Here is a 57671-nt window from a genome sequence, read left to right as displayed (position 1 = left end):
AGGTCGATGACGGGCAGATGGGGGTTATCCTTAAAAGGATGTTTATGCGTGCTGCAGGGATTATCGCGGAAAAATTTGCTATTCAAGGTCTGGTGACTGGTGAGGCGATAGGCCAAGTATCAAGCCAAACGCTTACTAACTTGCGACATATAGATGGTGTGACCGATAGACTGATTTTGAGGCCGCTAATTAATTGGGACAAAGAGGATATCATTAATCTCGCTCGCGAGATTGGTACGGAAGATTTCGCAAAAACAATGCCTGAATATTGTGGTGTGATTTCTAAAAAGCCTACTGTCAAAGCGATTAAAGAAAAATTAGAGGAAGAAGAAGCCAAATTTAATTTTGAGATCCTTGAGCAAGTTGTGCGAGATGCCGTGCTTATGGATATTCGAGATATCGCAGAAGAAACTGCTCAGAGTGCTCCTGAAGTGGAACAAGTTGAAGCTGTTGAACAAGGTGCCGTGGTACTTGATATTCGTAGTCCTGAAGAAGAAGAAGATAATCCTCTCGAAATTGATGGTGTTCAAGTTAAGACAATACCTTTCTTTAAATTAGGCACTCAATTTGGTGATTTAGACCAGTCAAAAGTCTATTTACTGTATTGTGAGCGTGGTGTTATGAGTCGACTCCAAGCTTTATATCTTCGTGACCAGGGATTCGAGAATGTAAAAGTCTACCGCCCCTAAACAGTCTATTTCGTGAAAAAACGCAAGCCTAGAGTGCGGCTTGCGTTTTTTTTATATCTTTATTCTAGTGAATTCTAGTGAATTCTAGTGAATTCTAGTGAATTCAAGTGACAAGGCCTACTATCGCCGTAAATAAGCCTTTAAATTACAAGCTACTTTCGTTGAGAAAAACGGTTTACAGTTGTCTAGGTACGAGGGGCAGTAGAGAATTTGAGGTATATTGATAAAAAAACACCGCCTTATAGGCGGTGCTAAAAAATTTGACAGACAGGTCAAAATAAATACAGGAAGTATATGTTCCGATTCTTTTGGAAACGAAACTGGTAGAAACCTACCGAACTCGAAATACGAGTTTTGCAAACACAACATCGCAACAAAATGTCAATTGATTCAAAGAATCAAGCCGTTCTGACTCCTTGCTGCGAGATGAAATATAGAATTTCTCTGGCTCTCTAGCAATGGACAATTTATAATGTTTCAGATTAAAAAAACTAATCCATTTTAATTTGAGTTCAATTTATGTCCAGACGACTACCACCGTTAAACTCACTTAAGGTGTTTGAAGCTGCGGCGAGACACTTAAGTTTCACTCGTGCTGCTGAAGAGTTATTTGTTACTCAAGCGGCAGTAAGCCATCAGGTTAAAGCACTTGAAGAGTTCCTTGGTCTTAAGTTATTTCGACGTCGAAATCGGTCTCTACTTTTAACCGAGGAAGGTCAAAGCTATTTTTTAGATATAAAGGATATTTTTACTTCAGTAGCGGAAGCTACTGATAAAGTACTAGAACGTAGTGAAAAAGGTGCTTTAACAATAAGTTTGCCACCTAGTTTCGCTATCCAATGGTTGGTGCCACGTTTGGCCGACTTTAACCAACAGGAGCCTGATATTGATGTCAGGATCAAAGCTGTTGACATGGATGAGGGATCTTTGACTGATGATGTTGATGTAGCCATCTATTATGGAAGAGGTCAATGGCCGGGTTTACGCGCTGATAAATTGTATCAAGAATATTTAATTCCTCTTTGTTCTCCTTCCTTGTTGATGAGTCAAAAATCATTAGAAACTCTAAGTGATCTTAAAGAGCATACCTTGTTACACGATACATCAAGAAAAGATTGGAAACAGTTCGCCAAGCAGAACGGAATTGAAGGTGTTAATGTTAACCATGGACCCATTTTCAGCCACTCTACTATGGTTTTGCAAGCGGCGGCTCATGGGCAAGGGGTTGCTTTAGGCAATAATGTTTTAGCACAGCCTGAAATAGAAGCTGGACGACTGATTGCCCCTTTTGATGAAGTTCTCGTTTCGAAAAATGCTTTTTATGTGGTGTGCCATGATAAACAGGCAGACATGGGGAGAATTGCGACTTTTCGAGATTGGATGTTGAGCAAGGCCCATAGTGAACAAGAGGTCCTCCTTGATGACTAAATATCTACAAGACGGAAACGTGGGAGACCCTATCTTTATTTTTGCCCATGGTGCTGGTGCGGGCAAGGATCATCCTTTCATGGAAACCATGGCTCGTGAAATAGCCAAAGGTGGTATTCATGTTGTCAGATTTAATTTTCCATATATGGAGAAACGCTTGGTTGATGGTCGTAAAAGACCGCCTGATAGGGCACCGGTACTTTTGGATACATATCGTGAGGTCATCAATGATTTTCAATCCGATGCCCCAATATTTATTGGTGGTAAGTCCATGGGTGGAAGAATGGCGAGTTTAGTCGTCGAGCAAACAAAAGTGTCAGGGTTAATTTGCTTGGGTTTTCCCTTTCATCCACCTGGAAAGCCCGAAAACTTTAAAGGAGATCACCTTAAATCTATCTCCATTCCGAGTTTAATCATTCAAGGAGAGCGAGATACTTTTGGTAAGCGTGCAGAGTTCGAAGATTTCAGTCTGTCTGCGGCGGTCGAGACACAGTTTATTGCCGATGGTGATCACAGCTTTAAGCCGAGAAAAAGCTCAGGTTTAACAGAACACGAAAATTTACTTTGTGCTGCTCGGCTAGTGCAGCGTTTTATAATGGAGCAATCTAGTGAAAGCTAAGAATTTTTTGGCGTTAGGTGGTGTAGGCGCAGGTAGTGCAGTAATTCTTGGCGCATTTGCTGCCCATGCACTAAAAAAAGCCATACCTCTAGAAATGGTCGAGGTGTTTACCACTGGAGTTCATTATCAATTGATCCACTCAGTTGCACTCATTCTTTGCGGTCTCTTGCTTAATCAAGGCGCTAGCTCAGATTCACAAAAGTATTTCGCTCGCGCAGCAATTTGCTTTATTATCGGCATCTTTTGCTTCAGCGGCAGCCTTTATGGCCTCACGTTAACAGATAGCAAATGGTTAGGGCCAGTGACACCGCTCGGTGGCACTTTATTTGTTGTGGGGTGGGGGATGTTTGTTTTTGCATCACTGAAATTAAATGAGGTTTCACAGTGAAACAGTTAATGCTGTATTGCCGATCCGGCTTTGAAAAGGAATGTGCAGGAGAGATCCAAGACCGAGCGACTCAGCTGGAGATATTTGGTTTCCCTCGCCTGAAAAAAAATACCGGCTACGTCCTTTTTGAATGCTACCAAAATGAAGACGCAGAGAAGCTAGTGAAAGACCTAGACTTTAAATCTCTCATCTTTGCTCGGCAAATATTTGCCGTAGCTATCGAAATTAAAGATTTGCCAAAAGAAGACCGCATTACACCTATCCTAAGTCAATTATCTGATATCGAAAATATGCCTCGGTGCGGTGACATTCGAATCGAAACACCGGATACAAATGAAGCTAAAGAATTGCTTAAATTTTGTCGTAAATTTACCGTACCAATGAGACAAGCGTTAAGAGGAAAAGGCATTCTCCTCAAGCGAGATGATGATACTAAGAACGTTCTCCATATTTGCTTTGTAGCATCAGGACATTGCTTTGTCGGCTATTCGCTTCCTGAGAACAACTCGCCGTTTTTTATGGGAATACCTCGTCTGAAGTTCCCTAGCGATGCACCTAGCCGCTCTACTCTAAAATTAGAAGAAGCTTTCCATGTCTTTATTCCTAAGGATCAGTGGGATCAGAGACTGGCGTCAGGTATGTGGGGAGTAGATTTGGGAGCATGTCCCGGAGGGTGGACTTACCAACTCGTGAAAAGATCCATGTTTGTTCATTCAGTCGACAACGGAATGATGGCGGATAGCTTGATGGAAACGGGTCAGGTCAAACATCATCAGGAAGATGGGTTTAAGTTTGAACCAGCTCGAAAAAATATCACTTGGCTCGTTTGTGACATGATCGAAAAGCCGTCAAGAGTTGCTCAACTGATGGGTGAATGGATTATCCGAGGATGGGCCAAAGAAGCGATATTCAATCTCAAGTTGCCTATGAAGGGCCGCTATGACGAGGTTTTGGATGACATTGAAAACTTGAAAATATTTTTAAAAGAAAGCGGTGTGAAGTTTAGACTTCAAGCAAAACACCTTTATCATGACCGAGAAGAAATTACGGTACATGTACAAAGTCTGTCAAACATCTCTCCTCGATAATTTGTGAGCGCTCGACTTAGAGCGCTCTTTCTTATTGATTCAGGCCAAATTTGCTCCTGATTCCATCGTCTGACCCGAATATCGTATATCTTGTAAGTTAAATCCTAGTTTGATGTCTGTTCGAAGCATTGCGACTTTCTTGCATACAGTTGCCAGCTCAATATTGTCCGTCAGTTTTTTGCGGTACTTTCCGGCGAGCTCTTCGCTTTGCACTGCAGATTCAATATTGACGAACTGTGCCAATATCTCTTTCGCAGCTTTTGGCCCTAAGCCTGGAACACCTGGTACTTGGCTAGAGCTTATACCAACTATTCCCCAATAGTCACTCAGTTGACTTGGCCTTACTCCAAACTCCCTTTCAATAAAGGGCTCATCTAGCCACCTATTTTGAAAATAATCTCTAATTTGAAGGGTTGGTGATAATAACTGACAGTATCCTTTATCCGTAGAAATGATAGTCACTTTTTCATGCCTTCTCGCGACTTTCATCGCCAGTGTTGCAATCAAATCATCAGCTTCATCACCCTCTGATACAAGCGAGTCTATGCCGATTTCCCACCAAGCTTCTTGGATAGATTCGAGTCCAACAAGCAATGGTTCTGGCATAGGCTTACGATTGGCCTTATAGCTCGTCAGTAATTCTGCTCTCCAACCTCTGTGTTGAATATGATTGTCATACACAGCGAGTACATGCGTTGGCTCAGATTCGGAAATAATGCGCCTGAGTGTGCGACAAGTCGTGGTTATTGTCCTGTTTATGTCGTTTGGATCTGGCTGTGCCGAATGGACTCGGCGTATGAGATTTAAAGCGTCGATAATAACAAGATGAATAGACATGTTCATAAAAAATAAGGGCAGTTAGCCCTTATTGTATCGGATGAATTCGAGATTGCTAGAGGCTAGTTCATCTTGATTTTGTAACATGGCTCATAAGCTGTTCCTCCGGGCAGTTTCATTCGATCTTGTTCCACGAAATCCCTGAGTAATTTATCCATTTTTTTCATCAATTGAACATCACCATTTAAAATAAACGGACCATTTCGTTCAATTTCTCTAATTCCTTCTGCCTTTACATTCCCAGCAACGATACCTGAAAATGCCTGACGCAAGGAGGCTGCTAAATTTTCTGGCCTTTGATTAAGGTGCAGGTCTAGACTTGCCATATTGTCATGAGTCGGTTCAAATGGTAATTGGAACTCCGGTTCTATTTTTAATGACCAATTGAAACTGTATGCGTCACCCGTATCTTTTCGGTGTTGCCTTACGTCAGACATCCTTTGCTTCATTGTTTGAGCAACCTTCGCTGGATCATCAACGATAATTTGATAGTGTTGTTGTGCATCTTCACCGAGAGTATTTTCTATGAATCGATCAATTGAGCGAAAGTACTCCTCACTTTGCTTCGGCCCGGTGAGAATGATTGGCAAGGGTTGTTCCTTGTTTTCAGGGTGCATCATAATGCCGAGGATATAGAGCAACTCTTCCGCTGTTCCTGCGCCTCCTGGAAAAATTACGATACCATGTGCCATTCTGACAAAGGCTTCTAAGCGCTTCTCTATGTCTGGCATAATAACTAATTCGTTAACAATGGGGTTTGGCGGCTCTGCTGCGATAATTGAAGGCTCAGTTAATCCTAAATACCTCTGATCGGTGTAGCGTTGTTTGGCATGACCGATTGCAGCTCCTTTCATTGGTCCTTCCATGGCACCCGGCCCACATCCAGTACAGATATTCATTTCACGTAGACCGAGTTCATTACCTACTTCTCTTGTGTATTGATACTCTACTGCATTAATAGAATGCCCCCCCCAGCATACGACCAGATTCGGTTCAATACCCGGGGTCAATGCTCCTGCATTGCGTAAGATCCCGAAAACGAGGTTTGTGATGTGACTTGCGTTGGTTAGATTAAGGCGTTGATTATCGGCTAGATGCATATTGACATAAACAATGTCCCTCAAAACCGAAAATAGATGCTCTTGTATACCTTTTATTATCTCACCATCAACGAACGCATGTTCTGGTGCATTGCTGAGCTCTAACTTTATCCCCCTCTCGCGTCTCACCACATTAACATCAAAAGACTTATATTTATCTAAAAGCTCTTTAGAGTTATCAGTGTGACTACCAGAATTTAGAACGGCTAACGTGCAATTACGATATAGTTGATATAGTTCGCTTGCTGCGGTTTTTTTAAGACGCTCAACTTCGAGTTGAGAGAGTAGATCCATGCTCCCTGCCGGACTGATGTGTGTGATCATAGATACCTCCTAGTTACAATAAACTCCCTTCTTATGAATGGCTTATTGTCAAAACTTGTAAGTGTTGTTTGAGGGAAAGTGAAAAGACACAACCTTTTTAGTCTAGCAGGTTTTCAAAAAAAAGAGGCATAACTGTATGAAATATAAAGATCAATACCCCATTATGCGCTCTTTTTATCATCCTTGTGAGGTATCTCTAAAGTTTATTGCCAGCTAAGCTGATTGGTGCCCCTTTCTTTGGCTTTATTTAAGGCATGAGTTAACTGTCCGAGAACATCTTCAGGTGTGTTATTTGTTCTGAAGGGTACACAAGCTGAAGACAGAGTAATGGTAAGGTTCTGGTCACGAAACTTAAAGGGAAGTTTTGATACGCTGTGTTGAATATTATCTATGGTCGAACGTGTTTTCTCATCAGAGATTTCTGGCAATATGAGAATAAACTCCTCTCCAGAAAATCGAGCGATTGTATCGGTGTCACTAATCTCTTTTTTGATTGTGCGTGCAATTATCTTCAGTGCTTTATCGCCAGCAGCATAGCCAAAATTAATGTTGATAGATTTAAAATTATCGACATCAAAAATGACCACCCTAAGTTGATGTTGAGATTTAAGCCAGCGTCGATACTCAAACTCCAGTCTGTCACCAAAAGCAGCTCGATTATAAACCTTAGTTAAAGGATCCAGTAACATTCGCTTTGCTTGGTCTTCTAAACGGCGGCGATAATCTTGAGTCACTTCAGATAAAGACTCGATCTGATTTTTGCCGTAGTTCATTCGTTCAATCAAATCATGTCCCACTTTCTCTTGGTCGACTAAGAGCTCCGTTAGTGCACTGATTTTATCCAACGTGATTTTTAAAGCTTTTTGTTCTTTTGCTTGCAAAGTTTTAGTTTCAGAAACGCTGTTTTTGGCGGTATCAACTAGTTCAACTAATTCAATATTCACTTTATTTCTATCACTGATTAGAGTTTTGCAAGACTCTATATTAGATTTTGAGTTTCTTAGACTTGAACGTAGTGAATTATTGACATGATTGAGAAATTGCTCGGAAGTCTTTCGCTCATATTGAGTGCCTTGAATCACTAATTTTAAAGCTTGCATCGTTAGATCTAGTAGCAGCTGATTATCTACCCCAACGAGCAATTTAGAGCGTATATCATGCAGCAAATCTCCAGATTCACCGTCAAAATCCAATTCACTAATCACATTTTGAAGTTCTTCTGACAATTGCATCAACTGTTTGTTATTACAATGGCTCTCTGAGACTGGTCTAGAATAGTCTGAATTAGTGGCAAGTATTTGTACTGTGCGTTCGTATAAATTGAGAAGCTTGAATATTTGCTGCGAAACGGGGAGTTTTTTTTGACTAGAAAAATTGAGAAGATCGTGGATTTCTCGCTTGATCTTAGCTGGTATGCCAGTTAAACGAAGGAGGATTTCGCTGCTTTGTTGGATCTTTTTATCTAAGTGTTCTGTTTGCTGTTCCATTACTATGCCTTGGTGCTTAAACAGATGCTCAAGCATTACAGATTTCAATTAAATGGAGAATGACTAACACGGCTGAATAGACACATTTAGTGAAGTAAATACTCTTTTATTAGTCGATATTGGTTACTTTGAAACGTATGAAAATAGGGGAGTAACCAGACCCAAACTTTTCATTCAGCGTCAATTATCTTCAAACATGTTTGTTTGGTATTGAATTACACTAGAAATTTCGACGTACCTCTAATATTGGGTTTAGCATATCTTCTATCGCGCTGAAGACAAAGAAAATTTAATAAGAATCATATCAAATATGATTGAGTCGTCACGACTTCGATTTTTTATTGATAAATTAATCAATGTCTAAAATTTCTTTTATGATTTCTTCGTCTTTGAATGATGAATGAATTTTAATCAATCCTTGACTTATTGCTTGTTTACAAGCTTGACGAATATCCCCAGTTGCTAAGCTGGCTGCTGGAGCATTTTCGATGGCTTTCAGATAAACCCATTGGCTAGAATCATCCCTCATGCTTAGTGCTCTTGCGGTATTCGCTGACATGAGTAGTAAGTCAACAAGCTCTTTATCATTGATGGCTGTATAGGCTCTTGGTAAGAATGGATAGTCTGCAATGCCTACTCTTACAGTCCGGTTAAGCCGTCTTTGCGGTTCAAACTCGCTGACTAACTTTTGTATCATTTCAAATAAGACTTCGGGGTTGGTTGCTTTCTCGCCATTAGGCTCGATGTAAAGGAGGTTAGCATCAGAAAAATGATAAATACGAGCGGGCGAAATGATATTTTCTTTTAGATACTCACCAAAGGCGTTTTCAATTTTCAAACCCATTTGGTATCCGTGTTGCAGATACATGTTTCGTAGAAATGGTACATCTATCATTACGAAACGCAGGCGATCATTTAGAGGCTGATGAATCAATTCACCAACATGCCACCTTTCAAATTTGTGGCTACTTTCCTCCAATGATGCCGGCAGTTTTGCGTTGAGCATTCTAAGATTTTTTAGTCCCGAACGTGAATGAGTGTAGAGATTCCTATTAAGTTCATCCAGCTCCTCTTTTTGTAGATTGATCACATGACCCCGCCTTAACAAAAATATGAAGAGTAAGGCACATAGAATGAATAGAGTAAAAGTGATCTTTTGAAACTTCCTATATTCGTTATGCGTTCTTTCTAATTCTTCTTGCTGGCCAGTGAGGTGCAGAGTTTGCTCTATGAATTCTTTTTGCTGACGGAATGCGTCTTCACTGATTAAATCAAGTTGCTGCTGTTCAATTGTAGTTAGAGAGGTGAAGTTTTTTAGGCTAGTAAGTGCTGCTTTATATTGTTTATCAAGCTCGTAACTATGATAAAGCTGCTGATAGGCCGCTTTCTGAAGACCAATGTCGTCCTCTTTTTTGGCAATATCAAGTGCTCTCTGTGCTTTTTGTATCGCTTTTTGTAGTTGTTGTTTGTGTTGTGCCAGTCCCGCTTCTAAGAGTAGTGCGTGCGCTTTTAGACGTGGAATGTCGGAATATTGTAGTAGCTCCTGTGCTCTCTCTAGATATTGCTCGGCAAGTGGGTAATTGATTAAATGCAGGTAAGTGGTTGCAAGGGATATTCTGATATCGATGACACTTTCGATATTATTCTGCATTCGCTCGTGGTCCATAGCATTGAAGTAGTGGACTAAAGCTAAATTATATTTACCCTGATAATAATAAATATCTCCCATTCTTTTTAAAATTGGGGCAAGAGCCGGAGAATTATCATAGTTATCGTAGAAATCTGCAGCTTGTGACAAGTGGTCATTCGCTTTATCAAATACATGCCGCTCGTAAAACAATTGCCCTAGTGTTTGGTTGACCACAGCAAGCTGATAAGCCGAGTCAGTTTCGATTGACATCCAATAGCTCATAAGTAGCTCTGATAAAGCTAGGTTATACTTTTTGTTGGCTAAGAGGTGTTGGCCGATCGTCGTGTGATAGCTTATTGTCGTTTGAGGCGACTTTGTCCCATCGACATAGCCTTTTACCGATTGATATAGTTTACTTGCTAGGTCAATCTCGCCGTTTGCGGAGGCAATATCAGCTTTGAACATAGTAATGCGGTAACTCAGTCCCTGAGCAAGCTGTTTTGAATTTTTTATCAGGCTGAATTCTTCATCCAGTTGTTTGATCTTTTGTCTGGTTTCGTTGGTGTTTTTTTCAATTAACCATCTCAGCTTAATATCAACCAACTTAATTTCCGCAAGTAAGTACGGTAGGCTGTAGTCAATAGCAATCGTTTTTGCCTTTTGTAGTAACAGCAAAGCCTCCGCATGATTACCCAGATTAAACTCTGCTTGTGCCAGTATTCGCATTGCGTCGACTGTACTTCCCGGTGTTCGCGTTCTGCTGTCTTTCTCATCACGAGACATCACCGAAGGGCTATGTTCAGTTTTGCTTGATAATGTACGCTGGACTAAATAGTCTTTCGCAAGTTGTTTCGCTTGCTTGGGCACTATGTTGACAAGACTACTTGCCTCGTTGAGTATTGCTGAAGAGTAAATCGTGTTGGCATTTGATGGGCAAATCAACGCGAAATATAAAAAGCAAAAAAGAGAAAGCCAGCGTAAGTTTGTCATGCTTAATGAGTTCCTATTGACGTGCCATACGTTGATTGTGGTTTGGCTGAGCTCTGATATTCGAGCGGTAAGGGTTTATATCCAATCCCCCACGACGAGTATAACGTGCAAAAACTGTTAGTTCTGAAGGCTGACAAAACTCCATGATATCAGTAAAGATTCTTTCGACACATTGTTCATGAAATTCGTTGTGTTCTCTGAAAGAGACGATGTAGCGCAATAACGCTTCTCGGTTAATTTTTTTACCTTTGTATTGAATTTCAACGCTGCCCCAGTCGGGCTGATTAGTAATTAGGCAATTTGATTTAAGTAAATGGCTGTGTAAAGACTCTTCAATGACTTCCCCAGTTGCACTATTTTGAAGAAGTTCGCGCGTTAAATCGTAATTATCAATAGTAATATCTTGGTTATCGATACATTCACCGTCCATCGACACAATTAAAGTGTCGGTATAATCTTCGAGTGCACGCAATGTTACGCCAACTTGCTCTCCTGCACAGGCAGATAAATCCTTAGTCATAATCCTCTCTACTTCATCCCAGTCACTAAAATGAGTCTGGTTGAAACTATTCAGGTATAGCTTAAATGATTTGGATTCTATAAGGTTGCTACTCGTCGCAGGGACTGAAACTTCCCCTATGGCAACTTGGGGTAATCCATTTTTATTGAGCCACGAGACTTCATACATTGTCCATAAATCACAGCCTATAAATGGGAGAGTATCGCCAAGGTATAAATCGTCTCTGTTTAGGCTTCGAGGTACTGGATGTAATAAATTAGGGTCGTATTGATTGGAGTACTCGGTCTTTTGGCCTAGAGTTAGCCCTGCCAACTCTTGTGCATTTGAATATTTGCTCATATTTCAGTTTAATTTCAATTAGAATGTCGTGAATTTTACGCAATACTGCTTTTAAAAGCGAATATTCTATCGGAGATTTCGATGACAGATGATACCTTTCGAGCTTTGTTGTCATTTACAGAAAAGTACTATCAAGCATACCAAGATGAATTAGGCCATGGGCCTTATAGTGACGAGCTGAGTAACATTGCGTCCCCCTGCGTCGAGAATAAGGACGGAGAGAGAGTATACTGGCGTCCTGTTGTTCGTGATAATGGAGCAAACTTTACAAATATTGAACAGGCGATTGATTTAGTACTGCACCAGGACATCAAAACCTTTTTTGGTGCTCAATACAGTGGTGATATGTCGGGAACTTGGCAGGGCAATCCTTTAACCTTACTTCAAGTTTGGAGCGATGATGATTTTAATCGCCTTCAAGAAAATATTCTCGGTCACCTTGTGACTCAAAGGCGACTGAAATTGAAACCTACGGTATTTATCGCAGTGACCGATGCTGAGTTAGATGTGATATCAATATGCAATATCTCAGGAAATGTCATTCTAGAAAGACTAGGGACATCGAATCGAGACATACTAGCCGAGAGCCTTGTTGAGTTTCTTACTAAAATTGAGCCCGGAGTCTGAGCATGTTTGTTATCGAATTACAGTTTGAGTGCTTTGACAACACAACAGTGACCGCTGTGGATAAGGCTATCAATGGCCTGATGGATGCACTGCGTTATAATGGCCAAATTCTAGGGCGAGAGTTTCCCATTGTTATGGGAGAAGGTGAGTTTTTTGTCCGTGTCGTTTGCCCAGAGAAAGAAAGCCTTCATCCTAAAAATCACTCAGACTTTGTCAATGTTTGCGTCGAACGACTCTCCGAGGCGAGCCTGCTCAAGCCTAAAATGCGTTTATTAGGTCGTGATATAAACTCAGAACAAGCAGCAGAGCCGGGTACACCCAATTGGCAGGTACTATATACTACCTATGTACATACATGTTCACCACTTCGAGATGGGGACAACTTGCTTCCTATTCCCTTATATCGAAATTCGCCAACATTTAACGGTGACCATAAAGCGGTTATAAAGTGGCAAACGGAATGGCAGGCATGTGATGAATTACAAATGGCTGGTGGTTGTAAAGCCGAGCATGCAGCGCTAAGCGAAATTTGTGATGTCAATAGTGTGCTCTTCAAACGAGGTTGGAACTTACGTGGGCGCATAGAACATATCACTGGCGTTCCAACTTACTACTATCAATATCGAGTGGGAGGGGGGAGCCTTTCTGAAGAACAAGCACGTAGGTGCCCTAAATGTGGTGGTGATTGGCGTTTAGATGAGCCTATTCATGATGTGTTCCATTTTAAATGTGACGATTGTCGGTTGGTCTCTAACATTTCTTGGGATCACTTAAAGTGATAATGCCTATATAAAATTTGACACGGGATTCAGTGAGGCAACGATTTTGAATGTGAGTGGTCATCCGTCCAACTTTAAATAAAAGGTGACTATCCATCTTCAGAGTCTTTGTCTGTACGTTCTTGCTTTTCTTCCGCCGTTTGGTCACTGGATGTTTTTTTTGTTTTGTGATCAAACTTCATCTTCGCCGTGTATTTTAAGGCCATGATATTCCCAATAATCACGCTGAGAACAATAACGATGATAACCCATGGGTTGGTCAATAGATCCATGCTTTTCCTTATGACTTGATATTAATATATCGTCGGTATATGTCGTTGATGTTAGCCAAAACGCCTTGCTTGCCAATAAGGTTACTCGAACTTATTTTAGCGTAGAGCATTTCTACATTCAGTTGTTTAAGGCACTCGTTTGAAGATACATGATGACTGATATGCCAAGGTTCAAAGCCCACACCGCTTGAGTCTTCAGTATAAGGAAAGAAAAAACCATAGTGTGTTAAATTGCCCTTTAACCAGTGATAAAATTGTTTTTGATGTCCTTGCAGATACTCCCACGATTCGAGCTTTAGAACTGTGCCATCGGAAAGAGCGCCGCGATCGTAAACGTCAAAATCAGTGCCCCAATGATGCCGACTACCACCGGGTAGAGCTGACCAACGCAGTATAGAGTTAATTTTCTCTTCTTCTGAAAGTAATGTGATGTCCAGTTTCTGACCATGCTTGCCTAGTAATGCGATATCACCCGACATTTTGCCGTTCCAAATTGCTAGCTGACGTTCAAAACTTCGGAAACCACTGGCAATATGTAAATTGAAGCCTGCTTGATCAGCTGCTTGCTTTAAGTTTAATAAGTCAGTAACAACGGAAGGGTGGACAGAAAAAATTTTCTGCCCAATGGAAGCACTTACTAAATGCGTAGATGCCTCACCAATTAACTCCTCAAGCTTCATATTCAAGTGAGAAGGTTCTCCATGGTTTTTTTATACATATTAGTCAGTTTTTCAAGGTCCTCGATGTTGACACATTCATTGACTTTGTGAATTGTTGCATTCACTGGACCAAGCTCGACGACTTGCCCACCCATCCTTGCAATAAACCTTCCATCCGAAGTACCACCTGTGGTGAGTAACTGTGGCTCAGTTTGATTGACATCATTGACTGCTTTCACAACGGACTCTAGCAGCGCACCTGTATCGGTTAAGAATGGGTCGCCATTAAACGTCCAATCAATACCGTAATCAAGTTGGTGTTTATCAAGAACAGCAATCACTTTGCTCATAATAATGTCATTATTTAGTTCAGTGCTAAATCGCAAATTGAATTGTACCTTTAGCTCCCCAGGAATGACATTAGAAGCACCCGTTCCAGCATTAATATTTGGTATTTGGAAACTGGTCGGTGGGAAGTATTTGTTCCCTTGATCCCATTCCATATTTGTCAGTTCTTGAAGTGCCGCCAGTGAATGATGAACAGGATTATTGGCCAAGTGTGGATACGCGACATGTCCTTGTATCCCCTTTATTGTAATATCACCTGTAATTGAGCCTCGTCGACCATTTTTAATAACATCACCAACAATATCGGTGCTTGACGGCTCGCCGACAATACACATTTCGATGTTTTCTCCCCGTGCCATAAGAGTATCAACCACTCTGACGGTACCATTGATAAAAGGACCTTCTTCGTCAGAGGTGATTAAAAATCCGATTGATCCTTGGTGGTCTGGGTTCGTGCTAATAAACTCTTCAACAGCGACAACCATGCTTGCAAGAGAACCCTTCATATCGGCTGCTCCGCGCCCAAAGAGAAAACCGTCCTTGACCGTAGGCTCAAATGGTGGATATTGCCATTGTTCAATATTTCCTGCTGGCACTACGTCTGTGTGACCGGCAAAGACGAACAATGGGGACTCTGTACCACGACGAGCCCAAAAATTCGTAGTATCTTCGAATACCATGACTTCAATATTGAATCCCAGTGCTTTGAGACGCTCAATCATGACTTCTTGACATCCTTCATCTTTGGGAGTCACCGATGGGCGGCGAATTAAATCTTTCGCGAGTGCAAGAGTAGGGCTATCTATCATAATGTATACCTATACTCAGTATTATGAAAATATGGACTGATAAGTATCGGGTTTAAACCCAACATGCAATTGTTCTCCATGGGACAGAATGGGACGCTTTATCATTGCTGGTTGGTCAACTAATAGCTGAATGACAGACGTTTCATTCAGACTATCTTTTTGCTCTTGGGACAATTGGCGATAAGTGGTGCCACGTTTATTTATGACATTTTCCCAGCCCAACTGATGACAAAATTGCTCGACCATTGGCTTATCGATCCCGTGTTTTCGGTAATCATGAAAATGGTAATCGACTTGTTGGTTCTCAAGCCACTTTTTGGCTTTTTTGATGGTATCGCAATTTGGAATGCCATACATTGTGACGGTCATAATCCTTCCTTCGAGGTAAGCTAACTTTGTTTTTTCTACTAGGTTGCATCCTATCAGGAACTCCTCATGCTGACAAAACGGTAAGGCGATTATTTTTAAAGCAGTATGATAGTTTTTGACGATATATCAGATGAGTGTTTGATCGAACTCAATATATCTCTGTAGGAATCGGCAATAATACGGTCGACTTAAAGTTCGGAGGTAGAAATGAGACTAAATCCGGTATTTGCTAGAAGGCTTTACCTAGCTTTACTTGTTGAAAGTTTAGAGCGCCCCAATGTGCCCAAATTAATGGAGAAAACGGGATGGCCACGACGCACCATTCAAGATGTTATTAAGGTATTACCAAGGATCGGAATTCAACTAGTTTTTGTTCAAGATGGGATACGACATAATGACGGTTATTATCAGCTATCGGACTGGGGGCCCTTTGATAGTCAGTGGGTTATAGACAAACAAGAAGACATCGCAGCGAGTATTTTCCTCTCCGAAAGTCCTCTTTCTGGCTTTTAGTCTTACTCAAATTTTTTAGTACTGCTCTATTGTGCGATATACATGATGAAACCAACCCAGCTTACAGCTAGCAATATCCAAGGCGTCACGACAAACCTAGACGATAATTTTAGGTGAGTGTCGATGTTTACCTTCTCTTCTATTTGTGCGGTTTCATTTAGGCTTTGCGAGCGTAATTTTTCTTTACGTCTCCTTTTCTGAGCTTTATCAGCTTGACGGGATTTCTCTTTGAGCTGTTTTTTATATTGAGCAATTCCTTTTTCTATTCCTTGTGCAATTAATTTAGTTTGCTCTTTTGTTTGCCCAGGTTTCTGTGTAGCTTTTGCGATCTTCATCGCTTCATTTTGTGTTTCAACAGAGGGGGTGATTTTATTATTCATGGACTCATTACATGTATTTTTTGCGCAATTTTAACAGAAAGACGTTGAGATAGAAGCAAAACTCCCCCACATATATCATTTGATGGCCTTGAAGCCGTAAACAAAGCATAGGGTGATGTTTTGCAATATAGTTTAGAGAGTTATGATTCTAACGGTTTTCTCAAACCGCCCAAGTTGCTTTGGCTAGGGTGGATATTTCTCGCAAAGGCTTGGGTTGTATTTGTTCTTGCGGGTGTTAGTCAACAAAGTGGCAGCGAGATCCTATCCACTCTCTATCCTGATCACCAAGTATTTTATGTTGGGCTCACTGCTGGCTTACCAAGTATTGTGTTGATGTGGCTTGTCAGTTTGCGCAGTGCAAAGCGTCCTTTTATAAACCGAGTTATTCGTTACGGACGTGGGATTACGATAGTGACTGCGTGTTTGCAGTTAGTTCAAACCTGTTATGCTGTCTATTTGTCAAATGGTCAGTTTAGCTGGAGCAATGGCCTGAGTTTATTGGGGCTTTTCTGGCTACTACTTTATTTGAATTACAGTCGTTTTATTCGAGACAGTTTTTCAGAATCTAGATTTCACCAAGAATAAGGAAATTCATTTAAAGAAAGCGAATTTGTGCCGATAACAATAATAGTTCCTATGTACATATTCACACTTTATGGCGATTACTGTAAATACCAATGTTTCCGCAATGACGGCCCAGAGATACTTATCTAGCGCAAGCAAAATGCTTGAGCAATCACTCGAGCGTCTCTCGTCAGGTAATCGTATCAATAGCGCAAAAGATGATGCCGCAGGTCTTCAAATTTCAAACCGTCTTACCACTCAGATGCGAGGTCTAGACGTCGCGGTTAGAAATGCAAATGATGGCATTTCTATTATGCAGACGGCAGAGGGAGCGATGAGTGAAACAACGCAAATCTTACAGAGGATGCGTGATTTATCTTTGCAATCTGCTAACGGTTCAAATAGTCGTTCTGAGCGTATTGCTTTGCAGGAAGAAATGACAGCTTTGAATGATGAATTAAATAGAATTGCTGAAACTACCTCTTTTGGAGGAAGAAAACTCCTAAATGGTACTTTTGCAACATCAGCCTTTCAAATTGGAGCCAGTTCGGGGGAATCGGTTTTAGTTAGTCTAAAGAATATGCGTAGTGATGATATTAATATGGGGGGCTTTAGTTATTTAGCGGCCAACCGTTTAGATAAAAGCTGGCAAGTTCAGGGTGGTAAGAATCAGTTGGTTATGGAGTATACCGATGTTAATAATCAACAAAAAGTTCTGACCATTGACGCGAAAGTCGGAGATGACATTGAAGAACTCGCCACTTATATTAATGGTCAAAATCAAGAAGTGTCGGCTTCTGTAAACCAAGACCAACAACTACAAATTTACTTAGAGGGTAGCCTGACGTCTGGTACTCTCTCTTTTAGTGGTAGCCTCGCAAGTGAATTGGGAATGGGGCTTATTGGATATGAAGCCGTTGATAATATAGATATTACAGACGTTGGAGGAGCCCAACGTGCTGTTGCGATTATCGACACGGCATTAAAATATGTAGATAGCCACCGGGCAGAGTTGGGGGCAATGCAAAACCGATTTAACCATTCTATCAATAACCTTTCTAATATCAACGAGAATCTATCAGCGTCCAATAGTAGGATAAAAGATACTGACTATGCTAAGGAGACGACGCAACTCGTCAAGCAGCAAATTCTCCAACAAGTCAGCACATCCATACTTGCTCAGGCAAAGCAGCAGCCCGACCTCGTCCTTAAGCTGCTCGATGCTTAATTTTAAACGATTCACTTCCCCGTCAGTTTTTCTCAAAACTTGAGCGATTTTCTTCTTTTTTAGTTAGTTTTGACGCTTTAGTGCCGTTATTTTAATCAACGTAATTTTTTTCTAAAAAAATAAAAAAAAATGCTCAAGGTTTTCTTGTTAGAGCCGTTAATAATTGTAACTTTTGAGAGAACTACTTTGGTTTTCCGAGACGTCGGAAACCGGTTACATCGGAAAATCAAACGGAGAAATCACCATGGCAGTGAATGTAAATACTAACGTATCAGCAATGACAGCACAGCGTTATTTAAACAAGGCAAACGATGCACAGCAAACATCAATGGAGCGTTTGTCATCTGGTTTTAAAATTAACAGTGCGAAAGATGATGCAGCAGGTATGCAGATTTCAAACCGCCTTAATGTACAAAGTCGTGGTTTAAGTGTTGCTGTTCGTAATGCTAACGATGGTATATCCATTACCCAAACAGCGGAAGGAGCAATGGATGAAAGTACAAATATATTGCAGCGAATCCGTGACCTTTCACTCCAATCTGCAAACGGTTCCAACTCACTTTCTGAGAGGGTAGCATTGCAAGAAGAGGTGACAGCTCTCAACGATGAATTGAATCGAATCGCAGAGACGACCTCTTTTGGCGGGAATAGATTGCTCAACGGAACTTATTCCACCAAGTCTTTCCAAATCGGTGCTGATAATGGTGAAGCGGTAATGTTGACGCTAAATGATATGCGTTCTGACAACGTCGGCATGGGAGGTAAAAGTTATCTTGCCACGACTGAAAAAAATAAAGATTGGACGGTTGAAGCTGGGACAGACACCTTTATTATGAAGTTTAAAGATAATGATGGTAAAGACCAAGAAATTAACATTACAGCAAAAGAAGGCGACGATATTGAAGAAGTTGCTACCTATATCAATGGTCAAAATAGTTCGGTAAAAGCTTCTGTTAGTGATAAGGGGCGGCTACAAATTTTCGCAGGCTCGAATAAAGTCGATGGAGAGGTTGCGTTTTCAGGTACCTTAGCTGCGGATTTGAACTTACCAGCCGCAGGTACAGATGTGACTGTCCATACCATTGATATCACCACCGTCGGTGGCGCTCAAGAAGCGGTCGCTATCGTTGATACGGCATTGAATTATGTTGATAGTCACCGAGCTGAGTTAGGTGCATTCCAAAACCGCTTTAACCATGCAATCAGTAACCTAGATAACATTAATGAAAATGTAAATGCTTCTAAGAGCCGCATAAAAGATACCGACTTCGCAAAAGAGACTACGTCCCTAACCAAGTCACAAATTTTGTCACAATCTTCAAGTTCAATTCTTGCGCAAGCCAAACAAACTCCAACTGCGGCTTTAAATCTTCTAGGGTAATCTTTAAAAAAATAAGGAAATCCAGCTTCGGCTGGATTTTTTTGTTTATGTAACATGCTGAATATTAGATTAATATTTGTTCATTTTAAAATTGTATCATTTTTTTCCTAAAGGTATTTCTCCCCAAGCCGTTAAAGGATTGAGAGAAATGAGATGTGTTGAAGCGAGGTGAGAGACGCTGATGCACATCAGCTAAATGCCTAAGGAGATCAAATATGGCAATTAACGTAAACACAAATGTGTCTGCGATGACTGCTCAGCGCTACCTCAATGCGGCGACTGACGGTATGCAGAAATCGATGGAACGTCTGTCTTCAGGGTACAAAATAAACAGTGCCCGAGATGATGCGGCTGGTCTTCAGATATCCAATCGTCTCAACTCACAAAGTCGCGGCCTAGATGTTGCGGTAAGGAATGCGAACGACGGTATTTCTATTTCCCAGACCGCAGAAGGAGCGATGAGTGAGTCAACTTCCATTTTGCAAAGAATGCGGGATCTCGCCTTGCAGTCTTCGAATGGTTCCAATTCAATTTCCGAGCGTACTGCCCTTCAAGAGGAAGTGTCTGCACTTAATGACGAGCTTAATCGTATCGCTGAATCAACTTCTTTTGGTGGCTACAAGTTGCTCAATGGTACATACGGTACGCAGTCATTTCAGATTGGCGCTGGTTCAGGCGAAGCCGTTCAGCTATCGATGGGTAATATGCGCTCTGACACTGATGAGATGGGTGGAAAAGTCTATATAGCTTCAACAGGCAAAGCGTCAGATTGGGTTGTTGAAGCCGGTAAAGAGGACATAACCCTAGCTTATGATGATGTAAATGGTAAATCTCACAGCATTGATATTACCGCTAAAGTAGGAGATGACCTCCAAGAGTTGGCAACCTTTATTAATGGTCAAAGTGAAGATGTTAAGGCCTCGGTCGGTGAAGATAATAAACTTCAACTCTTTGCCTCGGCTAATAAGGTTGCATCAGATGTTACTGTCACTGGCAACTTAGGCACTGATATTGGATTTGCTGCAGGACAAAAGAGTACAGTCTCTGATATTGACATTAGCACGGTGGCTGGATCTCAACTGGCTATCTCAGTCATTGATGGAGCTTTAAAGACCGTTGATAGTCAACGAGCACAATTGGGTGCATTTCAGAATCGATTTGGGCATGCTATTTCTAATTTAGAAAGTATTAATGAAAATGTTAATGCCTCTCGTAGTCGTATTGTTGACACTGATTATGCCAAAGAGACCACACAAATGACGAAGTCTCAGATTCTCCAGCAAGCGGGTACATCTGTTCTGGCACAAGCTAAGCAGTCGCCATCGGCAGCGCTCAGCTTATTGGGCTAGTTGATAGGTTTGATAGGGGCTTATTGGTGCAGCGTAATGTTGTAACCTGCTAAGGTGGAAGGGAGATCGTTATGGAAATACCATCCTACACATCGAACGTCCAGCCTTATGGCTCAGATAGTGGCACTAAACTTGCTTCAAAATACGATATTGTGCAGCAAGTTTCCTCAAGACAGGAACAGGTTTCTACCAAAGAGCAGAGCGAACAAGCGAGTCGGTTTGTTGAAAAAGCAATCGAGATCGCTCAAGAACGTGAAAAGCTCACACGAGTCGAGCGTGAGAAGATAGTCGAACAAATGAATGATTTTATTTCTTCTATCAACAAAGGGCTGTCGTTTCGTGTCGACGAGCAATCTGGTAGGGATGTTGTAACAATTTACGAGGCGGAAACTGGAGATATTATCCGTCAAATTCCAGATGAGGAAATGTTAGAAATACTGCGACGTTTGAGAGAGCAGACAGCGAGGTACTCCTCCGGTCTAGTCAATCAAACGGTATGATCGTACTGAGGTGAATGTATGAGTTTTGGCCCTGTAGGCATGAATACTGGTATGGATATCAATGCTATGGTTGGCAAAATTGTTGATTCTGAGCGTGCTCCAAAGCAGCAAAGAATCAACAATGAGCAAGCTAACATTGAATCTAGTATTAGTGCATATGGCCGGCTCAGCGAGTCGCTTGATACAATGAAAAACTTGATGGCTGGCTTTCGTTACGAGAAGGCTTTCTCAGCAAGGACGGTGGAATCGACTGATGAGACCGTTGTATCTGCGACAGCGTCCACTGATGCTATCGCTGGTAGATATTCTATCGATGTGTTGCAACTTGCCCAAAGCCATAAGATTGCATCTGACGTTTTGTCACAGGATGTAAAATTTGGTGCGGGTAAGTTGCGTATTTCATTAGGAGATAAATCATTCTCGCTTGATGTACAAGCTAATTCGAAATTAGTGGATCTCGTCAGAGGTATAAACAATAGCCAGACCAACCCTGGTGTCAGGGCTGCAATTATTAATGACACCGGTGGACCACGTTTAATCGTTGCATCGACAGTGTCTGGTGATGATAACGATATATCCATTGAGGCTGACGCCTCACCGAGTGACCCATTAAAATTACTCGAATATAAGACACTTGAGCAAAGGGTGAAAGACCTAGAGCGCGCAAGAGCTCAAGCACAAGAACTACTCGCGCCATTGACTCCAGAAGAAAAAAAGATTGCCGACAAAATAGCGCAAAGAATGACAGATGCGGCAAAACTTGCCGATAAAGAGTTTGCCGATCTATCGAAACAGGCGGCGAATCAGGCTGACCCAAATACTGCGGGTGAACTCTCGGATAAGGCAGCATCTGCAGCGGCAAGTGCGGGGTTAGCTGCAAGCAAACTTTTAAAACCTGAAGACCGGATCCCCGGCTGGTCTGAAACTGCATCAGGAACATTACTCGATTCTTATTGGGAACCGGAAGACCCATTGGATGATAAAGCTCGTGAAAAAGCATCTGACGTTCCAGGATGGTCTAATACTGCTGCGGGCACACTGACTGACTCCTACGTCACCCCCAAAGAGGCACAAGCAAAGCTAGATTCTGAGCGGGAAAGAATAGCTCGAAAATTAGCCAATGAAAAAGAAGCATTGGACAAACGTGTTGAAGCGGGTGAATTGACAAAAGAACAAGCAAAAGAAATTGAACGAGCTAAACTTCCTAAAGAAGAACGAGAGTACCTAGAACGTCTTGATAAAGTGCAGGCAGATTTGGATGTGGCTCAACGCTCATTTGATACATACCAAGGCATGATTGAAGTCCAATCCGCACAGGATAGTAAAGTTGTTCTTGATGGTGTTGCACATCTATCGAGTAATAACAACATTATTGAGAGCGCTATTGACGGCGTAGATTTGACGCTCAAAGGTTTAACAAAAGAAGGGCAACAACCTTCGGAAATTGATATTGCGTATGATAGACAAGGCGTGAGAGAAGATATTGAGCAATTTGTTGCGGCATATAACCAATTTTATCAGGTAGCGTCTGAATTATCGCAAGTTGATCCCAGAACTGGGGTAGCTGGCCCATTAGCAGGCGATAGTATCGTCCGCAGCGCAGATTCAAGGTTGAGAGCAGTATTCGGTTCGGATATTGAACCCGCCCCCGAGAATATGAAGACCTTGACGGAATTTGGAATCACTACAACCCGTCAAGGTACTCTTGAAATTAACTATGGCATGTTAGATAAACAAATTAACAATAACTTTAACCAGTTAGAAAGCTTCTTTGGTGGTAGTAATGGTTTTGCTAAAAAGGTTGAGGATGCTATTCAAGGTTTAACTGGGGCGACCGGGTCTATCCGTAACCGTGAACAAAGTATGACTGAGCGTTCCTATCGGCTACAGGATGATCAAGCGGCACTTGATCGCCGCATGGATAATTTACAAAAGAGAACATACGCCAAATTTTCAGCGATGCAGGATGCGACAAGTAAGATGCAGTCTCAACTAGCAGGGATGATGAATGCACTCAACTAATGATTATCGAATTCTAATTGCTAGTCTTTGTGACTTAGATCAATTAATTACATCATTGCTTGAACAGGATGAAATTAACGTTGAAGAAATTGTCTACCAAGTCGATAAAAGGGAACAGATATTGCTTTGTCTTACAGAGATAGTGAGAAACTATCCTGAAGCAGTAGACCAAACGCAGTGGGAAAAAGCGATAGAAAGAACACACTCTATCTGCACCTTAATGAGTAATAGAACTTCAGAATTTGAAAGTCTATTGCGTAAAGTTCATCACGGTAAGCGTTCGGTTCAGCAGTATCAAAAGTTTTTATAGAGATAAAGAGGGTTGTTATGCGTGGTTCACTACAGGCTTATAAGAAAGTATCGGTTGATAGTCAACTGAGTGCGGCCTCCCCGCATAAGATTGTACAAATGTTGATGGCAGGTGCCATCGAGCGTCTTATCCAGGGAAAAGCTGCGATGGAAGCAGGGAATATTCCTAAAAAAGGCGAGCGCCTTGGTAAAGCTCTTGATATCGTTATAAGTTTACGTAGTTGCTTATCAATGGATGATGGGGGGGATATTGCACAAAACCTCGATCAACTTTATGAGTTTATGATTACTCAAATAACAGAAGCTAACCATAAAAATGATCCACAACCTATTGACGATGTGATTGAGATTATTCGTGAGATTAAGTCTGCTTGGGATCAAATACCTGCTGAATATCACAATTTGACGGCCAATGATGTTGGAATTTAAAAAGTCAACCCCAGATATTATGGGTTTAGTTTAATTGAAACTGGTTTAATATTAAGCTTTTGGGCTAATATCACATCAGGTAATTGCTTGGTTGCCTTATTTTTTTTATCAAATAGAATAGAAGCCACGACGTAGACTCGTGGCTTTTTTGCTTAAAATTTTTCAGTTGTCTGACATAGTCTTTACACTATATTTAAATTGACATTGAATTTTGAACTAGCCAAAACGATTTTTATTAAGGCAAATATTCTCATCTATGCAAGGCTTAGCGAAAATACTCGTGATTGAAGATGATGCTCAAGCAAGGATCAATCTGAGTAACATTTTAGAATTTGTTGGGGAGCAGTGTGAGGCGGTCACTTTTGACTGCCTTGAGGATATCGATTGGTCGATAGCCTGGGCTGGTTGTATTCTTGGCACTCTCCACAGTAATCTTTCATCATCACAACTTAACAATAAGTTATCACAGGCGAACCATGTCCCATTATTGACGACCTCTGGTGAACAGGCCCATATCGTTGAAGAGCTCACCAACTATGTTGGTGAATTAGAGTATCCTTTGAATTATCCTCAGTTAAGTGAAGCTCTTCGTCATTGTAAGGATTTTCTTGGGCGCAAAGGGTTGAATATTATTCCCGCAACTAGAGACAATACACTCTTTCGTAGTTTAGTTGGCCAGAGTTATGGTATTAAAGAGGTACGCCATCTCATTGAACAAGTCTCTGAAACAGAGGCAAACGTTATCATTCTTGGTGAATCTGGCACAGGGAAAGAGGTGGTTGCGAGGAACATTCATTACCACTCGGCTCGCAGTAATGGTCCCTTTGTACCAATAAACTGTGGCGCAATACCGCCAGATCTACTTGAAAGTGAACTTTTTGGACATGAAAAAGGTGCGTTTACTGGGGCGATAACATCTCGAAAGGGGCGTTTTGAACTTGCAGAGGGAGGGACGTTATTTTTAGATGAAATTGGCGATATGCCAATGCCTATGCAAGTAAAGTTACTTCGTGTACTTCAAGAGCGTTGTTTTGAGCGGGTTGGCGGAAATACGACAATCAAAGTTAATGTTAGAGTTATTGCGGCAACGCATCGAAACCTTGAAAATATGATAGAAGAGCATGATTTCCGTGAGGATCTCTATTATCGTCTAAACGTGTTTCCAATCGAAATGCCTGCGCTTCGAGAACGTAAAGAAGATATCCCTTTGCTGCTTCAAGAATTGATAGCTCGTATGGAAGTCGAGGGAGCTCAGCCTATTTGTTTTACACCTCGTGCCCTCAACTCTCTTATGGAACACTTATGGCCTGGCAATGTTCGAGAGCTTGCTAATTTGGTTGAACGAATGATTATTCTTTATCCAAATTGTTTGGTTGATGTTAATCATTTGCCGACGAAATATCGTTACAGTGATATTCCAGAGTTTCAACCAGAGTTTAGTACAGAGTCTGTCGAGGAGCAGGAGAGGAACGCACTACAGGATATCTTTTCGGCTGATTTTGGTATGGATTCAGAAGATATTTTTCAGGATCACGACAATAACCCACAAGAACTTCCACCTGAGGGTATTAACCTCAAAGAGATGCTTGCAGATCTTGAGATTAATATGATCAATCAGGCTTTAGAAGCTCAAGATGGTGTTGTGTCACGTGCCGCTGACATGCTGGGAATGCGTCGTACAACGCTCGTCGAAAAAATGCGCAAGTATAATATGCAGCGTTAAAAGGTTGCGTCAAATTTCCGTCAGTTGGTTAAGGCTCTGATTTAATTGAATAAAAACATGGCTTGTTTTTTGCAGTTAGGAAGTTTGCATTCTTAAAGGCAGAAACTTGTCATGGAAACGACCTCTACAACAGAAAGTGAAACACCATTAGGCACACTAGAACAGCAAGTGGAAAGGTACCAACAAGTCTTGGATGTGATGCCTGCTGGTGTAATTTTACTCGACACACAGGGCATCGTCAGAGAGGCTAACCCTGAAGCGAGTAAACTTCTCGAACTGCCTCTAGTTGGTGAAAGATGGTTTGAGGTTATTCAAAAAGCCTTTGCACCCCGAGAAGATGATGGTCATGAGATTTCTCTGCGTAATGGGCGTAAAGTTCGTCTAGCAATCTCAGCTTCTGCAACTGGCCAACTGATCTTAATTACTGATCTGACGGAGACTCGTCTCTTACAATCTAGGATTAGTGACTTACAACGTCTTTCTTCATTGGGTCGAATGGTTGCCTCTCTTGCTCATCAAGTCAGAACACCGTTATCGAGTGCGATGCTGTATGCATCAAACTTGGGCTCATCCAATCTACCACCAGCAACAAAAGATCGCTTCCAGACTAAATTAATGGATAGATTGAATGACCTAGAGAAACAGGTCAATGATATGCTTCTGTTCGCTAAGGGGGGTGATAACAAGGTTGCGACCACCTTTAGTGTTGAAAGCTTAGTCAGTGAGTTTTTACCAATGATAGAAGCAGCAGTTAAAAACAACCAGATCGATTTTACACTTGACGTTGATGAGCAAAATACCGAATTACTTGGAAATGTGAACGCAATAGCTTCCGCTTTGAGTAACTTAGTTATGAATGCAATCCAAATCGCGGGAAAGAAATCTGAAATTGGAGTGCGTTTCAAAGTAGAGAATAATGAGCTCAGCATTTCTGTACAAGACAATGGCCCAGGTGTTGCGCCTGAGCTTGTCAAAAAAATAATGGAACCTTTTTTTACAACTCGCTCACAAGGCACTGGCCTGGGGCTTGCTGTGGTTCAGATGGTGTGCCGTGCGCACGATGGACGGTTGAACCTAACCTCAAAGGTGGGCGAAGGAGCTTGTTTTACGGTTTGTATTCCGCTTGATCGTAGACTTCACTTCGACCAAAAAATGACGACGGGAGAATGATTATGGCTCAAAGTAAAGTGCTGATCGTTGAAGATGACGAAGGTTTACGCGAAGCGTTGGTAGATACATTAGCGCTAGCAGGGTATAGCTGGCTTGAAGCTGATAGTGCAGAGGATGCGCTGGTCAAACTTAAATCTCACCATATTGATATCGTCGTTTCTGATGTGCAAATGGCAGGCATGGGCGGGCTAGCTTTGTTACGCAATATTAAGCAACACTGGCCTCATTTACCCGTTTTGCTTATGACCGCTTACGCCAATATTGAAGATGCGGTTTCCGCGATGAAAGAGGGCGCAATCGATTATATGGCAAAACCTTTTGCTCCTGAAGTGCTCCTCAATATGGTCAGTCGCTACGCCCCGACAAAGTCTGATGATAATGGAGACGCGGTTGTTGCCGATGAAAAGAGTATAAAACTTCTCTCTTTAGCTGAGAAAGTGGCAAAAACTGATGCAAATGTCATGGTGCTTGGCCCAAGTGGATCGGGTAAAGAGGTTATGTCTCGATATATCCATAATGCTTCCCCCCGTAAATCAGGCCCATTTGTGGCAATAAATTGTGCCGCGATACCAGACAACATGTTGGAGGCAACTTTATTTGGATATGAAAAAGGGGCGTTTACTGGTGCAGTACAAGCGTGCCCTGGTAAGTTTGAGCAAGCCCAAGGTGGGACAATATTACTCGATGAAATTAGTGAAATGGATTTGAGCCTACAAGCTAAGTTATTGAGAGTTCTACAAGAAAGAGAAGTTGAGCGTTTAGGGAGCAGGAAAAGTGTAAAATTGGATGTGCGAGTTCTGGCGACCAGTAACCGAGATTTAAAGCAATATGTAAGGGAAGGTAACTTCCGTGAAGATTTATATTATCGTCTCAATGTTTTTCCAATAGCTTGGCCGGCCCTTTGTGACAGAAAAGGAGATATTGAGCCTCTTGTATATCATTTAACTGAACGTCATTGTAAAAAATTGGGTATGCCAAGACCAGATATTAGTTCGTCAGCGATTGAAAAACTCTCCAGCTATAGTTGGCCAGGAAATGTGCGTGAGCTTGATAACGTGATTCAAAGGGCACTCATTCTGTGCGACAAGCACTTGCTTGATTCAGAGCATATATTACTGGAGGGGCTGGATTGGCATGATGCTTCCAGCTTACAGGCTGTCCTTGATACAGGTGATTGCGTTGTACCGAATGTAAAAACTTCACATCTTGTGGATGAAAAGCACTTAGCCTCACCAAGTGGTCTAGGAGGAGAGCTTCGCGAACAGGAGTATGCGATTATTCTCGAGACTTTGGAGGAATGTCGCGGTAGACGCAAAGAAATGGCTGAAAAGTTGGGAATTAGTCCGCGCACTCTGCGCTATAAATTGGCTAAAATGCGTGATGCTGGAATAGATATTCCTAATTAAAAAAACCGTTATTGTGTGCTGTATCTATGGCACAGGGCTTGCTTTACTCATAGTGCGTGTATAGCTAGTCAAAGGTTTGACTATCGAGGTTGTTATGAAAATTGATGGATTTCAAAGTGAAATGCAAGCAATGATGTTTGAGGCAAGCAGTACAAGGCCTACCGCAACAGGTGAAACTGTTGGGGCTGACTTTAACAAGTTATTGAAAAAAGCAATCAATAACGTCAATAGTCTCTCCCAGACTTCAAGCGACCTACAAATGAGGTTTGACCGTGGTGATAAAGATGTTTCTCTTTCCGATGTCATGATCGCGCGAAATAAATCCAGTGTTGCATTCGAAGCAACGATTCAAGTACGTAATAAATTAGTCGAAGCGTACAAAGAATTGATGAATATGCCAGTCTAAATTAGGTAAATGCTGTGGAAGAAGAAAATCAATCAACAGATATGACGGTTACCGATGACTCTGGCGGGGGCGCAGTCATGTCTAGCTCAGCTCTGGACAGTGATTTACACCACACTGCGGACCTAGATGAAAAAAGTAGCTCTCGCCTCGACTTTGGTGCCGGTGACTTAGATCTTCTCCGTCAGGTGGTACTGGTTCTGTCTATTTCTATTTGCGTTGCATTGATCGTCATGCTGTTTTTCTGGGTTCGTGAGCCTGAGATGCGTCCACTAGGTGTGTATGACACAGAAGAATTGATTCCTATTTTAGATTATCTTGATCAGCAGAAACTCGATTATGAACTAGAGGGAAATACCATACTTGTTCCGGTCAGTGATTTTAACTCACTGAAATTGGACATGGTTCGAGCAGGTTTGAATCAAGAGAGAGAGGCTGGCGATGATATCCTTATGCAAGATATGGGCTTTGGTGTTTCTCAGCGTCTTGAGCAAGAGAGATTAAAGCTAAGCCGTGAACGTCAGCTATCGAAAGCAATAGAAGAACTGAAGCAGGTACGTAAAGCGAGAGTTTTACTCGCTCTGCCTAAACAGAGTGTGTTTGTTCGACACAATCAAGAAGCTTCAGCATCAGTATTTTTGACACTAAAAACTGGAGCAAACCTCAAGCAGGAAGAAGTCGATTCTGTGGTTGATATGGTAGCAAGCGCAGTGCCTGGAATGAAGCCTAATCGTGTGACTGTCACCGATCAACATGGACGCTTATTGAGTTCTGGCTCGGAGGACCCGGCTTCATCGGCTCGACGTAAAGAACATGAATTAGAGCGCAAACAGGAACAAGCACTTCGTGAGAAAATTGATTCCGTCCTTATTCCCATTCTTGGATTTGGCAACTATACAGCTCAAGTAGATATTGAACTCGATTTTAGTGCGGTTGAACAAACTCGGAAAGTTTTTGACCCTGATAAGCCTGCTACTCGCAGTGAGTATACACTTGAAGACTATAACAATGGCAATATGGTAGCAGGTATTCCTGGCGCTCTAAGTAATCAACCTCCAGCTGATGCTTCTATTCCCCAAGATGTTGCTCAGATGAAAGATGGGACAGCTCTAGGTCAGGGTTCTGTTCATAAAGAGGCGACCCGCAACTTTGAGATAGACACGACGATCAGTCATGAACGCCGTCAAACTGGTGTCGTCAATCGCCAAACTGTCGCAGTCGCAGTGAAAAATCGGAGTGTGGTTAACCCAGATACGGGTGAAACCACCTATCAACCTATTTCTGAGGCTGAGCTAAACTCTATAAAGCAGATACTAATTGGTACTGTGGGTTTTAGTGAGTCGCGAGGCGATTTGCTAAATGTGTTGAGTATGCAGTTTGCGGAGCCTGAATCTGATGTTGTGACTGATGTTCCAATTTGGGAGCATCCTAACTTTAATGACTGGGTAAGGTGGTTTGCGAGCGCCTTGGTCATCATTGTCGTGATTTTGGTTCTAGTTCGTCCAGCGATGAAGAAGCTTATCAACCCTGCATCGGATGAAGATGATGACCAAATGTATGGTCCAGACGGGATGCCTATTGGCGCAGATGGTGAAACTAGCTTGATTGGTGGTGAATTGGATGGCGGTGAGTTATTTGAATTTGGCTCAAGTATTGACCTACCCAACCTGCATAAAGATGAAGATGTGCTAAAAGCAATACGAGCACTGGTCTCAAATGAGCCAGAGCTAGCAGCACAAGTTGTGAAGAATTGGATGCAAGATGGCTGATGATAAAGACGGTGAGGGCGCCGAAAATACTCTAGATATAGCGGATATCCCAGGAGAGGAGCGTGCAGCGATATTGTTACTCAGTTTAAATGAGGACGACGCCGCGGGCATCATTCGACATTTAGAGCCCAAGCAAGTACAGAGAGTAGGTAGCGCAATGGCTCGCGCTGCTGATTTAAGCCAAGACAAAGTCAGCGTTGTCCATAGGGCGTTTCTCGAGGATATTCAGAAATACACCAATATAGGTATGGGAAGCGAAGACTTTATGCGCAATGCGCTCGTCGCCGCTTTGGGAGAGGACAAAGCCAATAACCTTGTTGATCAGATCCTCTTAGGCACTGGCTCTAAAGGTTTGGATTCATTGAAATGGATGGACCCAAGACAGGTTGCTAGTATCATTTTCAATGAACACCCGCAGATTCAAACCATCGTACTGTCTTATCTTGACCCTGACCAATCGGCGGAAATCCTGTCAGCGTTTGCTGAGCGTGATAGATTGCAGTTGGTGATGCGTATTGCAACGCTAGAAGAAGTTCAGCCATCTGCGTTAGCTGAACTTAATGAGATTATGGAAAAGCAGTTTGCTGGTCAGGCGGGTGCTCAAGCTGCCAAAATCGGTGGTTTGAAAGCAGCCGCTGAAATTATGAACTACATGGATAACAATATCGAAGGTATCTTAATGGATCAAATGCGTGATCAGGATGAAGATATGGCGACTCAAATTCAAGACCTTATGTTTGTCTTCGAAAATCTTATTGAGGTCGATGATTCGGGTATTCAGAAATTACTTCGTGATGTTCCACAAGATGCGTTGCAGCGAGCGCTCAAAGGTGCAGATGATGCATTGCGAGAGAAGATATTTAAAAACATGTCGAAGCGTGCAGCTGAGATGATGCGTGATGATTTAGAAGCTATGGCGCCCATCAAAGTCTCTGATGTTGAAGCTTCCCAGAAGGAAGTGTTGGCGGTCGCCAGACGCTTAGCCGATTCTGGAGAGATCATGCTTGGTGGTGGTGCAGATGAGTTCTTGTAACCTTAATGTAATACAGGGTGTTTATGTCATTTGAGAGAAAGCGTGGCTTTTTACGTTTAGAAAGTGATGAATCAGTAGAAAAAGCTGAACGTTGGGGAATGCCTGACTACACATCTCAAACGCACAAAGAAGCAAGACAAACGGCTATGAACTACGATCCTAGCTGGTTGCCAATATCTGAGCCTGAAGTTGAAGAAAAACCAAAGGAGCTTACTGAAGAGGAAGTCGAATTCATTAAGCAGCAGGCCCATGATGCGGGTTTTCATCAAGGACAAGAAGCAGGTTTCACCCAAGGCTATGACAAGGGAAAGGAACAAGGAGTTGCAGAAGGTCACGCAGAGGGGTTAGAAGTTGGAAAGCAAGAGGGTTTGGTTGAAGGGCAAGACCAGATTCTTCAACAAGTTGAGACCTTTGTTAAACTGGCAAATCAATTCGCTCAACCTCTCGAGTTAATAAACCTTCAGGTTGAAAAACAACTCGTCGATATGGTTTTGATGATAGCCAAAGAAATTGTTCATGTCGAAGTACAAACCAATCCACAAATCATTTTAGATACAATCAAACAATCGGTTGAGACTCTTCCTATCGGTGGGCATTCCATTACGCTGAAATTACATCCGGAAGATATTGAGATCATCAACTCTGTTTACGGTGAAGAAGAAATGAACGTTCGCAACTGGACGCTGACTTCAGAGCCTGCTCTAAATCGAGGAGACGTTCAGATAGAAGCAGGTGAGTCTAGCGTAAATTACCTTATGGAAGATCGCATACGCAATGTATTACAAAGTTTTTGTGGTATGAATCGTCATTCAGGTGGTGGAGCTTGATTGCTTTATCTGAGCGGCTTACACATTACAAGACACAAGGTATTTCATGCCGTCCTGTCGCTTCTGGTAAGCTAGTTCGTGTTGTAGGGTTAACATTAGAGGCAAGTGGGTGCCGTGCCCCTATCGGTAGCCTCTGCCATGTTGAAACCATGCACGGTGATATTGAGGCTGAGGTAGTTGGATTCTCTGGTGATAAGCTGTTTCTTATGCCCAGCGAGCAGATAACAGGTATTCTTCCCGGTGCAAAAGTGACGCCGCTTACAAGTGAATCTGGTCTGTCTGTTGGGATGGAGTTATTAGGAAGAGTCATTGATGGGGTCGGTAACCCTTTAGACGGCTTGGGTCCAATCTATACTGATAAACACGCCTCTTTTAACTCAGAGCCAATTAACCCTCTAACTCGAAAGCCTATTACCGCACCTCTTGATGTGGGCATTAAGGCAATAAATGGGCTGTTAACTGTGGGCAAAGGTCAGCGTATTGGCCTGTTTGCTGGGTCAGGTGTCGGTAAGTCGGTTACTCTCGGTATGATGACTCGGGGAACCACTGCACAGGTTGTTGTCGTTGGGTTAATCGGTGAGCGTGGTCGAGAAGTGAAAGAGTTTATCGATGAGATACTTGGTGTCGATGGACGTCAGCGCTCCGTTGTTGTTGCTGCTCCTGCTGATGCATCGCCATTAATGCGTTTGAAAGGTTGTCAGACTGCTTTAACTGTTGCTGAGTTCTTTAGAGATCAGGGCCTAGATGTCTTATTGTTGATGGACTCTCTGACGCGATTTGCGCAAGCTCAACGGGAGATTGCGCTGTCTGTTGGTGAGCCGCCTGCCACAAAAGGCTATCCCCCCTCCGTATTTGCTAAACTTCCAGCGCTAGTGGAAAGAGCGGGTAATGGAAGTGATACTCAAGGTTCGATTACGGCCTTTTTTACCGTTTTGACCGAAGGGGATGATTTACAAGATCCTATTGCTGATGCTGCTCGGGCAATTTTAGATGGACATATCGTACTCTCACGGGAAATGGCAGATTCGGGGCATTACCCTGCAATAGACGTGGAAAAATCAGTGAGCCGCGTTATGCCACAAATTGTCTCAGAAGAGCAATTACTGATGTCCAAAGCCGTCAGGCAGGTTTTGTCTATTTGCCGTAAAAACCATGATCTTGTCTCTATCGGAGCGTATAAGCCGGGCAGCGATGCTGCCATAGACAGCGCTTTTACGTTAAAGCCAAGTTTGGACACTTATCTTCAACAAGAAATGAAAGAGTCTGTTCCATTTGATATGTCTGTAAGTATGTTGAGACATCTATTACAAGGAGGGGAGTAATATATGGAGTCTGCACTGGGCATATTGTTAGAGCAAGCTCAAGAGAGGGAAGATCAAGCTGTCTTGGCGCTCAATAATGCGAGAGTTGAGCTGGATGATTACTACAGACAGTTACAGCAGATTGAGCAATATCGTTTAGACTATTGTCAACAACTCGTTCAACGAGGTCAGCAAGGGCTTGCTGCGAGTGAGTATATGCACCTCAACCGATTTTTAACCACACTTGATGAAACCCTTGCTAAGCAAAAACAAGCGGAAGAGCATTTTAAATCTCAGGTAGAGCATTGTGAGCAGAATTGGTCAGAAACAAGAAAGACACGACGATCATACGAGCTGTTAATCGAGAAAAAACAAAAACAACGCCAGCGCTTGGAAGAAAGATTGGAGCAAAAACAAATGGATGAATTTTGTACCTTGAGTTTTTCGCGCCAGAGAGGTTCCGACTTTTTATAACGGCAGATGACAGTTTTAATAGGGATTTACGTTCAACGTAACCCATAGTCACAGCTTGAGATCTAGACGTAAAAGAACCTCGTCCGTGACATCTGTGATTTCAGCTAAACCAGCAATATTCTCAATATCATATTCTAGTTTTTTTGCTTTTTGCATATTAACTCTTAATACATCTGCGACATCAAACTTCAATAATTCGATCTCCGATGAAGCGATACGCTCACTATCTATTCTCACTGCAATAAATTGTCCTGTTTGTTGAGAACGCTTAATGAAATTGATTCGCTCATCACGGTCAATGAAGTCACTGACTAGCTTTGAGTCTAAAAATTGTGTCTTTTTTTTGTATTCTCCAATCATCATATACAGTTCGTGGCTATGTAAGCCATGTTGCTCTTTTGGTCTCATTGTTTGCTTTATTAGAGAAAATGACCGTCCCATATAAATGGGAGCAAGAGAAATTTTACCGTCGACTTTAGCAAAGGCTTTGATAAAAGGCGGCGTTGGGTAGGTTGCCCCTATTGCTCTTGGATTCAACTTAGTCCCATTTTTTTCGAAAAATACCGATGCCCCCACGAAGTTTCGGACAAAAACATCATGAAGTGTTTCTATAACGTTTCTTGGTAGCTTGTTATTAATACCGATGCTGGGATTAATACGAGTGCTGTCCTTAGCGTTTGTTCTGAAGCGCCCTAGCTCAGAGATCGATAGATTGGATGGCTGTCGCATTAGGTAGTCATTATTGCAGTCTGCGTAGGTGACTTCTTGTAATAATCCATAATGCGTTGCTTTTTTGACACCAAGCTTAGGAGCTTCCTCGTGAATTTTTTTGATCTCATCTCGAGAAAGTTCGAAAACGGACAGTTTAAAGACCTTCCATGTGTCTGTTTGTGCGCCAGTTCTTACGAATAATCGAAATAAATCATCAGTTGTTTCTGCCTCATCAACACTCAAAAATTCATTATGGTATCTAAAAGTGTGAAAGATTTTGTGTGTCCCTGGCTTTGATAGCTGGGTTAATTTTTCTAATCTTTCCGCTCCGAGAAAAACTCCGAGGCAGGGTTGCCCTGCTTTGTTCTTTAGAGACTGGTAAAGTCGCTTATTTTTTTCATTAAGTAGTGTGAGGACAACACCTTCCTTAGAGAAGAAGAACGGTAATTTAGAGGTGTTTGCAAATAAAATATGTTCGTGAGTGTGTGCGTTTGCCCGTGCAGGAATTTCATTTTTATCAAGGCTTTTACGGCTTTGTCTCTCAAAGAAATTCATCATTTCGTCTATTATTTCTTTGTTGTGTTCCAATACACATCTGAGATACTTAACTGGGCTGTTGTCTATAGGATCATCGATGGCGACGATATGATAATGTGCAGGGCGGCTGATCTCTTCCTCATAGCTATTACTTGATTTACAAAAATAAACTTTCATATCGGACTGTGTTTTGGCCGTTATGCAGCGAGGTATTTTTATTCTTATACCAGAAGATGAGATATCGAGTAAAACAGCAAAAACCTCTTGTCCGTTTTCGAGTACGATGCGTACAGGGGCAGAGATATTTAATCGGGATTCTCTGCGCGATAAGTAAAATCCCATATCAATAAAATCTACGTCTAGCTTTTCGCTATTAATTTCGTCGACTTCTTGCTGCCTCGTTTTTTGTGCCTCAATATCTCTAAGACTTATAGTGTACTTTTTTACCGACTCCCACACGCCCTCCGCGTAGGTGCCATACTTAAAGATATTTTTATAGTACAAGTTGATGCCGTGGTCATTTAGCCAGTGGCTATATCCGTTGAGATCGTATTTGCGACATTCGTCTTTGACTAGGCCTCGGATATCGATAGCTTTGGAACAGGGAGCCATTATTCGGTTTAATTCACTTTTAACTAAAAACTTCGCAGATGCGGGCTCATTTTCAAGAATGTCATCTAATAATTTAGTGAGATCGGGCGTGCCATACGCGGGTACCAATTGCTCGGCTAGGTGATTTATTCTTTTTTCATCCATTACGCTGACTTCATCGCCCAAAGTTTCAGTATTATTAATAAGCTTGTATCTAAAGAAGCTATTGTCAAGTTTGTTGATCTTAAGGTATTGAATTAAAGTACTTGAAACAATTACACCCAAGTCACCTCTCATCTTGAGATTACTTGGGTATAGAGCATATGCTCTGGCTAACGTCTTTCGTTCCAATAGCATTGATACGCCGATTTCATTCATCGGTATGTCTGTTCTTTATCTTTGGCCTATTGTTTGCAAAATGTCTCTAGTCCAAGAAGAGAATTTATCATGGCTTTTTTTTCAAATAACGAGCCTTAATGATAAATCCTTTTATAGAGGACGATAAAATATCGAATGACGTATTATTTGTGCGGGATTGATTTCAAGTCGGTACACTTTTTGCTTTAAATCTCACATTCAAAGATGATCGCCATGTTTACATGGATTAGTAACGTTTTCTGTCATTGGATCTGGCCGAATATTTGGAGAAATTTTGATATGAATGTCAATTTATCATCGCTAACTGAGAGCTCCACTACGCCCAAAACGAATCTAACAGACGCTACAGAGAGTAGTGAAACAAGTGAATCAAAAGGTTTTTTTTCAAAACTATCCTCCCTTATTTTGGGGGGAGACCAGAATGTAAAAAGCGAAAAGGGCGTAGACATCGAGTCGCCTGATATCGAGTCAGCTGATAATGAGCTTCTCTTACAAACACAAAACTTGGCGGATGGTGAAGAAAGTTTAGATACCCTCCTAGATTCTGACTTGGTGGATATTGATGAATCTAAACAAGTGACAATTGACTCAGAAAGCGAGTTAAAAGCGAAAGATAGTTCTAAAACGAATAAAATTGCGGAGCAAATAGTTGCCGATAACGATGAAATATTAAAAAGGCTCGATAGTTCTGCAAATGTCCTCATATCTAAAGACGGCAAAGAGTTGCCAGTCGGGCGAGAAAATCCTCAAGAAATCGATACAGTGATTGTTTCAAATAAAGTAGCTACTGAAACAACTGAACATAATGATGGTGCACGAACCAAGGCGTTAGAGCCCAGTCATAGTGTGGCCGATGTTACTTCTGTAGCTTTATCGCAAGAGACACTGGCTAACTCTGAAACGCTGAAAGAAATTCAGGCAGATGAGACTGTCATTAGAGATGAGCTAAAGTGGAGTGAAGAAGCTAAGCAACTTTCTAAACGGCTTCTTCCTGAGAGCAAAAATGATGAAAACAAAGTGCTAGTTGATGCTGACAATGTACAGCAAGAAGAGACTTTACTGTCAGATAAGTTAATAAATCCAACTCAGACTAATGTTCAGATAAATACCATTAAAGAAGGAAATGAAAAGCAGATAATTAGTAAAAGTGTTGGAGAAAGAACTCGATATGAGAGCTTTGATGAATTAAAAGAGACGCCAATCGATGCGGATATGGGTGATGATGAACTGTTAGCTTCGATACAAACGATTGAAAATAGTGGCGTGAAAAGAGATGAGCTAGTTATTAAGCAGGAGAGTTTGTCTCAACATCAAGGGTTGAAGCGACTTTCCCCTAATACTTTGAATCAAGCCACACAACATGCAGCGATAGCGCAGGCTCATGTTTCTCAGCCATTACCTCAGAACCTGATTCAAGAAAGTCTGAATACAGGGCAACAACAGCCGATGATGAACACTAATCCTGCAATGCTATCTGAAAAGGCATTGTTAGGAACTGGGGTGACTGGTCGAGCAATTGGTAACCTCGGTAAGCTAATTGAAGAGAAGCAACTGGGAAGTGATACGAATATCTCATCGGTTCAGCAAGCTGGGCAGGGAAGCCATCAAGTGAGTGCAAGTCAAGTTTCATTGCAACGCACTGACTCCGTTAATTCGGCAAATATTCAATTAACCCGAGATTTTGCTGGAGAGCAAGTGGCGGAAAAAGTGCAGATGATGATGTCGAAAAATCTCAAGAATATAGACATACGTCTCGATCCCCCTGAATTAGGTCGACTACAAATACGAATGCAAGTGACAGGTGAAGGTACATCGGTACATTTCACTGTTTCTAACCCTCAAGCTCGTGACGCGATTGAACATACAATGCCGAGGTTACGAGAAATGCTCGCACAGCAAGGGGTACAATTAGGAGAAAGTTCCGTTCAGCAACAAGCATCAGGGCAACAACGAGGTCAATATAGTGACAAAGCCCAAGGGTCAGAACTTGGGCAGGGTTCAAATGCTACTCTCACTGGTGACGATTTGGAAACTGATGTAGGCTTAGAACTGAATATACTCGGTAAACGTGATGGTATTAGCTATTACGCATAATCAATTGAATTATTGAGGCAAATAATTATGGCAGAAGAAGAAGAAACCGCAGCAGCCCCGGCAGGGAAAGGCAAACTCTTTATCATCATCGGGGTTGTAGTGGTGGTGGTGATAGCAGTTGCCGTATTCTTTTTAATGGGGTCAGGAGATACGAAAGAAGAAGAGGTCGTTAGTCAGCCTGTTGCCACTGCCGAACCTGTAGTTTATATCGCTTTATCTCAAGCATTCGTATTTAATGTGAACTCGAAAACGAAGAATCGTATCGCCAGAATAAAAGCTCAGTTAATGCTTCGAGGAGCTAAAAATGAAGAACTCGCTCGATCTCACATGCCTTTGATAGAAAGCACTATGTTGATTTCGCTCTCAGTCGCTACCGTTGAGCAGCTTCGGACCGTCAATGGTCGAGGCGAGTTGCGTGATAAGATCACCGAGGATGTCAAAACGGCTCTCAACAAAGCCATCGGTGAGCCAGTAATTGAACGTGTTTTGTTCACTGACTTTGTTATGCAGTAGGTGTTGAGTGGATCTATTAAGCCAAGATGAGATTGATGCGCTTCTTAATGGGGCCGACGACTCCGATGATAGTCAAGATAGTGATGCTGGTGGTGCTGAAGGAAGTGTTGATTTTGACTTTTCTTCGCAAGACCGAATTGTTCGTGGCCGTATGCCCACGCTCGAGCTTATCAATGAACGTTTCGCTCGCCACCTTAGAATCAGTCTCTTCAACATGTTACGAAAAACAGCAGAAGTGTCTATCAATGGCGTACAGATGATGAAGTTTGGTGAATACCAAAATACTCTGTATGTTCCTACCAGTTTGAATATGGTGCGTTTTAGACCGCTCAAAGGTACTGGGCTTGTAACCATGGAAGCTCGTTTGGTCTTTATTCTGGTTGAGAATTTTTTTGGTGGCGAAGGTCGCTACCACTCTCGGATTGAGGGAAGGGAATTTACCCCAACTGAGAGAAGGATTGTACAACTCTTGTTGAAGATAATCTTTGAAGATTACAAGGAAGCTTGGTCCCCAGTGATGGGCGTTGAGTTTGAATATCTCGATTCAGAAGTTAACCCCAGCATGGCAAATATCGTCAGCCCGACAGAAGTTATTGTTGTCAGCTCGTTTCATGTTGAGGTAGACGGAGGCGGTGGTGATTTTCATGTTGTGTTTCCTTATTCTATGGTCGAGCCTATACGAGAACTTCTCGATGCAGGTGTACAGTCGGATAAAATGGAAGCAGATGTACGTTGGAGCAGTGCGTTAAAAGAAGAGATTATGGATGTTCCGATCAATTTTCGCGTTAACCTCTTAGAGCATGACATTGCATTGCGTGATTTAATGGAATTACAGCCAGGTGACATTATTCCTGTTGAAATGCCACCTCACGCAGTAATGTTTGTTGAAGAATTGCCAACATATCGCGTTAAAATGGGGCGTTCTAGTGATAAGTTAGCAATCCAGATTTCTGAAGAGATTAAACGGCCAGACGCGGTCAAAACAGATATCGCCTTCCTGGGTAAAGACGTCATGTCAGAACTAGAGGAAGACGAGGGCGAAATTGAAGATTAGGTGAGAAAGTAGGAAAGAGTATGGAACCAAGTGAAGACCAAAAGTTGGCTGATGAATGGGCCGCAGCGTTAGGTGAAGATCCTGATGCACCCGAGATTGATGTTGATGAAGTAATGTCAGCTCAACTTGATGAGCTTGAGGATACCTCAGAGCAGTCTTCCCTCTCTGATGATGAGCGTCGAAAAATTGACTCTATACTGGATATCCCTGTGACGATATCAATGGAGGTTGGGCGTTCACAGATAAGTATCCGAAATCTATTGCAGCTTAACCAAGGCTCAGTAGTGGAATTAGAACGCTTGGCAGGAGAGTCTCTTGATGTGCTTGTTAATGGTACTTTGATCGCTCATGGAGAGGTGGTTGTGGTTAATGACAAGTTTGGTATTCGTTTGACTGATGTCATAAGTCAAACAGAACGCATTAAGAAGCTGAGATAGAAAAGGCGTAGTATGAATTTAAGAAGCTTTTTTTCTACTAGCCTTTTACTGGGTTTTCTTCCTCAATATGCTTTTGCTGAGGCGACAAAGTCAGGTGCTCAGATCGACTGGCTAAGCACATTTGGTTCATTGATTTTTGTCGTTGGATTTATTTTTTTATTAGCTTGGGGACTAAAAAGAATGAAAGTTCCCTCTCTTGTTAACCAGCGAGGGCTGAGTATTGTTCGACAAATTGGCGTCGGTAATCGTGAACGTATTATGATTGTTCAAGCGGGAGAGGAGCAATTTTTAGTTGGGGTTACTAGCCAGTCTATCCAGCTTATTTCTAAACTGGAGAGTCCTTTGTCTCTGGAGGATGAAGCTGTGGGTCCATTTTCTAGCCAATTGACGCAGTTGCTGAAAAAGAATGACAAAAAAGTTTAGAGTTTCGATTTTATTTCTCAGTTTGTTGGGGCTTTTCTTCTCCGCTTGCACTCTTGCGGAGGATGATAATAGTACCCCTATCCCGGCAAACTTAGCGCCATCACAGTCGGTGACTGTAAGTGCAATGGAGAGAGAGCAGGGAGCTGCACGCACGGTTGCGAGAGCGAGCAGTAGTGGAGGTGGTGGTATCCCCGCATTCACTATGACTACTAATCCTGATGGTAGTGAAGATTACACAATAAATCTGCAGATATTAGCATTGATGACCATGCTAGGCTTTTTGCCTGCTATGGTCATTTTAATGACCTCTTTTACTCGAATCGTTGTTGTGATGTCAATCCTGCGTCAAGCGATGGGATTGCAACAAACACCATCAAATCAAGTCATTGTTGGTATCGCGATATTTTTAACTTTTTTCATTATGTCGCCGGTACTCAATAAGATAAATGAAGATGCGATCCAACCTTACATCAATGAGCAAATCACTGCTCGGAAAGCGTTTGATTTAGCTCAAATCCCGATGAGAGATTTCATGCTCAAACAAACTCGGGTAAAGGATCTTGAAACTTTCGTTAATATTTCTGGCTCAACAGCGACCGCAACCTCTGATGTGTCAATGGCAGTATTGATACCGGCTTTTATCACATCTGAACTTAAAACAGCATTTCAAATTGGCTTCATGTTATTTTTGCCTTTTTTGATAATTGACCTAGTTGTTGCGTCAGTATTGATGGCCATGGGTATGATGATGCTCTCTCCTATGATTGTTTCGCTACCATTTAAATTGATGCTTTTTGTTTTAGTTGATGGTTGGAATTTGATCTTATCCACTCTAGCTGGCAGTTTTGCCTTATGACGAGGATGTCGCTATGACGCCTGAAATGTTTGTGGAGTTATTTCGTGAAGCACTTTGGGTGGTACTTATCATGGTATGTGCCATTATCATTCCGAGTCTGTTGATCGGTCTGATTGTGGCGATATTTCAAGCGGCAACATCTATCAACGAACAGACATTGAGTTTTTTACCTAGGCTAATTGTTACCTTGCTTGCTTTAATGATGTTTGCTCACTGGATGACTCAGATTCTGATGGAGTTTTTCTTCAGTATGATTGAGCGATTACCACAAGTGCTGTATTAGGCGATTCGATGGAATATCCAACTGATATTGTACTCGATTGGATTGCTAGCTATTTTTGGCCCTATACTCGTATCGGCGCCATGTTGATGGTTATGTCTGTCACTGGAGCTCGCTTTGTTTCCACGCGTGTCCGATTGTATTTGGGGTTGGCGATAACTTTTGCTGTCATGCCCGTTATTCCTGCAGCGCCTCAAAATATAGAGCTTCTTTCATTTGCTGGTTTTATTACTGTTTTAGAACAAATTCTCATCGGAGTTGCGATGGGTACTGTTACTCAGTTTTTAATTCAAACCTTTGTTATTTTGGGGCAAATTCTCGGTATGCAATCGAGCTTAGGTTTTGCTTCTATGGTCGATCCCGCTAACGGCCAAAATACCCCCTTGCTTGGTCAGCTATTTATGTTTCTTGCCACTATGTTTTTCCTTGCTACAGATGGACACCTGAAAATGATAACGTTTGTTGTTATGAGCTTCCAATCATTACCTGTGGGCGTGGGAGCACTGACCAATGTCGACTTTAGGGAATTGGCACTGTGGTTAGGCATCATGTTCCAATTTGCGTTAAGTATGTCTTTGTCTGGCATTATCGCACTTCTAACGATTAACCTATCGTTTGGCGTTATGACTCGAGCTGCGCCGCAATTGAATATTTTCTCACTGGGTTTTGCGTTTGCACTTATGGTCGGGTTATTGATTTGTTGGTATCTCATTGCTGGCCTATATAACCACTATGACCTATTGTGGCATGAGGGAGAAAAGCAGATTTGTAAATTTATTCGGTTAGATTGTTAAGGCATAGATATGGCGGAATCTGACGGACAAGAACGTACCGAAGAGGCAACCCCCCGAAGGCTTCAACAAGCAAGAGAAAAGGGGCAAGTTGCCCGTTCAAAAGAATTAGCATCAGTGTCAGTGCTCATTATTGGAGCCATTGCATTGATGTGGTTTGGTAGTTTTTTAGCCAAAGGCCTTTTTTCGGTGATGGGGCGACTCTTTGACTTATCTCGTGAGGAGATTTTCGACCTAGATAAACTTTTTGATATCATTCTTGGCTCGGTAGGAGAGCTTGTTTTCCCTCTGTTACTCATATTGTTAGTGCTCTTTCTTGCGGCATTGATTGGTGCCGCAGGCGTTGGTGGGATAAACTTTTCAGTTGAAGCAGCTATGCCTAAGTGGTCCAAGATGAACCCTCTCAGTGGACTTAAGCGTATGGTGGGAGTGCAAAGTTGGGTTGAGCTGATCAAATCGATTTTAAAAGTGACTTTGGTCTCGGGTATGGCTTTCTATCTTATCAATGATGCTAAGCAAGATTTGTTTCAGTTGAGTTTGGATGTGTATCCACAAAATATTTTTCATGCACTGGATATATTACTGAACTTTATTCTACTTATAAGCTGCACATTGCTGTTGGTTGCCGCTATCGATGTTCCCTTCCAAATTTGGCAGCATGCCAATCAATTAAAAATGACTAAGCAAGAGGTCAAAGACGAATATAAAGAGACAGAGGGTAAACCTGAGGTCAAGGGACGAATCAGGATGCTACAACGTGAGGCAGCACAACGCAGAATGATGGCAGAAGTTCCACAAGCTGATGTTATTGTGACTAACCCAGAGCATTACTCTGTTGCTTTACGTTACAGACAAGATACTGACAAAGCTCCGATTGTTGTGGCTAAAGGCACAGACCACATGGCTCTTAAAATTCGGGAAGTGGCTCGAGAGCATGATATATACATAGTACCTGCACCGCCGTTAACTCGAGCATTATATTTTTCTACAGAGCTCGAACAAGAAATTCCAGATGGCCTCTTTACTGCCGTTGCACAAATATTAGCCTACGTTTTTCAATTGAAGCAGTATAGAAAGCGGGGAGGTCAAAGACCCACGCTCAATTCCGCGAGCTTGCCTATACCGCCAGAGCTGCGCAAGTAGACAATTTGGTCTGCTCTACTTTTCAGGAATGGATAATAAAACCAGCAGTGCTCCGTCGCCACCATACTCAAGCGGCGCTTGATGAAATGCGAGAATGTCTGGGTGCTGGGCTAACCACAATGGTGTTTTTTGCTTGAGAATATGCTTACCAATACCATGTTGAACACAGGCACATGAGATTTCGTTTTTAACACAATAGGCGATCATTGCGCCAAGTTCACGCTTTGCCTCATTTTGTGTCATTCCATGCATATCTAAAAAAACATCAGGAACATAAACGCCTCGTCGGAGTCGTTTCAATTCATATTGTGATACATCACTTCTTGCATAGCGCGTTGGACCTGAATCACTCAATAATGGGACAAATTCATCAGAAAAATAAAACTCGCTATCACTCGCTTCACGGGAACTTCGAGTGACTTCTTTTTGTCTGTTATTTCTTTTTGGCTGTTGGATTATGGTATCCTGTGATAACTTTTTTACGCCCTGTACTGCTTCTTTGAACAGAGAAAAATCATCGTTTTTGTTTTGGTCTTTTTTACTCATGGGACTTGCATATGACTTGTAACAATGTGATGGCAGTATTGTAGCGCTTTTTGGAGGCAATTTTGGATAAGATTTTTGTAGAAGAAGCGGTTTCGGAGCTTCACACCCTTCAGGATATGGTTCGTTGGACTGTGAGCCGCTTTAATGCTGCGAATCTATTTTATGGTCATGGGACCGATAATGCGTGGGATGAGGCGGTACAGTTGGTTTTACCTACACTGTATTTACCGATTGATGTGCCAACACACGTATTGAATTCACGTTTGACGACAAGTGAAAGGATGCGAATTGTTGAAAGAGTGGTAAAACGAATTAACGAGCGAACTCCAACCGCATATTTGACAAATAAAGCTTGGTTTTGTGGTCTTGAGTTTTTCGTTGATGAGCGTGTACTTGTCCCTCGCTCTCCAATCGGCGAGCTTATTGAAGCTCAATTCCAGCCCTGGTTGGTGGAAGAACCAATTCGAATTATGGATATGTGTACAGGCAGTGGGTGTATTGCCATTGCCTGCGCACACGCGTTTCCTGAAGCTGAGGTAGACGCCATTGATATTTCTGCAGATGCTTTAGATGTTGCAGAGGAAAACATTCAAGATCATGGTATGGAACAACAAGTCTTTCCTATTCGCTCTGATTTGTTTAGGGATTTAACGGTTGAGAAGTACAACCTGATTGTTTCCAATCCACCTTATGTTGATCAGGAAGATATGAACAGCCTCCCTGATGAGTTTACCCATGAACCGGAACTCGGTTTAGCGGCAGGTACCGATGGTCTTAAGTTGGTGAGACGCATTTTAGCCAATGCACCAGATTATTTGACGGATAAAGGCCTTCTTATTTGTGAAGTCGGTAATTCTATGGTGCATATGATAGAACAGTATCCACACATTCCTTTTACATGGATTGAATTTGAGAACGGTGGGCATGGTGTCTTTATGCTAACGCGTGAACAATTGATTGAGCATGCAAAAGACTTTGCTCTTTATAAAGACTAAAAAACTAGACGGTTAGTTTTATGTTGAAAGCGCCAAGTCGAGAGTCTACGTGGCGCTTTTTCTTTGTATAAATCGTGATTAGGGGTTTACATCAAATCACAATGAAGTCACTATAAATTTTATTATCATTCAAGTGTAAACCTAATTGTACACACCTAAAGGTATACATGGACGGAAAAGTTTGAGGAACAAATGGCAGGAAATAGTATCGGTCAACATTTTCGCGTGACGACTTTTGGGGAAAGTCACGGATTAGCTCTCGGATGTATTGTTGATGGCTGCCCACCTGGGCTTGAAATTAGTGAGTCGGATATTCAGGTTGACCTTGACCGCCGTCGTCCTGGAACATCGCGTTACACAACCGCTCGTCGCGAGCCAGATGAAGTGAAAATACTTTCAGGCGTTTTTGAGGGAAAAACAACAGGAACTTCGATCGGTCTTCTGATAGAAAACACCGACCAGCGTTCAAAAGACTACTCTGAGATCAAAGACAAGTTTCGCCCGGGACATGCAGACTATACCTATCATCAAAAGTATGGTGTGAGAGATTATCGCGGAGGTGGACGTTCGTCGGCAAGGGAAACCGCGATGCGCGTTGCCGCAGGTGCGATTGCTAAGAAGTACCTCAAACAAGAATTTGGTATTGAGATCCGAGCCTATTTATCTCAGATGGGCGATGTTTCGATTCAAAAAGTCGATTGGGATGAGATCGAAAATAATGCTTTCTTTTGTCCAGATAGCGATAAAGTCTCAGAGTTCGATCAGCTTATTCGTGATTTAAAAAAGCAGGGCGATTCGATAGGTGCCAAAATTCAGGTTGTGGCTACGGGAGTTCCTGTTGGGTTAGGAGAGCCAGTCTTTGACCGCTTAGATGCCGATATCGCCCATGCACTCATGAGTATAAATGCCGTAAAAGGTGTCGAAATTGGCGATGGTTTTGATGTGGTGAAGCAAAAAGGTAGTGAGCATCGTGATGCGCTTACTCCCAAAGGATTTGCAAGTAATCATTCCGGTGGTGTATTGGGTGGAATATCAACAGGACAAGAAATTGTTGCTAACATTGCACTAAAGCCTACATCGAGTATTACGGTTCCTGGTGAGACGATTAACCGCAACGGAGAGTCGACTGAGCTTATCACCAAAGGCCGTCATGACCCTTGTGTAGGTATTCGCGCAGTGCCAATTGCGGAGGCGATGTTAGCGATCGTGATCCTAGATCACCTGCTCCGCCATCGAGGGCAGAATCACGGCGTAGTGACAGAAACTCCAGCTATCTGAGCGGCCATTTATGAAGTCCACCAAATTGGTGGGCTTCTTTTTTGTTTAATGAAAAGGTGTTTCGGTATCGTAATTGAACGAGGGCAAGCGCCAATTATATCTGACTGCAGCCATTCTCAGGGTATAACCGGCCACTAAAGTAATTATTGTCGCGGTAACGTCATTAACGGAAAAATTGATCAACACTAAATATAACCCAGAAGAGGCGAGTGCTACTGAGGCATACAGCTCCTCATGTAAAACTAATGGTGTTTGACGACAGATCAAGTCACGCAGCAAACCGCCGAATACGCCAGTAACTAGTGCCGATACCATACAAATTAAAGCATGCAGTCCCATCCCCAAGGCAATTTTGGTCCCTATGATACTAAAAACGATAAGGCCAAGTGCATCAAGTCGAATAAAGAGGCCTTTTAGTTTAACTATCCATTTTGCAATGCCTGTGGTTAGTACTCCTGCAATACAGGTGATCGCAAGGAACTGGGGATTTTCAACCCAGCCCAAGGGATAGTGTCCTAGTAGAATATCTCGAATTGTACCACCACCGATTGCTGTTGCGCTGGCAACAAGCATGACACCAAACCAGTCCATTTTACGACGTCCTGCGCTCATGGCTCCGGTCATTGCTTCTGCGGTAATACCAATAATATACAATACACTCAGTAACATGAATGGGATCTCAAATAATGGCGATAAACAAATAGCTCTCTATAACGATAAAGAGATTTTAGAGAGAAATGTGATCTGTGACGAATGATAAAATATAGGTAAAAACGAACGTTTCGGATTAGAATTTCTAATTCAAATTATATCTAACTTTGACTTATCTATTAAAAGTGCGAAAATTGTTGGCCAAGTAAATGTAAGTTGTAAACCAGCTGATGAAACATGAATATCAAGATTTAATCACTATTTTTGACAATACCTTTTTTGAGGACTTTCAAACTCGGCTTGAATTGGGCACAGATGAGCCCATTTATCTTCCAGCAAGTGAGCAAACTCCTTTTCACAGAATTGTTTTTGCCAATGGCTTTTTTTCATCAGCCCTTCATGAGATTTCACACTGGTGCGTAGCAGGACCGCAGAGAAGGTTGCTTGAAGATTTTGGTTATTGGTATGAACCGGATGGAAGAACACAAGCGCGTCAGGAAGAATTTGAACGGGTTGAAGTACGCCCCCAAGCTTATGAATGGATCCTCTCTCAAAGTGCTGGTTTTCCGTTTACAGTCAGTTGTGATAATTTAAACGGTGACTTTGAGCCAAACAGAATTGCATTTATGACTCGTGTTCACCGAGAAGTCCTCGATATTCTGAAAAGTGGTCTTCCCCATAGAGTCAAGCTGTTGTCAGAGGCACTTCGTGCGTTTTATCAAACACCGCAGCTTACCGAAGAGGTATTTGTTGTGACTTAAGCATAGGCTGTTTGCTTATTTCATCGATTCTGCGTGTTCAACCGACAAAAATAATTTCGATATTGGGTTGCTATTAGTCAATAGATTGCTTTGCCTTCACTGATATGAGAAGCTTGCGCGCGTTTTTAAGAATGAATATAACTTAGGCATAATTGCACCATGATTATTGAATTTGAAGAGCAGCTTCTTGAATTAATTGATATGCGTATTGCGACAGCTTCAGACGATGAGCTTTTTGCCGGTGGGTACTTACGTGGGCATATCTCACTCTCTGCCGCAGCGTGTGAGGAAGAAGGTATCTCTGATATTGAGCAGCTCAAAACGCGGATCCAAGAGAGCCTAGATGAAGCGCGCTCAGAGTTGTCACCTGCCGATCGTATTATCGTGAATGATTTGTGGTTGGAATTGGTCAATAACGCCTAACCACTTCTGAATAGTCACGTTAGAGTTATCCAACGTGACTATTTAACCAAGTACTCTACTCTAACGATCTTGTTCGGTTATCGGCTTTCCTTTTTTGAGCTTTCTTACCCACATTCGACTTGGGTGTAGTAGTTCGAGAATATCGTTAGGGAGAGGGATAGGGTCTTGGCAGATCTGTGAAGCGAGCACCTCTGCCATTAGTGGCGCAGTGCTCAGCCCTCTTGAGCCAAGCCCCAATAGACAGTAAAGATTAGGGTGACTCGAAACGTTCGGGACTTGTTGATTCTTCTTTTTAGGCAGATCGTTATAGATGGCTTTTATTTCTTCCAACTTTCCCACATTTCCGACAAAAGGTAAGTGATCACGACTGACACAACGTATCCCTTGTCTCGATTGATTATCAGAAGCATCTACTTGTTCAGTCCAAGCCTTATTAGGAATGCATTTCTTTAGTTTCTCGATGTTTTCTACTTGAGCTATAGGGTCAAAGTCTGTGTTCAGATTATCGCGATCGTAACTTGCACCGATACAAAGCCTATTGTTATCAGGACTGATTGGCGTCATATAGCCATCATAACAGAGGACAGAATTAAGTTTTTCGAGCTCTGAATTGCTCGCGATATGACTGATTTGTCCTTTGACTTTGCCTAATGGAAGATCGGAGCTTTGACTAAAATCAGAAAACTGATGACCGTTGGCTATAATCACCGTGTCGTGAACGTATTGTTTATCTCTACTAAATATTGACCATACACGCTCAAGATCACACCATTCTAAACGTTCAATCTTTGTTTCAAAAAAAGGCTGAAAATTATCGTGTTTCGCCAAATGCTCAAAAATTTTCTCGGTCAATTGCGCGGGGCACACCCATCCACCCAAAGGATAATAGATACTTGGATGGTCGACATTTAAACCAACCGTATTGTTGGTCTGAGTGGCATCAAGAGAGTGGACAAGCTCAGGGTTAAAGCCTGCATTGAGAATTTTATTTAGTTTAGTTGTTGCATCGTCACACCACATTAATTGCGTCACGCCACACCAATCATGGTTAAACTCGAAACGTTGAGCTGCCTGATTGATAAATTGACGAGCAAACAGAAAAGCAGGAGTAAATACCCTAGACACCCCTGAGTGATCGCCATTTAAGAGCGGGTATATTGCGCCTTGTAAATTACCCGAAGCACCTTGTGCTGCTCGAGTATCTTGGCAATATAGGCTGACGTTTAGGCCCCGTCTTGTCAGCGACTCAGCGAGGGCCGCACTGGCAATACCGCCACCGATAATCGCTACATTTTTGACATGTTCATTAGACTCACGATAAAACCAAGGTTTAAAATTTGACTGTGCCACCTTTGCGGTCATTGTACCTGCAAGCATGTCCCTTTTGGTGCCAAATCCTTTGACTTTTTTCATTTCAAAGCCAGCGTCAATCAGGCCACGTCTGACGAAGCCCGCGGCGGTAAATGTGGCGCAACTGCAATCTTTTTTCCCCAGTTTTACCATGTTGTCGAATAGTTGTTGATTCCACATTTCAGGATTTTTACTTGGCGCAAAGCCATCTAAAAACCATGTATCAACAAGGCCTTTCTCGTTTACTGGCACCTTTGGCATACAGTCCTTTATATCGCCGAACCAAAGATCTAATGTAATTGCACCGTTGCCAAGAACGATACGATGACACTCAGGAGTGGCGATCGGATAATGCTCAACAAGCTCTCGACTAAGTTCAGACAATTCTGGCCAAGCTTTGTGCGCTTTGATTAGGTCTTCTCGACTTACGGGAAACTTCTCGAAGCTAATAAAATGTAATTCTTTTAATACAGAGCCTGGATTATTTCGTAAGAATGCAGCGAAAGCTTGCCATGCTGCTAAAAAATTGAGCCCAGTACCAAAGCCAGTTTCGGCAATAACAAATCGCCTCTGTTCATATGTTTGCCATCTTTCTGGCAGATGATTGCTTTGTAAAAAGACATAGCGAGTTTCTTCCAAGCCATTGACATTGGAAAAGTAAACATCATCGAAATGGTCTGAAACGGGTGTTCCTGACTCATTCCATTCGAGTTTTGCGTTGGTTATTGAGGCCATAGTATCTGAGATATGCGATTGAAGGCGATATTATTGGGTTTATTGTACGGTTTTATGGGAAAGCTGACCACTTTTCTCACATATGTTAGTTATTATCTAGCTGATTTTTGAATTATAGGAATGTCATAATGAAACGAGTCGTGATCACCGGTATGGGAATCGTCTCAAGTATCGGCAACAACGTCGAAGAAGTTTTAGCGTCTCTTAAAGCAGGTAAATCTGGTATTACTGCCTCTGAACAATTTAAAGAGCAAGGTTTACGCTCTCAAGTTTGGGGGGATTTGAAGATCAATCCTTCAGAATTGATTGATCGTAAACAGATGCGCTTTATGGGTGATGCGGCTGCTTATGCATACCTATCAATGCAGCAAGCGATAGAAGATGCAGGGTTACCTGAAGACTTGGTTTCAAGTGATCGCACTGGTATCGTTGCAGGTTCAGGCGGTGCCTCTGCATTGAATCAGACAGTCGCGACAGATACGATGCGCGCGAAAGGCGTTAAGCGCGTTGGGCCGTATATGGTTCCTCGCACCATGTCTTCGACTGTTTCTGCGTGTCTGGCCACACCGTTCAAAATTCGCGGTGTTAATTACTCTATGAGCTCAGCTTGTGCGACATCAGCACATTGTATTGGCCACGCGATGGAACTTATTCAACTTGGTAAACAAGATATTGTTTTTGCCGGTGGTGGTGAAGAACTTGATTGGTCACAAACCATGATGTTTGATGCTATGGGTGCTCTTTCTACCAAATACAATGAAACACCAGATCAAGCTTCACGCACCTATGACGCGGATCGTGATGGCTTTGTAATCTCTGGTGGTGGCGGTATGTTAGTTGTCGAAGAATTGGAGCATGCTTTAGCGCGTGGTGCTAAGATCTACGGCGAAATTGTGGGTTATGGTGCGACTTCTGATGGCTACGATATGGTAGCACCATCAGGTGAAGGAGCGATTCGTTGTATGAAGATGGCTATGCAAGATGTTGAGAGCGTTGATTACATCAATACTCATGGCACCTCTACACCCGTTGGTGATGTCAAAGAGCTCGGTGCTATTCAAGAGCTTTTTGGCGACAATAGCCCTGCAATTTCAGCGACAAAAGCTATGACAGGTCATGCTCTTGGTGCTGCTGGCGTGCATGAGGCGATTTACTCGACTCTTATGCTTGATAATAACTTCATTGCCCCAAGCATCAATATCGCTAATCTAGATGAAGCGGCGCAAGGCCTTGATATTGTGTCAGAAGCGCGCGACGCACAGCTCAATACTGTCATGTCTAATAGCTTTGGTTTTGGCGGTACCAACGCCACGCTTGTGATTAAAAAATTTGAGGCATAACTGCTTAGGATGAGAGCCCAATATCTTTGGGCTCTACGAGATTTCCAGAGCCGATCAAACTTTTTCAAGTTTAATCACAGACGCAGATTTTAGTTCCTGGAGAGCGAGCTAAATTCCTTTTGTTCTGGATTGTTGCCCGATTTTATATCGGGCATTTTTCTTTCAGTTAAAGTGCAGATTATTACTCGACACTGGTTGAGGTTTTCTGCACAATATTTTCACCAGTCCATAATAACTCTTCTCGTTTATGAATATTCTTGTAGATGAAAATATGCCCTATGCTGAGCAACTATTTAGTCGGCTCGGTAACGTAATTTTAAAGCCGGGTAGGGAGCTTGAAGCCTCTGACTTAGTCGATATTGATGCACTAATGATACGTTCAGTGACCCGAGTCGACTCTGAACTTATTGCTCGAGCAAACCAGTTAAAATTTGTTGGCAGTGCAACGGCAGGTATGGATCATGTCGATCAGAATCTTCTGCAACAGAAGGGGATCTATTTTACAGGTGCTCCCGGCTGTAACAAAGTTGGGGTCGCCGAATATGTTATCAGTGCCATGTTGGTGCTCGCTCAGGAACAAGGCTTTTCAATTTTTGATAAAACAGTTGGGATCATTGGTGCTGGTGAAGTTGGTACTTATCTGCAGCAGTGTTTGGAAGGTATAGGGATAAAAGTTCTCCTGAATGACCCATTAAAGCAGGCATGTGGTGATGAACGTGAATTTACTCCACTTGAGACCCTGATAGGTCAGGCAGACATTATAACGCTGCACACGCCGATAACCAAAGAGAGCGAATATCCTACCTATCATCTATTCGATCAAACACGGTTATCAAGCTTACGGGGTGATCAGATTCTGATAAATGCTGCCCGAGGAGCGATTGTCGATAATTCTGCTCTAAAGCAGCGTCTATTAAAAAACGATGGCTTTACAGCTGTACTAGATGTATTTGAATATGAACCACAAGTGGATCTAGACTTAGTCCCTTTACTCGCGTTTGCCACGCCACATATTGCTGGCTATGGACTTGAGGGTAAAGCTCGGGGGACCACTATGATTTTTAATCATTTTTGTCGTTTTTTAAATCGCGATCTGAACGTAGATGCGGCTGAATTACTTCCGATAGCACCTATCCCGTCACTGCACCTAAAATCAAACTGTAATGAGGCGATACTGCACAATATCACTCAACTAGTTTATGATGTGCGAAAAGATGACGCGCTTTTCCGTCGTAATATCCATATGCAGGGTGCATTCGATAAAATGCGTAAACACTATTGGGATCGTCGGGAATATAGTTCCATTAAAGTATCAGGCAGTGATTATCATCACCTGACAATGTTAGAAAAACTTGGTTTTCAAGTTGAGGTAAATGAATGAGCGAGCAATTTAATATTGCCATTTTGGGTGCAACGGGTGCCGTTGGTGAAACCATATTGGAAGTGCTAGAGGAAAGAAAATTTCCTGTTGGTGAACTGTATTTATTGGCCAGTGAGCGAAGCGAGGGAAAGACCTATCGTTTTAGTGGAAAAACAGTAAAAGTTGAGAATGTAGAAAATTTTGATTGGTCTCAAGTACACATTGCTCTGTTTTCTGCTGGCGGAGAGCTTTCTGAAAAATGGGCTCCAATTGCAGCGGATGAGGGAGTTGTGGTTATCGACAACACTTCTCAATTTCGTTATGAGTACGATGTACCTTTGGTCGTTCCCGAAGTGAATCCGGAAGCGATTGCTGAGTTTAGAAATCGCAATATCATTGCAAACCCTAATTGTTCAACCATTCAGATGTTGGTGGCACTTAAACCTATTTATGATGCTGTTGGCATCGAGAGAATCAATGTATCAACCTATCAATCTGTTTCTGGTGCCGGGAAAGCAGGTATTGATGAGCTTGCAGGACAAACAGCGAAACTCTTAAACGGTTTGCCAGCTGAAAGTGAGCAATTTTCTCAACAGATTGCCTTCAATTGTATCCCACAAATTGATCAGTTTTTAGAAAACGGTTACACCAGAGAAGAAATGAAAATGGTGTGGGAGACTCAAAAAATCTTCAATGATCAGGGCATCACTGTCAATCCGACGTGTGTTCGAGTCCCTGTTTTTTACGGACACGCTGAAGCTCTACATATCGAGACATGTAGTCCTATCGATGCTCAAGAAGTCAAAAACCTATTGGCTAAAACCGATGGTATTGACGTTTTTGAGGGAGATGATTTTCCGACTCAAGTCCGGGACGCAGGTGGCAAAGATAATGTCATGGTTGGGCGCATACGAAACGACATTAGTCATCATAGTGGTATCAACCTGTGGGTTGTTGCTGATAATGTGAGAAAGGGGGCTGCAACGAATGCAGTACAAATCGCTGAAGTTTTGATCAGGGACTACTATTAATTAATTATTCATTTCTTTGAGCCCCCACTACTTTGCGGGGCTTTTTTTAATCAAATTTTGAAAATTTGTGTGAGATTAATGCGAATATGGCGCAGGACACACATTTTTTACCTCTACACCTATAGTTTTAGTGGCTTTATCCGATATATTTAACAGATCATTGTCTTTATTTTAATTGAGCACATAGCTGAGCCTTATATGCGTCGAATTCTACAGCGTCTACTATTCTCACTTGTAATAGTTGCCGTGACTCAAATATCTACCGTAAATGCGGAAAGCATTCGTTTAAAGGGACCGGACGGTCAGGTACAGTCTTCCCCGCGTTTTTCTAATGCCCAAACGCCAGCATTTGAGCCAACCCGCTTCTACGGACCTACGACTGAACAAGAAACACTCTGGAGTATTGCTTCCAGATTGCGGCCTGCGAGCGACGTTACAGTTCAACAAACACTCTATGCGATTTTTCAGATCAACCCGCAAGCCTTCGCTAATCAGAATATTCACGAGCTAATTCCGAGGAGTACGATTCGAGTCCCTTCTTTGAGTCAGGTACGCTCGGTTTCAACGCAAGAAGCCGTCAATGTTATGGCTGCTCACAAAGCTCGATTAGGAAAAAGTTCGACGGCTCGCACATTGCCACGTTCGGTGCCAGCCAATAACACAATGCCAGACAAGGCTCCACAAGCAAGCCAAAAAACTGAAGAGAGAGCTAGCGATAAACCAGCCGAAACGACAGACTCAATGGTTCCTCCGTCTAATAGTAGCAATGACGTTAGTATCGCTAAGCTGGTGACCAAAGAAAAAAATAAGCAAGTAAAAAACCTAGAGACTCAACTTGAGAGCTCTGAGACTGAGTTACAGGCATTAGAAGAGAAAAACCTTAAGCTTCGTATGATGCTTGCTGATGTGCAGTCTGAGGTGGATGTTCTTAATGATAAAATACTGGGTGAAACCAAGATACGAAATGAGGTCGAGAAGTTACTAGAGGCCGAACGTCAGCGTGTCGAGGAAGAGAGACAACTTGCACCCACAGCTATGGATCAACTCCTCTCCAGTACTGGCTTAGTTGCTGCTTTAGCGATTATTCCAGGCTTAGTTATGGGAATTATTATTGTGCTCCTCATCAGCCGGAGATCAAAAGAAGAGACGCCTCCAGAGCCGGTTGAGCCTCCTCCTGTTGCTGCTGAGCCAGAGGTACAAGAAACTTATGATGAAGATCTTGATGACGACCTTTTACTCGATGATGATTTATTTGGAGACTCAGAGAAAGACAGCGAAGAATCTGGGGAGGGTTCTGAAAGCTCAGAAGAAGGTGACGTTGATGTATTCGCGGACCTTGACGATGACGATCTGAATTTCAACCTAGAGGGTGAAGAGGGCGAAGATCCGTTTGCTGGTATCGGTGATGATGGTGATCTTGATGAGTCACTTGCCGATATCGAATCTAATGGCAGTGATATCAGTGTTAATGGAGATGAAAAAGCACTTGGCATTGAAGAAATGGAACGTGCAATTGATGAAGTTGCATCCGAAGATTCAGAAGAAAGTGACTTTGATTTATCGGACGGAGAAGAGTTCTCTCAAGATGACCTTGATTCCTTGCTTGCTAGCGATGGTAGTAATGAGGAGTTGGGTGGTGATGAGCTTGATCAATCGTTGTTGGATGATTTGCTTACTGATGGCACAGGTGACGATGCCGCAAAGAGTGATGAGTTTGATCTAGGCGAGGAGCTAGATTCTGACCTCAGTGAGCCGAGCCTTGCAGCAGATAGTGAAATTGATGATATTTTTGCTCAGATGGATGCTCAGGCAGACCTTGACGCATTAGAAGCAAGCGCAATTGATGAGACAGAATTGCTAGATGATATTCTTGAAGAGGATAATGTTGATCTAGAATCTGACAGTACCGATTTGCTGGACGAGATTATTGAAGCTGAGCCAGAAGGCGGTACAGAAAAACCAGCGGAAGATCTCGAAGTTTTTGATGAGTTAATTACAGCGGATGCACTAGATGAAAGTAATACGGATCTTCTTGATGATTTAATCGATGAACCATCAGAGACCGTTGATTCAGATCTTAATGCACAGTTGGATGAGTTGATTGACACGGATATTGTTGATGATGAATTCATAGAAGACAGCACGGATTTGCTTGATGAGCTAATTGAAGATTCTGATGACGATACTATCGTTGACCTTGATTCTGAATTGGAGAGTATCGCTGATCAAGATCTCCTTGCTGATGAAGTTATTGAAGATAGCACGGATTTACTTGATGAACTTATCACTGAAACGGAAGACAGCACTGTTGCTGATTTGGATTCAGAGTTAGACACTCTTATTGATAATGATGTAGCTGGTGAGGATCTTGATCTAGGGGAAAGTTCTGAACTATTAGATGAATTTCTGGATGCCGATGATTCAGGTGAAGTTATCGATGAGGGTGTCGATCTCTTTGAAGAGTTAGCAGAGATAGATAAAGATGGGGATGATGAATCTCAGGAACTCGTTGATTCTCAGTCTACCTCTGATGATAAAGATTTTTCTAGCGATGAATTTGTTGATGATCTATTGAGTGTTGCACCTGAGGGTGACCCTCTTTTAGATAATATTGATTTGAGCGAAAATTCATCAGGCGCTAATGAAGAACTTGAACTCGATGAAGGCACAGAGCACGCTACTGCTGAGCCTGAGCCTGAGCCTGAGCCTGAGCCTGAGCCTGAGCCTGAGCCTGAGCCTGAGCCTGAGCCTGAGCCTGAGCCTGAGCCAGAGGATGACTGGCTTTCCTCAGCGATAGAAGAGGTTGAAGGCTTACATAGTGAGGACGATGATCTCCAAACATCTTATTCTTCAGAGTCTTTAGATGATGATGCCTCGGTTGACACATCAGACTCGGCCAGTGAGTTAAGCGAGGAACTCGATCATTCTGAAGCTTCCAGCATAATTGCTGATGAAGCAGACTTTGAATCCGATCAACAAAGCAGTGTTGAGGAAGATCTGCTTGCCCAACAGGAGCAAACAGACTTACCTCAAAGTGATGAACTATCTGAGCAATCTTTTGATAGTGATGCTCTTACCCCAGATGCAAGTGATCATGAATCAGAAAAGGCTGAGCTAGAGGCCGTTGACGACTTGGACTCTGAGCCAGTTGAAGAAGAGTTTGAAGTCCCCGATGTTAGCGAAGAGTCTGTCGAGTCTGAGCCAGGGACTATGGATGAGTTGGATGCTGAGTTAGTCGAAGAAGAGTTTGAAGTTCCTGACGTTAGTGAAGAGCCTGTCGAGGCTGAGCCAGATACCGTGGATGAGCTCG

Annotated in this window: 56 protein-coding genes (1 of these 56 running past the window's edge); 42 read left to right on the top strand and 14 right to left on the bottom strand. The window is 42.3% G+C overall.

Going from position 1 to position 57671, the window contains the following annotated elements; all coding sequences use genetic code 11:
• The 5 genes from thiI to rlmM all read left to right on the top strand — a co-directional run.
• Positions 1-689, top strand: partial view of a tRNA uracil 4-sulfurtransferase ThiI gene (gene thiI / locus RH40_RS18255; protein WP_009603175.1) — the end only. The gene continues 760 nt to the left of window position 1, outside the view; the window shows 689 of its 1449 coding nt (coding positions 761-1449); its start codon lies off the left edge, out of view; its stop codon occupies positions 687-689.
• A gap of 519 nt (positions 690-1208) precedes the next feature.
• The gene (locus tag RH40_RS18250) at positions 1209-2117 is read left to right on the top strand and encodes a transcriptional regulator GcvA (RefSeq protein ID WP_009603174.1); all 909 of its coding nucleotides are present in this window, start codon (positions 1209-1211) and stop codon (positions 2115-2117) included.
• On the top strand, positions 2110-2736 hold the full coding sequence (locus RH40_RS18245; protein WP_009603173.1) for an alpha/beta family hydrolase: 627 nt from the start codon (positions 2110-2112) through the stop codon (positions 2734-2736). The genes RH40_RS18250 and RH40_RS18245 overlap by 8 nt, the downstream gene beginning before the upstream one ends.
• Positions 2726-3124, top strand: a complete 399-nt coding sequence (locus RH40_RS18240) for a DUF423 domain-containing protein (RefSeq protein WP_009603172.1) — start codon at positions 2726-2728, stop codon at positions 3122-3124. The genes RH40_RS18245 and RH40_RS18240 overlap by 11 nt, the downstream gene beginning before the upstream one ends.
• Positions 3121-4212: a 23S rRNA (cytidine(2498)-2'-O)-methyltransferase RlmM gene (rlmM, locus tag RH40_RS18235; protein ID WP_009603171.1), complete on the top strand. Its 1092-nt coding sequence runs from the start codon at positions 3121-3123 to the stop codon at positions 4210-4212. The genes RH40_RS18240 and rlmM overlap by 4 nt, the downstream gene beginning before the upstream one ends.
• A 39-nt stretch (positions 4213-4251) precedes the next feature.
• Here rlmM and xni read toward each other — a convergent pair whose 3' ends face one another.
• The 5 genes from xni to queF form a co-directional block, all read right to left on the bottom strand.
• Positions 4252-5049, bottom strand: a complete 798-nt coding sequence (gene xni, locus RH40_RS18230; protein WP_009603170.1) for a flap endonuclease Xni — start codon at positions 5047-5049, stop codon at positions 4252-4254.
• 62 nt (positions 5050-5111) lie between these two features.
• The gene (gene ppnN / locus RH40_RS18225) at positions 5112-6473 is read right to left on the bottom strand and encodes a nucleotide 5'-monophosphate nucleosidase PpnN (protein WP_009603169.1); all 1362 of its coding nucleotides are present in this window, start codon (positions 6471-6473) and stop codon (positions 5112-5114) included.
• A 203-nt stretch (positions 6474-6676) separates the two neighbouring features.
• Entirely contained in the window at positions 6677-7996 is a 1320-nt protein-coding gene (locus RH40_RS18220; protein ID WP_009603168.1) for a GGDEF domain-containing protein, read from the bottom strand.
• A gap of 313 nt (positions 7997-8309) precedes the next feature.
• On the bottom strand, positions 8310-10580 hold the full coding sequence (locus tag RH40_RS18215) for a tetratricopeptide repeat protein (RefSeq protein ID WP_009603166.1): 2271 nt from the start codon (positions 10578-10580) through the stop codon (positions 8310-8312).
• Positions 10581-10593: 13 nt separating this feature from the next.
• Positions 10594-11439, bottom strand: coding sequence for an NADPH-dependent 7-cyano-7-deazaguanine reductase QueF (gene queF / locus RH40_RS18210; RefSeq protein WP_009603165.1), 846 nt, complete (start codon positions 11437-11439; stop codon positions 10594-10596).
• A gap of 81 nt (positions 11440-11520) precedes the next feature.
• On the opposite strand from queF, the gene syd reads away from it, so the two are divergent.
• Entirely contained in the window at positions 11521-12066 is a 546-nt protein-coding gene (gene syd / locus RH40_RS18205) for a SecY-interacting protein (RefSeq protein ID WP_009603164.1), read from the top strand.
• Between the two features lie 2 nt (positions 12067-12068).
• The gene (locus tag RH40_RS18200; protein WP_009603163.1) at positions 12069-12845 is read left to right on the top strand and encodes a Zn-ribbon-containing protein; all 777 of its coding nucleotides are present in this window, start codon (positions 12069-12071) and stop codon (positions 12843-12845) included.
• An 89-nt stretch (positions 12846-12934) separates the two neighbouring features.
• On the opposite strand, the gene RH40_RS18195 is transcribed toward RH40_RS18200, so the two are convergent.
• The 4 genes from RH40_RS18195 to RH40_RS18180 are packed head-to-tail and all read right to left on the bottom strand — an operon-like array spanning position 12935 to position 15302.
• Entirely contained in the window at positions 12935-13117 is a 183-nt protein-coding gene (locus RH40_RS18195; protein ID WP_009603162.1) for a DUF2897 family protein, read from the bottom strand.
• An 8-nt stretch (positions 13118-13125) separates the two neighbouring features.
• Positions 13126-13797: a M15 family metallopeptidase gene (locus tag RH40_RS18190; RefSeq protein WP_009603161.1), complete on the bottom strand. Its 672-nt coding sequence runs from the start codon at positions 13795-13797 to the stop codon at positions 13126-13128.
• A gap of 2 nt (positions 13798-13799) precedes the next feature.
• On the bottom strand, positions 13800-14933 hold the full coding sequence (gene dapE / locus RH40_RS18185; RefSeq protein WP_009603156.1) for a succinyl-diaminopimelate desuccinylase: 1134 nt from the start codon (positions 14931-14933) through the stop codon (positions 13800-13802).
• Positions 14934-14954: 21 nt separating this feature from the next.
• Positions 14955-15302, bottom strand: coding sequence for an ArsC family reductase (locus RH40_RS18180; RefSeq protein ID WP_009603155.1), 348 nt, complete (start codon positions 15300-15302; stop codon positions 14955-14957).
• Positions 15303-15509: 207 nt separating this feature from the next.
• On the opposite strand from RH40_RS18180, the gene RH40_RS18175 reads away from it, so the two are divergent.
• Entirely contained in the window at positions 15510-15815 is a 306-nt protein-coding gene (locus tag RH40_RS18175) for a winged helix-turn-helix domain-containing protein (RefSeq protein ID WP_009603154.1), read from the top strand.
• A 26-nt stretch (positions 15816-15841) separates the two neighbouring features.
• On the opposite strand, the gene RH40_RS18170 is transcribed toward RH40_RS18175, so the two are convergent.
• Entirely contained in the window at positions 15842-16195 is a 354-nt protein-coding gene (locus tag RH40_RS18170) for a DUF2956 domain-containing protein (RefSeq protein WP_009603153.1), read from the bottom strand.
• A 120-nt stretch (positions 16196-16315) separates the two neighbouring features.
• Here RH40_RS18170 and RH40_RS18165 point away from each other — a divergent pair, with 120 nt between their 5' ends.
• From RH40_RS18165 to fliJ, 17 genes are all read left to right on the top strand, one after another.
• On the top strand, positions 16316-16780 hold the full coding sequence (locus RH40_RS18165) for a DUF2919 domain-containing protein (RefSeq protein WP_009603152.1): 465 nt from the start codon (positions 16316-16318) through the stop codon (positions 16778-16780).
• Between the two features lie 70 nt (positions 16781-16850).
• The gene (locus RH40_RS18160) at positions 16851-17987 is read left to right on the top strand and encodes a flagellin (RefSeq protein ID WP_009603151.1); all 1137 of its coding nucleotides are present in this window, start codon (positions 16851-16853) and stop codon (positions 17985-17987) included.
• 244 nt (positions 17988-18231) lie between these two features.
• Complete coding sequence (locus tag RH40_RS18155; protein WP_009603150.1) at positions 18232-19368, top strand: flagellin; 1137 nt, start codon at positions 18232-18234, stop codon at positions 19366-19368.
• A gap of 215 nt (positions 19369-19583) precedes the next feature.
• Positions 19584-20717, top strand: a complete 1134-nt coding sequence (locus RH40_RS18150; RefSeq protein WP_009603149.1) for a flagellin — start codon at positions 19584-19586, stop codon at positions 20715-20717.
• A 71-nt stretch (positions 20718-20788) separates the two neighbouring features.
• Positions 20789-21217 carry a flagellar protein FlaG gene (gene flaG / locus RH40_RS18145; protein WP_009603148.1) on the top strand — a complete coding sequence of 143 codons (429 nt, stop codon included), beginning with the start codon at positions 20789-20791 and terminating at the stop codon, positions 21215-21217.
• An 18-nt stretch (positions 21218-21235) separates the two neighbouring features.
• Positions 21236-23239: a flagellar filament capping protein FliD gene (gene fliD / locus RH40_RS18140; protein ID WP_009603147.1), complete on the top strand. Its 2004-nt coding sequence runs from the start codon at positions 21236-21238 to the stop codon at positions 23237-23239.
• On the top strand, positions 23226-23549 hold the full coding sequence (locus RH40_RS18135) for a hypothetical protein (RefSeq protein ID WP_009603146.1): 324 nt from the start codon (positions 23226-23228) through the stop codon (positions 23547-23549). The genes fliD and RH40_RS18135 overlap by 14 nt, the downstream gene beginning before the upstream one ends.
• 17 nt (positions 23550-23566) lie before the next feature.
• The gene (gene fliS / locus RH40_RS18130) at positions 23567-23977 is read left to right on the top strand and encodes a flagellar export chaperone FliS (protein WP_009603145.1); all 411 of its coding nucleotides are present in this window, start codon (positions 23567-23569) and stop codon (positions 23975-23977) included.
• 256 nt (positions 23978-24233) lie between these two features.
• Positions 24234-25700: a sigma-54 dependent transcriptional regulator gene (locus RH40_RS18125; protein ID WP_009603144.1), complete on the top strand. Its 1467-nt coding sequence runs from the start codon at positions 24234-24236 to the stop codon at positions 25698-25700.
• 111 nt (positions 25701-25811) lie between these two features.
• Complete coding sequence (locus tag RH40_RS18120; protein ID WP_009603143.1) at positions 25812-26870, top strand: sensor histidine kinase; 1059 nt, start codon at positions 25812-25814, stop codon at positions 26868-26870.
• Between the two features lie 2 nt (positions 26871-26872).
• On the top strand, positions 26873-28276 hold the full coding sequence (locus RH40_RS18115; protein WP_039954971.1) for a sigma-54-dependent transcriptional regulator: 1404 nt from the start codon (positions 26873-26875) through the stop codon (positions 28274-28276).
• Between the two features lie 94 nt (positions 28277-28370).
• Positions 28371-28682 carry a flagellar hook-basal body complex protein FliE gene (fliE, locus tag RH40_RS18110; RefSeq protein ID WP_009603141.1) on the top strand — a complete coding sequence of 104 codons (312 nt, stop codon included), beginning with the start codon at positions 28371-28373 and terminating at the stop codon, positions 28680-28682.
• Positions 28683-28696: 14 nt separating this feature from the next.
• Complete coding sequence (fliF, locus tag RH40_RS18105; RefSeq protein ID WP_009603140.1) at positions 28697-30448, top strand: flagellar basal-body MS-ring/collar protein FliF; 1752 nt, start codon at positions 28697-28699, stop codon at positions 30446-30448.
• Positions 30441-31481 (top strand): flagellar motor switch protein FliG, encoded by a 1041-nt coding sequence (fliG, locus tag RH40_RS18100; protein ID WP_009603139.1) that lies wholly within the window; start codon positions 30441-30443, stop codon positions 31479-31481. The genes fliF and fliG overlap by 8 nt, the downstream gene beginning before the upstream one ends.
• A 23-nt stretch (positions 31482-31504) precedes the next feature.
• The gene (gene fliH, locus RH40_RS18095; RefSeq protein WP_009603138.1) at positions 31505-32308 is read left to right on the top strand and encodes a flagellar assembly protein FliH; all 804 of its coding nucleotides are present in this window, start codon (positions 31505-31507) and stop codon (positions 32306-32308) included.
• The gene (gene fliI, locus RH40_RS18090; RefSeq protein WP_009603137.1) at positions 32305-33630 is read left to right on the top strand and encodes a flagellar protein export ATPase FliI; all 1326 of its coding nucleotides are present in this window, start codon (positions 32305-32307) and stop codon (positions 33628-33630) included. The genes fliH and fliI overlap by 4 nt, the downstream gene beginning before the upstream one ends.
• A gap of 3 nt (positions 33631-33633) precedes the next feature.
• Positions 33634-34083 (top strand): flagellar export protein FliJ, encoded by a 450-nt coding sequence (gene fliJ / locus RH40_RS18085; RefSeq protein WP_009603136.1) that lies wholly within the window; start codon positions 33634-33636, stop codon positions 34081-34083.
• Between the two features lie 48 nt (positions 34084-34131).
• Here fliJ and RH40_RS18080 read toward each other — a convergent pair whose 3' ends face one another.
• Positions 34132-36300 (bottom strand): PilZ domain-containing protein, encoded by a 2169-nt coding sequence (locus RH40_RS18080; RefSeq protein ID WP_009603135.1) that lies wholly within the window; start codon positions 36298-36300, stop codon positions 34132-34134.
• A 279-nt stretch (positions 36301-36579) separates the two neighbouring features.
• Here RH40_RS18080 and RH40_RS18075 point away from each other — a divergent pair, with 279 nt between their 5' ends.
• The 9 genes from RH40_RS18075 to flhB are packed head-to-tail and all read left to right on the top strand — an operon-like array spanning position 36580 to position 43891.
• The gene (locus RH40_RS18075) at positions 36580-38394 is read left to right on the top strand and encodes a flagellar hook-length control protein FliK (protein WP_009603134.1); all 1815 of its coding nucleotides are present in this window, start codon (positions 36580-36582) and stop codon (positions 38392-38394) included.
• Between the two features lie 27 nt (positions 38395-38421).
• Positions 38422-38907 carry a flagellar basal body-associated FliL family protein gene (locus RH40_RS18070; protein ID WP_009603133.1) on the top strand — a complete coding sequence of 162 codons (486 nt, stop codon included), beginning with the start codon at positions 38422-38424 and terminating at the stop codon, positions 38905-38907.
• 7 nt (positions 38908-38914) lie between these two features.
• Positions 38915-39961 (top strand): flagellar motor switch protein FliM, encoded by a 1047-nt coding sequence (gene fliM / locus RH40_RS18065; RefSeq protein WP_009603132.1) that lies wholly within the window; start codon positions 38915-38917, stop codon positions 39959-39961.
• Positions 39962-39981: 20 nt separating this feature from the next.
• Complete coding sequence (fliN, locus tag RH40_RS18060) at positions 39982-40398, top strand: flagellar motor switch protein FliN (RefSeq protein ID WP_009603129.1); 417 nt, start codon at positions 39982-39984, stop codon at positions 40396-40398.
• Positions 40399-40410: 12 nt separating this feature from the next.
• Entirely contained in the window at positions 40411-40821 is a 411-nt protein-coding gene (gene fliO / locus RH40_RS18055) for a flagellar biosynthetic protein FliO (RefSeq protein ID WP_009603128.1), read from the top strand.
• Entirely contained in the window at positions 40805-41677 is an 873-nt protein-coding gene (fliP, locus tag RH40_RS18050; RefSeq protein WP_009603127.1) for a flagellar type III secretion system pore protein FliP, read from the top strand. The genes fliO and fliP overlap by 17 nt, the downstream gene beginning before the upstream one ends.
• A gap of 13 nt (positions 41678-41690) precedes the next feature.
• Positions 41691-41960 carry a flagellar biosynthesis protein FliQ gene (gene fliQ / locus RH40_RS18045; protein ID WP_009603126.1) on the top strand — a complete coding sequence of 90 codons (270 nt, stop codon included), beginning with the start codon at positions 41691-41693 and terminating at the stop codon, positions 41958-41960.
• Between the two features lie 8 nt (positions 41961-41968).
• Complete coding sequence (fliR, locus tag RH40_RS18040; RefSeq protein WP_009603125.1) at positions 41969-42751, top strand: flagellar biosynthetic protein FliR; 783 nt, start codon at positions 41969-41971, stop codon at positions 42749-42751.
• 9 nt (positions 42752-42760) lie between these two features.
• A complete protein-coding gene (gene flhB / locus RH40_RS18035; protein WP_009603124.1) occupies positions 42761-43891 on the top strand; it encodes a flagellar biosynthesis protein FlhB in 1131 nt (376 codons plus the stop codon).
• A 15-nt stretch (positions 43892-43906) separates the two neighbouring features.
• On the opposite strand, the gene smrB is transcribed toward flhB, so the two are convergent.
• Complete coding sequence (smrB, locus tag RH40_RS18030; RefSeq protein WP_009603123.1) at positions 43907-44437, bottom strand: endonuclease SmrB; 531 nt, start codon at positions 44435-44437, stop codon at positions 43907-43909.
• A 62-nt stretch (positions 44438-44499) separates the two neighbouring features.
• On the opposite strand from smrB, the gene prmB reads away from it, so the two are divergent.
• Together prmB and aroC are read left to right on the top strand one after the other, a co-directional pair.
• Positions 44500-45432: a 50S ribosomal protein L3 N(5)-glutamine methyltransferase gene (gene prmB, locus RH40_RS18025; protein ID WP_009603122.1), complete on the top strand. Its 933-nt coding sequence runs from the start codon at positions 44500-44502 to the stop codon at positions 45430-45432.
• A gap of 192 nt (positions 45433-45624) precedes the next feature.
• Complete coding sequence (gene aroC / locus RH40_RS18020; RefSeq protein WP_009603121.1) at positions 45625-46710, top strand: chorismate synthase; 1086 nt, start codon at positions 45625-45627, stop codon at positions 46708-46710.
• A gap of 45 nt (positions 46711-46755) precedes the next feature.
• On the opposite strand, the gene RH40_RS18015 is transcribed toward aroC, so the two are convergent.
• Positions 46756-47379 (bottom strand): trimeric intracellular cation channel family protein, encoded by a 624-nt coding sequence (locus RH40_RS18015; protein WP_009603120.1) that lies wholly within the window; start codon positions 47377-47379, stop codon positions 46756-46758.
• Between the two features lie 212 nt (positions 47380-47591).
• Here RH40_RS18015 and RH40_RS18010 point away from each other — a divergent pair, with 212 nt between their 5' ends.
• Together RH40_RS18010 and RH40_RS18005 are read left to right on the top strand one after the other, a co-directional pair.
• The gene (locus RH40_RS18010; RefSeq protein ID WP_009603119.1) at positions 47592-48122 is read left to right on the top strand and encodes an elongation factor P hydroxylase; all 531 of its coding nucleotides are present in this window, start codon (positions 47592-47594) and stop codon (positions 48120-48122) included.
• A 159-nt stretch (positions 48123-48281) separates the two neighbouring features.
• Positions 48282-48545: a YfcL family protein gene (locus RH40_RS18005; protein ID WP_009603118.1), complete on the top strand. Its 264-nt coding sequence runs from the start codon at positions 48282-48284 to the stop codon at positions 48543-48545.
• Positions 48546-48605: 60 nt separating this feature from the next.
• Here RH40_RS18005 and mnmC read toward each other — a convergent pair whose 3' ends face one another.
• Complete coding sequence (gene mnmC / locus RH40_RS18000) at positions 48606-50630, bottom strand: bifunctional tRNA (5-methylaminomethyl-2-thiouridine)(34)-methyltransferase MnmC2/FAD-dependent 5-carboxymethylaminomethyl-2-thiouridine(34) oxidoreductase MnmC1 (protein ID WP_009603117.1); 2025 nt, start codon at positions 50628-50630, stop codon at positions 48606-48608.
• Positions 50631-50758: 128 nt separating this feature from the next.
• On the opposite strand from mnmC, the gene fabB reads away from it, so the two are divergent.
• The 4 genes from fabB to RH40_RS17980 form a co-directional block, all read left to right on the top strand.
• Entirely contained in the window at positions 50759-51970 is a 1212-nt protein-coding gene (fabB, locus tag RH40_RS17995) for a beta-ketoacyl-ACP synthase I (RefSeq protein ID WP_009603116.1), read from the top strand.
• A gap of 247 nt (positions 51971-52217) precedes the next feature.
• A complete protein-coding gene (locus RH40_RS17990) occupies positions 52218-53351 on the top strand; it encodes a 4-phosphoerythronate dehydrogenase (RefSeq protein ID WP_009603115.1) in 1134 nt (377 codons plus the stop codon).
• Positions 53348-54361, top strand: coding sequence for an aspartate-semialdehyde dehydrogenase (locus RH40_RS17985; RefSeq protein WP_009603114.1), 1014 nt, complete (start codon positions 53348-53350; stop codon positions 54359-54361). The genes RH40_RS17990 and RH40_RS17985 overlap by 4 nt, the downstream gene beginning before the upstream one ends.
• A gap of 198 nt (positions 54362-54559) precedes the next feature.
• Positions 54560-57671: FimV/HubP family polar landmark protein (locus tag RH40_RS17980; protein WP_009603113.1), on the top strand; the 3112-nt coding region annotated here is incomplete at its 3' end.

This window comes from Vibrio caribbeanicus ATCC BAA-2122 (assembly GCF_000165125.1).
Lineage (GTDB): Bacteria > Pseudomonadota > Gammaproteobacteria > Enterobacterales > Vibrionaceae > Vibrio > Vibrio caribbeanicus.
Note: the sequence above shows the minus strand (reverse complement) of the source record. Positions and strands in the feature narration are given on the sequence as shown.

What these genes read in the sequence shown, in the direction of transcription:
- RH40_RS18250 (WP_009603174.1), top strand. Translation starts at nt 1,209, where the DNA reads ATGTCCAGACGACTACCACCGTTAAACTCACTTAAGGTGTTTGAAGCT.
- RH40_RS18245 (WP_009603173.1), top strand. Translation starts at nt 2,110, where the DNA reads ATGACTAAATATCTACAAGACGGAAACGTGGGAGACCCTATCTTTATT.
- xni (WP_009603170.1), bottom strand. Translation starts at nt 5,049, where the DNA reads ATGTCTATTCATCTTGTTATTATCGACGCTTTAAATCTCATACGCCGA.
- ppnN (WP_009603169.1), bottom strand. Translation starts at nt 6,473, where the DNA reads ATGATCACACACATCAGTCCGGCAGGGAGCATGGATCTACTCTCTCAA.
- RH40_RS18220 (WP_009603168.1), bottom strand. Translation starts at nt 7,996, where the DNA reads ATGCTTGAGCATCTGTTTAAGCACCAAGGCATAGTAATGGAACAGCAA.
- RH40_RS18215 (WP_009603166.1), bottom strand. Translation starts at nt 10,580, where the DNA reads ATGACAAACTTACGCTGGCTTTCTCTTTTTTGCTTTTTATATTTCGCG.
- queF (WP_009603165.1), bottom strand. Translation starts at nt 11,439, where the DNA reads ATGAGCAAATATTCAAATGCACAAGAGTTGGCAGGGCTAACTCTAGGC.
- syd (WP_009603164.1), top strand. Translation starts at nt 11,521, where the DNA reads ATGACAGATGATACCTTTCGAGCTTTGTTGTCATTTACAGAAAAGTAC.
- RH40_RS18200 (WP_009603163.1), top strand. Translation starts at nt 12,069, where the DNA reads ATGTTTGTTATCGAATTACAGTTTGAGTGCTTTGACAACACAACAGTG.
- RH40_RS18195 (WP_009603162.1), bottom strand. Translation starts at nt 13,117, where the DNA reads ATGGATCTATTGACCAACCCATGGGTTATCATCGTTATTGTTCTCAGC.
- RH40_RS18190 (WP_009603161.1), bottom strand. Translation starts at nt 13,797, where the DNA reads ATGAAGCTTGAGGAGTTAATTGGTGAGGCATCTACGCATTTAGTAAGT.
- dapE (WP_009603156.1), bottom strand. Translation starts at nt 14,933, where the DNA reads ATGATAGATAGCCCTACTCTTGCACTCGCGAAAGATTTAATTCGCCGC.
- RH40_RS18180 (WP_009603155.1), bottom strand. Translation starts at nt 15,302, where the DNA reads ATGACCGTCACAATGTATGGCATTCCAAATTGCGATACCATCAAAAAA.
- RH40_RS18175 (WP_009603154.1), top strand. Translation starts at nt 15,510, where the DNA reads ATGAGACTAAATCCGGTATTTGCTAGAAGGCTTTACCTAGCTTTACTT.
- RH40_RS18170 (WP_009603153.1), bottom strand. Translation starts at nt 16,195, where the DNA reads ATGAATAATAAAATCACCCCCTCTGTTGAAACACAAAATGAAGCGATG.
- RH40_RS18160 (WP_009603151.1), top strand. Translation starts at nt 16,851, where the DNA reads ATGGCGATTACTGTAAATACCAATGTTTCCGCAATGACGGCCCAGAGA.
- RH40_RS18155 (WP_009603150.1), top strand. Translation starts at nt 18,232, where the DNA reads ATGGCAGTGAATGTAAATACTAACGTATCAGCAATGACAGCACAGCGT.
- RH40_RS18150 (WP_009603149.1), top strand. Translation starts at nt 19,584, where the DNA reads ATGGCAATTAACGTAAACACAAATGTGTCTGCGATGACTGCTCAGCGC.
- flaG (WP_009603148.1), top strand. Translation starts at nt 20,789, where the DNA reads ATGGAAATACCATCCTACACATCGAACGTCCAGCCTTATGGCTCAGAT.
- fliD (WP_009603147.1), top strand. Translation starts at nt 21,236, where the DNA reads ATGAGTTTTGGCCCTGTAGGCATGAATACTGGTATGGATATCAATGCT.
- RH40_RS18135 (WP_009603146.1), top strand. Translation starts at nt 23,226, where the DNA reads ATGCACTCAACTAATGATTATCGAATTCTAATTGCTAGTCTTTGTGAC.
- fliS (WP_009603145.1), top strand. Translation starts at nt 23,567, where the DNA reads ATGCGTGGTTCACTACAGGCTTATAAGAAAGTATCGGTTGATAGTCAA.
- RH40_RS18125 (WP_009603144.1), top strand. Translation starts at nt 24,234, where the DNA reads ATGCAAGGCTTAGCGAAAATACTCGTGATTGAAGATGATGCTCAAGCA.
- RH40_RS18120 (WP_009603143.1), top strand. Translation starts at nt 25,812, where the DNA reads ATGGAAACGACCTCTACAACAGAAAGTGAAACACCATTAGGCACACTA.
- RH40_RS18115 (WP_039954971.1), top strand. Translation starts at nt 26,873, where the DNA reads ATGGCTCAAAGTAAAGTGCTGATCGTTGAAGATGACGAAGGTTTACGC.
- fliE (WP_009603141.1), top strand. Translation starts at nt 28,371, where the DNA reads ATGAAAATTGATGGATTTCAAAGTGAAATGCAAGCAATGATGTTTGAG.
- fliG (WP_009603139.1), top strand. Translation starts at nt 30,441, where the DNA reads ATGGCTGATGATAAAGACGGTGAGGGCGCCGAAAATACTCTAGATATA.
- fliH (WP_009603138.1), top strand. Translation starts at nt 31,505, where the DNA reads ATGTCATTTGAGAGAAAGCGTGGCTTTTTACGTTTAGAAAGTGATGAA.
- fliJ (WP_009603136.1), top strand. Translation starts at nt 33,634, where the DNA reads ATGGAGTCTGCACTGGGCATATTGTTAGAGCAAGCTCAAGAGAGGGAA.
- RH40_RS18080 (WP_009603135.1), bottom strand. Translation starts at nt 36,300, where the DNA reads ATGAATGAAATCGGCGTATCAATGCTATTGGAACGAAAGACGTTAGCC.
- RH40_RS18075 (WP_009603134.1), top strand. Translation starts at nt 36,580, where the DNA reads ATGAATGTCAATTTATCATCGCTAACTGAGAGCTCCACTACGCCCAAA.
- RH40_RS18070 (WP_009603133.1), top strand. Translation starts at nt 38,422, where the DNA reads ATGGCAGAAGAAGAAGAAACCGCAGCAGCCCCGGCAGGGAAAGGCAAA.
- fliN (WP_009603129.1), top strand. Translation starts at nt 39,982, where the DNA reads ATGGAACCAAGTGAAGACCAAAAGTTGGCTGATGAATGGGCCGCAGCG.
- fliO (WP_009603128.1), top strand. Translation starts at nt 40,411, where the DNA reads ATGAATTTAAGAAGCTTTTTTTCTACTAGCCTTTTACTGGGTTTTCTT.
- fliP (WP_009603127.1), top strand. Translation starts at nt 40,805, where the DNA reads ATGACAAAAAAGTTTAGAGTTTCGATTTTATTTCTCAGTTTGTTGGGG.
- fliQ (WP_009603126.1), top strand. Translation starts at nt 41,691, where the DNA reads ATGACGCCTGAAATGTTTGTGGAGTTATTTCGTGAAGCACTTTGGGTG.
- fliR (WP_009603125.1), top strand. Translation starts at nt 41,969, where the DNA reads ATGGAATATCCAACTGATATTGTACTCGATTGGATTGCTAGCTATTTT.
- flhB (WP_009603124.1), top strand. Translation starts at nt 42,761, where the DNA reads ATGGCGGAATCTGACGGACAAGAACGTACCGAAGAGGCAACCCCCCGA.
- smrB (WP_009603123.1), bottom strand. Translation starts at nt 44,437, where the DNA reads ATGAGTAAAAAAGACCAAAACAAAAACGATGATTTTTCTCTGTTCAAA.
- aroC (WP_009603121.1), top strand. Translation starts at nt 45,625, where the DNA reads ATGGCAGGAAATAGTATCGGTCAACATTTTCGCGTGACGACTTTTGGG.
- RH40_RS18015 (WP_009603120.1), bottom strand. Translation starts at nt 47,379, where the DNA reads ATGTTACTGAGTGTATTGTATATTATTGGTATTACCGCAGAAGCAATG.
- RH40_RS18010 (WP_009603119.1), top strand. Translation starts at nt 47,592, where the DNA reads ATGAAACATGAATATCAAGATTTAATCACTATTTTTGACAATACCTTT.
- RH40_RS18005 (WP_009603118.1), top strand. Translation starts at nt 48,282, where the DNA reads ATGATTATTGAATTTGAAGAGCAGCTTCTTGAATTAATTGATATGCGT.
- mnmC (WP_009603117.1), bottom strand. Translation starts at nt 50,630, where the DNA reads ATGGCCTCAATAACCAACGCAAAACTCGAATGGAATGAGTCAGGAACA.
- fabB (WP_009603116.1), top strand. Translation starts at nt 50,759, where the DNA reads ATGAAACGAGTCGTGATCACCGGTATGGGAATCGTCTCAAGTATCGGC.
- RH40_RS17990 (WP_009603115.1), top strand. Translation starts at nt 52,218, where the DNA reads ATGAATATTCTTGTAGATGAAAATATGCCCTATGCTGAGCAACTATTT.
- RH40_RS17985 (WP_009603114.1), top strand. Translation starts at nt 53,348, where the DNA reads ATGAGCGAGCAATTTAATATTGCCATTTTGGGTGCAACGGGTGCCGTT.